The following is a 57671-nucleotide window of genomic DNA, read 5'->3' as shown; positions in this document are numbered from 1 at the left end:
TGCTGGGCGGTGAGCTGCTCGGTGAAGCGCCGGTCAATCGGGGCAGTCGCCGCCTCGACGTTCTGCGCCACCTCCCAGGTCTTGCGGATCGAGGCAAGGCGGCCTTCGAATTCGCCCGATGCGATCTCCGGGTGATCGTTCTCGTAGGCCTCGGTCGAGGCGATCTCGGCGGCGCGGGCGGCGGCGATCTGCTCGAAGCGTGATGGCGGCGGGTAGCTGGCCTGCACGATGGCCGAAAACGCTGCGGGCAGCACCAGCGTGACGAGCGCCCACAGCGCGACCAGCGTGAAGGCTGCGGTCTCGGCGCCGATGTCGAGAGAGTTGATCCACGCCCCGCACGCGGCCCACAGCAGCAGGAACAGGACCGCCACCAGCAGCCATACACTCGCCGCCTGCCAGCGACCTGCCACATCCGGCCCGCTCGCCAGTTGCACGAGCACCGCCGCCGCGATCATCAGCAGCACCAGCGCAAGGCGCGGGAGAATGCGAGCGATCACCAGACGCACCGGATCGCCCGCCTGCGCCACGATCAGGCGGGCCATGCCGCTGTCGCGGTCGGCGGCGAACAGGCTGTAAAGCAGGCCGATCAGCACCAGCGGCGCAAGCACCACCACCACGAAACCGAGGTCGATCCCGCCGCGCACCAGCAGCTCCGGGTTATCGAGCCCGCTGCGCTGGAACAGCGTGTCGCGGCCGGTGCGCATGGTGACCGTGGTGGTATAGGGATCGAGCGCCGCGCGCCCGACGCTCAGTTCGGGAAGCAGGGGAAGCGGAGCAATTAGCACCTGGCGCAGGCGATAGGGCGTGAGGATCGCCTCCTCGGGGGGCAGTTCGGCATCGGCCAACCGCTCGCGCAATTGTTCGGCCGCCTCGCTCTGACGGAGTTGGGCGGCGGCCCGACCGTCGATCTGGCCCTGCATCAGCGCCGCGCCGGACAGGCAGGCCAGCGCCAGCGCGCCCGCAAGAACTGCTAGCAGGGCCAGCGCCGCGCGGTCGCGTAGCATCACGCGGAGCTCAAGCGCGATCATCCCGAGCACCCTATTGCCCCGCACCGTTGAGCCGCTGTGCCGAACGCAGCACTAGAACCATCGCCCCTGCCAGCCAGACCAGCAGGATCAGCGCCTCGCGCCACAGTCCGGCAAGCGTCTCGCCCAGCGACGGCGGGACGAAGGCAAAGTCCTCGACCTCGGACCACAGCTGCGGATCAGCGAGATAATCGAAGTCTGTACCAGCGCCGTTGCGGATCAGATCGGTGTTGAGCTGCGTCACCACCGCCCGGCGGCGGCTTTCGGCCTGTTCCTGAAAGGCGATCTGATGCGGCATGTCGGTGCCGCTCAGCGCCATGGAGATGTTCTGCAGGGCGGGCAGCGGGGAGACAAGACTTGCCCAGCGCAGCACCGCACGCTGGGCATCGTAGACGGCGAAGAGCGCGCGGAACTTCTCGTCATAGACCTGGTTGCCGAGCCGCTCGTCCTCCTCGAGCTGGAGACCGCCGAAGCTGACCGGCAGGTCCTCGATCCGGCTGCCCCCGTATTGCGCCATCATCTTGGCCGCAAAGGTGTCCATCCCCTCGGCGAAGGGGCTGGGATAGGCCGCCTTGGCCGCAGCGACATCGGCCCAGAACTGCTCGCCGGTGGGTGCCGGGGCGGCGTAGTCGGCAAGAGAAGCGGCTGCGCGCGGGGTCAGCACGATAGCGAAGAGCCACAGCCCCGCGAGCATCATCAGCGCCTGCCCCGAGGAGCGCGCGTGCAGCGACACCATCACAGCGATCGCCGCCACGATCGCCAGGAAAGCGCCATAGGCTATGAGCCATACGGCCAGCCGTGCCGGATCGATGGGCCCCGCACCCGCGGCGGCGATCACCCCGACGAGGCTGATCACGCCGCCCAGCGCCAGCGTCACCGCGCCGACCGAGGCGAGCTTGGCCCTGACAAGGTTTGCCGCGCCCACCCCGCTCGCCAGCATCAGCCGCAGCGTTCCCCGCTCCCGCTCGCGCGCGACGCAGCTGGCGGCGATGACGGCGACGAGCAGCGGCATAAGCATCTGCAGCACCCAGGCGAGGCTGAAGTCCCCGCTCGGCAGGATCACGGTCTGATCGTCGACCGGCCGGGCGACCGCCGGGTTGCGGTTGTGCGCCTCCATCCACACCGCGCTGCCCGAAAAGGCAGCGATACCGGGATCGAGCACCGCCTGTGCGGTGAGCGGCTTGAACGCCCATTTCGAGAAATGCGCCGCACTGTGGGGATTGCGTGCGCCCTGTCCTTCCCAGGTGGCGCGATCGGCGGCGATGGTGGCGGCGCGGTCCGCTTCATGGGCGTTGATTCGGGCATAAGCGGTCAATAGCGCGGTGACGGCCAGCGCAAGCACCAGCAATGCCATGACAACGACCCGCCGATCACGGCGCAGCTCGCGCAGGTCCTTGGTGAGGATCGCGGCGGTGATGCTCATGCCGCGCGCTCTGCCATGTGGGTGAGGTAAATCGCCTCCAGTTCGCCGGCAGAAAGGGTTGCCGGGTCGATCATGGCCAGTAGCTGCCCGTGGCGCATGATCCCGATTCGGGTGGCGACATCCTTCGCGCGGAAGATGTCGTGGGTGGAGATCAGCAGCGCCGTGCCGCCCGCAGCGGTCTCGCGCAGCACCGCGACCAGATCATTGGCGGCTGCCGGATCAAGGCCTGACAGCGGCTCGTCGAGCAGGATCGCTTTGGCCCGTTTCATTAGGGCAATCGCAAGGCCCAGCTTCTGGCGCATGCCCTTGGAATAGGTGCCCGCAGGACGATCGATAGCGCCATCGGGGAACCGCAGCCTTGAAAGGATCGCATCCCGCGCGGCACGATCGACCCGCTCGCCAGCCAGCTGCGCGAAGAAATCCAGGTTCTCCGCCCCGGTCAGTGTTGGATAGAGCGCCACGACCTCCGCCACATAGCCAAGCTTCTTGCGTGCTGCAGAAAGATTGCGGGCGACCTCGACACCGTCCACCAGCGCCGCTCCGGCGGATGGTTCCAAAAAGCCGAGGAAGAGGTTGATCGTGGTGGTCTTGCCAGCGCCGTTCGCCCCGAGCAGGCACACAGTCTCGCCCGCCGCGACCTGAAGGTCGAGCCGATCGAGCGCCACAGCCTCGCCAAACTGCTTGGAGAGACCGACCGCTTCGAGCACCTGAGGCTGCGTCGTCATGCTGCCCTCGTCTTCTCAGAATCCTGCGCGCAGGGTCAGTTGGACCTGACGGCGCTCTCCAAAGAATACCGCGCGGAAATCGCCGCCGGTGAAATAGGTCTCGTCAAACAGGTTCTTCACATTGAGCGCGGCTTCGAACGGGCCGAAATCGTGGCGCACCGCTGCGTCGAACACGGTGAAGGCGGGGAGGATGTCGAGCGCATCATTGGCCCGGCGCTCGCCGACATGGCGCACCCCAATGCTGCCTTCACTTCTTGGCAGTCCGACGGCATCGCCCAGCAGCGTCAGGAACATGCTTGCCGAGTTTTTGGGGACATTGAGCGAGGTCAGGCCGACATCACCATTGTTGCTAGCCCGCACCTTGGCATCGAGAAAGGTATAGCCCGCCTGTACAATCAGCGCCTCGCCGATCCGTCCACTGAGCTCGATCTCCGCCCCCTTGTGCCGCTGCGCGCCGACCAGCACGCTGAAACCGGGATTGGCAGGATCGCCATTGACGATGTTGGTCTGGTCGATCTGGAAGATCGCCGCCTGCGCCGACAGCCGCTTATCGGCAGATTGCCAGCGCAGACCAGCTTCGATCTGCTCGCCCTGCGAGGGCGGCGGAGTTTGCCCATTGGTGAGCGGATCGAACCCGAACTGTGGCTCGAAAGATTGGCTATAGCTAAGGTAGGGCGAAAACCCGGCGTCGCTGACATACATAACCGCCGCGTTGAAACTGGTATCGCTGTCGTCCTGAGTGCGGGTGGTTCCGGCGAGCACATCGGTGCTGCTGGTGTCCGAGTCCGACTGGCGCACCCCGGCGACCACGATGAACCGCTCTGCGACCTTCGCCCGATATTGGGCGTAAAGGCCAACCTGCTTCAAGGCGACGTCAGCCGAGAAGAACGGCCCCAACGGCACGGGAGCGATGCCATAGACAGGCGCGTTGGGGTTGATCGGCGCCAGGCCGAACAGCTCGCCCGAATTGCGATCGGTGAAGTCCTGATAGTCGATACCGATCATCACCCGGTGTTCGATGTTGCCGGTGCCAAACACAGCTTCAAGCTGGTTGTCGGTCGAGAGCATCTTGCGATCGCCGATGTAGTCGAACCCACGGCGGGTAATGCTTGTCGGTGTTGAGCCCCCGCGCGGCGCCTGAACGATCGGGCCTTCAATGCTGAGATCGCTGTATCTGAGGCGCGAGCGGAACTGCAGCGCATCGCTGAACCGGTGCGAGAACTGGTAGCCGATCTGGACCTGTTCCGACGTCAGCCGATCAAGATCGGGCTCGCCCAGAAACAGCGAACGCCGGATCGGCCCGGCGGCGCTCGGCTGCAAGGTGCCCAACAGAGGCACGCCGATGGTGCGGTCGTAATCATCGCGCTGATAGAGCGCGAGCAGCGTCAGCTTGGTCGCATCGCTCGGCCGCCATGTGACGCTGGGCGCCACGAAGATCCGCTCGGCCCCGACGAAGTCCTGCGTGTCCCCGCGCGAGGCGTAGACAATCGGCGCGCGCGCAGACAACGTGTCGCTTTCGTTGAGCGCCCCGCCAATATCGGCAGTGAGGCGATAAAAGTCGTCGGTACCGATGGTCGCGGTGAAATCGGCGACCCGCTCAGGCGAAGCGACCCGGCTCGTCATGTTGACCACACCGCCCGGCGCGATCTGTCCGAACAGCACAGATGCCGGCCCCTTCACAACCTCGATCGAGGCGAGCCCGCCCGGCTCCTGCTGCTGAAGGTAGCTCGGATCAAGCCGCAGACCATCGCGGAACTGATAACGCGATTGATTGAAGCCTCGTACCAGGAATTCATCGAAACCCGAGCGCCCGGCAAGTTCGGCTTGCACCGAAGGCACGTAACGCAGAATTTCCTCGACGCTGGTGGCGTTTTGGCGCCCGAACGCGTCTTGCATAATGACGGTGATGTTCTGCGGAGTCTCGGCCAGCGGAACGTCGAGCTTGGCGATCGCAGTGGCGGTAACGACAATGTCGGCCGCATTGTCTTGATCTGCTTTGCTGCCTTCCTGAGCTTGCAGCGCCGTCGGCACCGCAGAGATAACCGCAGCCAAAATGATTTTCTTCACGTCTTTCATTGACCCCCTGCGCTTCCTGACAATGCTAATTGATATGTTACACCATTACATTTAGCAACGCTTATGTTCAAAATTCTGCTGACCCATCGATGGCTTTCACTTGTGCTGGGGCTGCCGATGGCTCTCGTCGCATTGACTGGTATGCCACTGGCTTTGTGGGAAGAGGCCGATGCCATTTTCGCACCAAACTTCTATCCGTCCACGCCTGCAAGCGCGAAGGGCGCCGCCGACCGCGCCATCTCCGTGGTCAAAGCCCGGCACCCCGGCATAGCGCTGGATTTCATCTATTTTCCGCGCGCCTCCTCTGCGATGCACGTCGGCGGAACGACCAGTTCTGGCGAGCAGATCGAGGTGGCGGTTGACGGATCTGGCCAGCTGATCCTTGGCACGCGAAGCCACAGCGCCAGCACGATCGGCCAGATCCATGCATTCCACTCCGAATTTTTCGCGGGCGATGCCGGGCGATGGCTCATGCTCGCTTTGGCATGGGTGCTGTTCGTCTCAACCGCCACGGGGGTGTGGATGTGGCTGGTGCAGCGGCGGCTTGAGCGAGCCTCGCTGAAAATGACCCGCACCCCGAGCAGAGCCAAAGTGCTTCACAACGTAATTGGCATCTGGTCATCCGGGCTGTTGCTTACGATGGCTCTGACGACGATCGTGCTGACCTGGCCGGACCAACCGGGAACGCTAGCGCATGTTCATACCCGCCACTCACCGACTGCACCGATGGCAGGGAGGATAGCCCATGCCGTCGAAATTCACGCTGGCACGATGAAGCTCCGCAGCATTTCGCTTCGTGCCCCACCTGACGCGCCGGCCCGCGCAATTGTCGAAAACTCAGCCGGGATCATGCGCATCATGTTGGTCGACATCGAAGGAGGGGCCGTCATCGCCGAGCGGCCGCTGGCGGTGACCTCGACCGATGCATTTGCGCGAGGATTGCATGGCGGGTCTGCCTTTGGGCATGCAGGGCGTTGGTTCATGGCTGGCGCGAGCCTCTTACCCATAACATTGTTCTTGACCTGCCTTTCGATGTTCACGCGAAGGAGGTGCCGAAAGCGACGATGAAAACCGATCCATCGCATGCGACACACCAGACCCATTCCGCAGTGACCAGATGGGGGTCGCTTGCTGAACGGCAGCAATTGGGAAGCGCTCCCGCAAAAAGCCGCCAATCGGGAGGCGATCACCACAGTGTCGGCTTTTGGTGAAGTCGGGCATCTTCAAGGCGGTTTAGAAAGGGCAGAAATGTCCCACGAACGTGCATTCGCATTCGGCAGCAGTCGACCCAGACCCAGTCGTACACGACAGCCACGATGAATGTCCGGGTCTGTCAAAAGGAGCCGTTTAGGGCGGCGCTAAGCGACGAGTTGGTTGTGTGCTCCAATTCCAAGCCGACTGCCGACAAGAAGCTTGAAAGCAGATATCACTGAACACATCACCTGGTTAATCAATGACGGTGCCCTGGCACTTCATCGTTCCTCTGGCGGTGGATTGCGCGCGCCTGACTCGGGGGCATTCCGAAGGTGTTGGCATGCCAGCGCGTGAATGCACCAATAGAGCCATAGCCGAGCATCTCAGCTACATCCGTGATGCGCATCCGGTGGTTGGCCAAGTATTGAACCGCAAGTTGCATACGCGCGCTGTTGAGCAGCACGCTGAAGCTGGTCTGTTCAGCATCAAGCAGCCGCTGCAACGTGCGAACCGTCAGCCCCATGGCTGCCGCGCAGCCGTGGATGGTGGCGCGGCCGGAGGGCAGCAGCAGCTGGATCAGTTGACTGACGTCTTGCGTCGCTGACCGGCTTGCAGGACTCATCACCGCGTCAAGCAACTGCCGCGCGTGCGCTGCAAGCTGATCATCGGCCTTCAGATTAGGTCGATCGAGATCAGCGGCAGCAATAACGATGCCGTTGAATTCCGAGTTGAACTGCGGTCGGCAATTGAACACGCGGAGGAACACCGTACTCTCGGACGTCCCAGGTGAATCGTGCGATAAACAGACAGTAAGCGGTGCCCATAAATCACCAAGAACGCTCCGGCACAATCGGGCGAGCACGCCGAGCGCGAGATTGGTGGACTGGCGAGATGGCTCAGGGCGACGTAACTGAAAATCCTCGCGCAGGATCACGTCGCTCCCATGCTCGTCACAGTGCAGCACCAATGTCGAGTTGATCCGCGAGCGGAACTCCTGAAGCGTATGCAATGCGGTTCGAAGCGTGGACTGGTGCGCGATCAGCAAGCTTGTGGCCCCCAGGTTGGCGAGCGAACGGCATTCCGCCATTCGCAGGCCGAGCGTGAGGCAACCCGTCTCGGCGGCGCTGCGCTCCAGCAGCCGGATCGCTGCCTGGACGGGGATCAGTCTTTCCGGGTTCACGAGAAGGTCGCCGGTGAGCCCCTGCTCGCGCAGCAATGGGCGTGGATCGACCGCGAAACCTGCCATTGTTTCGAGATACCCGGTCAACGCTGCGACCCGGACAAGCTCCGCCATGCCTTTGCTCTCCCATCGCGCCAGCTGACGTGGCGTCGAATGTGAAAACAATGTCACCAATTGTGAAAAATGCCAACCCGAAACGCCCTACCGCTCAGGCTAACAACAATGGGAGAGGATGCTATGGCTCAGGCCGTCCGCTTTTACGAGACTGGAGGTCCAGAGGTCTTGCGCCTGGAGGATGTCGCGGTCGGCGATCCCGGTCCGGGCGAGGTGCGCATTCGCCATGCAGCGGTAGGCTGCAACTTTGCCGACACCTATTTCCGCTCCGGCTATTATCCTGTGCAGCCACCATGCGGCATCGGTGTCGAAGGCGCGGGCACGATTGTCGCGGTGGGCGAAGGCGTGACGGCTTTCGCCGAAGGTGACAGGGTCGCCTACAACGGCAGCCCATTAGGTGCGTACAGTACTGAACGGGTGATGCCCGCCGCTCCGCTGTTCAAGCTGCCTGGCGGGATTTCCTTCGAGACGGCGGCAGCCTCGACGATGCGCGGGCTGTCTGCAACATATTGGCTGACCAAGGCCAATCCGATGATGAAGCCGGGCGACACCATCCTGCTCCACGCCGCTGCGGGCGGCGTTGGGCTGCTCGCCGTGCAACTCGCCAAGCTGCTTGGCCTGCGGGTGATCGGGACCGTCTCGAACGAAGCGAAGGCCGAAGCCGCTCGCGCAGCCGGATGCGACGACATCATTTTCTACCGTCGAGAGGATGTTGCCGAGCGGGTCAAGGCGCTGACCGACGGTGCGGGCGTAACCACCGTGTTCGACAGCGTAGGCAAAGATACGTTCGATGCGTCTCTGAAATCCCTGAAGCGGCGCGGGATGCTGGTTGCCTGCGGCACTGCGTCTGGTCCGTTTCCACCGGTCGATGCCTTTCAGCTCATGCTACAAGGCTCGGTGTATTTCACGCGCCCCGCCTTTGCGGATTATTATGCCGATCCGATCGAACGCGCCGAACTGGCCAGCCTCTGGTTCGACCATCTCTCGGCAGGCCGGATCAGGGTCGAAATTGGCCAGCGGTACCGCCTTGAACAGTGCGTTGACGCCCACCGCGATCTTGAAGCGGGCCGAACGATCGGCTCGTCGATCTTCGTGATTTGACCGGAGGCAGGCCCATGCGCATTGAAAAGCTCACCACCCATATCGGTGCCGAACTGATTGACATCAGCCTTGCGGATGCGGCGCGCGACGATGGGTTGTTTGCCGAAATTCGGGCTGCACTGCTGGAACACAAAGTGCTGTTCCTGCGCAATCAGGACATTGATCGGTCGGACCATGTTGCCTTCGCTGAGCGTTTCGGGTCGCTTGAAGACCATCCGGTGGCCGGGAGCGATCCCGATTACCCTGGTCTGGTCAGGATCTACAAGGACGAGAATTCGCCACCTGACTACTACGAAAACGCTTGGCACTGCGATGCGACGTGGCGCGATGCCCCTCCCATGGGGTGCGTGCTGCGTTGCGTCGCCTGTCCGCCGGTGGGTGGCGACACGATGTGGGCAAATATGGCGAAAGCCTATACCGATCTGCCCGATCATGTGAAACAGACCATCGCGCCACTTAAAGCGCGCCATTCGATCGAGGCCTCTTTCGGTGCCCGCATGAGCGAGGTGGATCGGCACGCGCTGAAAGCCCGCTTCCCCGATGCAGAACACCCGGTGGTGCGCACGCATCCCGAAACGGGTGAAAAAGTTCTGTTCGTGAACGGATTCACGACTCACTTCACCAATTATCATACGGCTGACAACGTGCGCTACGGACAGGACCATGCCCCTGGCGGCGCGCACCTGCTACAATATCTGATCGGCCGCGCCGCAATCCCCGAGTATCAGGTGCGCTGGCGCTGGCAGCCAGGCTCGGTCGCCATCTGGGACAACCGTTCCACCCAGCACTACGCCGTAATGGATTACGCCCCGACCGTGCGGCGCATGGAACGCGCAGGGATCATCGGCGACCGACCCTATTGAACTTGACAGGAAAACAGCCTCCCAAGGAGATACCCGATGCAATTCCTCGACGATAGCCTACTGCCTCAGAACCAGGACAAGCTGGTGATCACCGTTGCACCTTATGGCCCCGAATGGGCGCCGGAGGACTTTCCCGAGGACATCCCGGTAACGATGGAAGAGCAGGTCCAGAAGGCCGTGGATTGCTATAATGCGGGTGCCACCGTGCTGCACCTCCATTGCCGTGAGCTCGATGGTCATGGTTCCAAGCGTCTTTCGATGTTCAACGAGATGATCGACCATATCCGCTCGCGCGTGCCGGAGATGATCATCCAGGTCGGCGGGTCGATTTCCTTCGCACCGGAAGGCGAGGAGGATGGCGCCGAGGCCAAATGGCTTTCCGACGAGGTTCGCCACATGCTGGCCGAGCTGACGCCCGCCCCAGAGCAGGTCACCATCGCGGTCAACACCACGCAGATGAACATCATGGACCTGATGGATGAAGCGGAATACGGGCAGACCACGCTCGCCAATCCGGCGCTGTATCAGGCCTATCGCGAGATGGTCGTGCCGGCCGGTCCCCAATGGGTCGAAGAACATCTGCGTCGCCTGACGGGTGCAGGCATCCAGCCGCACTTTCAGCTGACCTGCATGCCCGATATGGAAACGGTCGAGCGCCTCATTCGCCGAGGTCATTACAAGGGCCCGCTCAACCTCACCTGGGTTGGTATCGGCGGCGGTTTCGACGGCCCGAACCCTGCCAACTTCATGGAATTCATCCGCCGCGCACCTGATGGCTCGACAGTGACGCTTGAGAGTGTGATGGGGAATGTGCTGCCGATCAACACTATTGCCATCGCGTTGGGCATGCATACCCGCTGCGGTATCGAGGACACGATCTACGATCCGCACGGCAACAAGATGGGCTCGGTCGCGCAGATCGAGCAGCTGGTGCGGATCAGCCGCGAACTGGGCCGGGAAGTTGCCAATGGCGAAGAGGCCCGCGCCATCTACAAGATCGGCACGCAATACAATTCGACCGAGGAAACGCTGGCGCGTCTCGGCATGGCACCCAATCGCGAGCGCGGTCAGCTGGCCATTCCGATCCGCGAGGTGGCATGACCGTCACCGTCCTTTTCGTGCCGGGTCTGCGCGATCATGTTGCCGATCACTGGCAGACTCATGCCGCAAATGCCCTGCCCGGATCGATCACGGTCGAGCCGATCCAGCAGGACCGGCTGAGCCTTGCCGCGCGGGTCAACGCGCTTGACGCGGCACTGCATGCGATCTCGGGGGAGGTCGTGCTTGCCGCGCACAGCGCCGGCTGCCTGATGGTCGCGGCCTGGGCGGCTCATCCGACCCGCCCAATCAGGGGTGCGTTGCTCGCTACACCGGCGGATGTCGAGAGCCCGTTGCCCGAAGGCTATCCAACGCTTGATGAACTGTCCGCCAATGGCTGGTGCCCGATCGCACGCAAGCTCTTGCCCTTTCCCTCGATTGTCGCCGCCAGCCATAATGATCCGCTGGCCAGCTTCGAACGGGTCTCTGGGCTCGCAATAGACTGGGGGGGCGAGCTGTTCGACGCTGGCAACGTGGGCCACCTCAACCCGCCTTCGGGTTTCGGCAAGTGGCGAGAAGCCTTGCCATTGATCAACCGGCTCGCGGCGCGCTAACCCGCCGCCTGGAGACAAACGCATGGCTGGTCCGATCAATCTCGATGCCCATGCAGAAGGGCCGGCAAGAGCAACGGTCTATAGCTGGATCGTGTTCGCGCTCACCTTCGGGCTGTTGATTTCGGACTATATGGCCCGGCAGGTTCTCAATGCGGTGTTTCCGCTGCTCAAGGCGGAATGGCAGTTGAGCGATGCACAACTTGGCCTACTCTCCGGCATCGTGGCGGTGATGGTCGGGCTGCTTACGTTCCCGCTCTCGTTGGCAGCCGACCGGTGGGGGCGCGTGCGCAGCCTTGCGCTGATGGCGATCGTCTGGAGCCTTGCAACATTGTTCTGCGCAAGGGCTGCGAACTTCGAGCAAATGCTGGTGGGTCGTGCTCTGGTCGGCGTCGGTGAAGCGGCCTACGGGTCGGTTGGCATCGCCGTCGTGATCAGCGTATTTCCGCAGCGCCTGCGGGCGACGTTGGCAGCTGCCTTCATGGCAGGCGGCCTGTTCGGACAAGTGCTTGGAGTAGCGGTTGGCGGGACCGTCGCGGCCAGCCATGGCTGGCGCTCAGCCTTCATGCTGATCGGGCTGGTAGGGCTGGTACTCGGCGTGCTTTACCCGATGCTGGTGCGAGAAACGCGCGTGCGGCTACTGGCAGGGTTGGGGCAGGTCGATGACGGATCATCCGATTCCAAGGCTGCGGCGCCACTCAAAGCTCTGGTCGCCAGCCGCTCGGTTCGCCTCGCCTATCTCGGCAGCGGATTGCAGCTCTTCGCTGCCGGGGCCATGCCCGCATGGCTGCCGAGCTTCCTGAACCGCAATTACGGTTTTGCGCTGGACCGCGCCGGTCAGGTTGCCGCGCTGCTATTGCTGGCCTGTGGGACGGGAATGATCGTGTGCGGGATGCTGAGCGATCGCCTTTCGCGCGACCGGCCCGAACACAAGATCAATCTCGCGATCGGCTATTGCATCGGCACGGCCGTCTGTCTGACAGTCGCTTTTTCGCTGACGCCGGGCACGGCGCAACTCGTCCTGATTGCCTGCGCGATGTTCTTGGCGGCCGGCACGGTGGGCCCCACGGGTGCGATGGTGGCCAATCTTACTCCGCTCGCCATTCACGGATCAGCTTTTGCGACCCTGACACTGGCGAACAATCTCATTGGCCTTGCCCCCGGACCGATCCTCACTGGCAGACTTGCCGATGTGATAGGCCTGGGATCGGCATTTCGCTTCCTGCCTCTGCCCTGCATCGCCGCAGGGATCGTCTTCGCCCTGATGCGCCGCAGCTATCTGGCTGATCTGGAACGACGCCAGGCGCTCTCGGCCTGATCACGTGACACAGTTCTTCGAACGCGCCAGCACGCTGGCCCCCGGGGTTGCAGTTTCACTGGTGTTGGCCCTGGCGGCTACGTTCCTGTCGGAGCATTACGCGGCCCCTGTAATGCTATTCGCCCTGCTTCTGGGATTGGGGTTCAACTTTCTCGCCGACATTGGCAAGACGCGGCCGGGGGTCGACTTCTCCGCCAGGGCGCTGCTGCGGATCGGAGTTGCTTTGCTTGGATTGCGCATTGGTGCGAGTCAGATTGCCGCGCTGGGGTGGCAGCCTGTGCTCATGGTTGTCCTGCTGGTCGCAGCGTTGATCGTCGGGTCGATCGCGCTGGCGCGAACGATGGGCTTCAACCCGCTGTTCGGATTTTTGTCTGGCGGAGCGACGGCCATTTGCGGTGCCTCCGCTGCGCTGGCCATCGCCGCATCGCTGCCCGCGCACGAGCGCAAGGATCAGGCGATGCTGTTCACGGTGATCCTGGTTTCCGTGCTGTCGACGATCGCGATGATCGCCTACCCGTTGGTGGCCGACCTTGCAGGCCTTACCGATCGGCAAGCCGGGATATTCCTTGGCGCGACCATCCACGATGTGGCCCAGGTCGTCGGCGCTGGGTATGCGATCTCGCCCGAGGCAGGCGATACGGCGGTGATCGTCAAGCTGGTGCGCGTCGCCATGCTGCTTCCTGTCATCATGGTGGCAGGACAGATCACCCGGCACGACGCAACGGCAGGGTCGGAAAGACCGCCGCTATTGCCATGGTTCGTCGTGGCTTTTGCGATACTGGTCATCGTCAACAGCCTGCTGGCGTTGCCTGCTGCCGTCACTGCCGGAGCAGGCGAACTCTCGCGCTGGTGCCTCGTGATCAGCCTGGCAGCTATCGGCATGAAGACACGTCCGGGTGATCTCGTGAAGGTGGGGATCAAGCCTGTTGTTCTTATGCTTGTCCAAACGGTGCTCCTGGCGGGTATCACCATGGCGGTCATCAAATTGGGCTGGCTGTGACACGAATTGCAAAATTGCTGTCACCAAATGTGAAATATCGGACCGGATCACGCACTATCACCAATCCCAATAAACGAGAGGATGGGAGACTGAAATGGGCCTAGGACACCTTCGCCGGTGCGTGAGCGCGCTTGCGATCATCGCGGCATCTGCAACCGCCGCACATGCCCAGGAGAGTGCCGCGCAAGACGGCGCTGCGATTGATGGCGAGATCATCGTGACTGCCCAGAAGCGCGCCGAAAGCGTGCAGGACGTGCCGATCTCAATCGTCGCCATCAGCGGGGAAGGCCTTGCACAGGCGAACGTCCTCACCGTGCTGGACCTTGGGCAGGTCGCACCCAACTTCCAGTCGGTGCGCTCCTCAAACACCGGATCGACACGGCTTGGCATTCGCGGCGTGGGATCGCTTGCCAATACCCTGATCGAGCCCAGCGTGGCCGTCTTCATGGACGGAGTCTATGTGCCCCGCTCCGGCTCGATCCTCGGTGCTTTTCTCGACATCGAAAGCGTGGAAGTGCTGCGCGGCCCACAGGGCACGTTGTTCGGGCGCAACGCCAGCGTTGGCGCACTATCCCTGCGCGCTGCCAAGCCGAAGGACGAGTTCAGCGGCGAGGTGTCTGCGGAATTCGGTTCCTTCGATCGCTACCGCATCCAGGGCCATGTGAACGTCCCGTTGACCGACAATGTCGCCATGCGCCTTGCCGGCATGGCCCAATGGTTCGATGGGCCATGGTTCAACCGGCTCGATGGCAAGAATTACGGAGGCTCAGACGACGTCTCGCTGCGTGGCACCATCAAGGCCGACCTTGGCAATTTCGAATGGATCGTGCGCGGGGATTACACCCGGCTCGAAGGTGACGGGGTCGCCAATTTCGATTTTGACCCCGCGTCGGTCAGCCCGGCACGTCTGGACTTCATCCGCGCCGCCTTCAACGGCGGTCCCGACACCAACCTGCGCGACAGGGTGATGAACCAGTTCATCGCGCAGGGACTGGTTGACGAGAACTGGGGCATCGCGAGCGAGGCATCGCTCGACCTTGGTGGCAGCACCTTGCGGATGATCAACAGCTACCGTGTATGGACCAATGACCAGCTCGACGGCGACATCATCTACTTCCCTGTCAGCCTTGCCTCGCGGCGGAGCCTGTTCGATTCGAAAAGTCACAACCACGAGTTGCAGTTCATCTCGCCAGAAAAGGAATGGTTTGGCGGCGCGTTCGACATGGTGGCCGGTCTCTATTATTTCGAGGAGGATTTCGGTCTCGGCGAACAGCTCAATCTCGGCACAAGCTTCTGTGGCGTTCTGGTTCCCGCAGGTCCTGGGCGAACCGCTTGCAGCAGCTTCGTGGCGAACACCGGCGGCATCGCCGCGACCGATCAGGACGTGTTCCAGAACGTCAAGAGCTTCGCAATCTACGGCCAGGGCAACGTCCATCTCAGCGACAAGTTGACGCTGACGCTCGGCGGCCGCTGGACGAAGGACCGCAAGCGGGGAACCTACGCTCAGGCTTCCAGTCCCTTTACCCAGACGCTGCGCGCCACCGAACGTCTGACGTTCCCCGGCATCAACGAAGACCGCTTCACCTACCGTGCCAGCCTGAACTACACGCCGACCGATGACGTGCTGCTGTTTGCGAATATCTCGACCGGTTACAAATCGGGTGGATACAATTCCGGTGGTGGCACGCCGTCGCTTTCGGTGGTCGATGCCAATGGCAACCTTGTTTCGACCCGCCGCCTCTTCGACCGCGAGACCGTGACCAACTACGAGATCGGCGCAAAGACCAGCTGGTTTGACCGCCTGTTGACCGCCAATGCCACGCTGTTCCGCATGGATATTGACGGCTTTCAGGACCGCGCCTTTGATGGCGTAAGCTTCATTGTCCGCAATGCCGGAGCCTTGCGCCAGCAGGGGCTTGAACTGGATCTCAGGCTCGCGCCCAGCAGGGATTTCTCGATTTCCGGTTCGGTCGCCTATCTCGACTCCGAGTTTACCGATTTTGCCAACGCCTCCAACCTTCCGGGCCTCCCCGGAACACAGGTGCTAAACGGCAAGCCCAACACATTCTCACCCAAATGGTCGGGCAATGTGGCGGTCGATTGGGGCACGGACATCGGGTCGAGCGGCATGCGGCTGAACGTGAACAGCAACCTGTTCTTCACATCCAGCCAGTTTGTCGGCACCGTGAACGATGCCAACCTGCAATCGCGCGCGCCTGGCTATGCGCTGTTAGGCGGACGGATTTCGCTCGACGGCCCGGATGGACTTTGGACAGTCGCACTGTTTGCCCGCAATCTGCTCGACAAGGCATACCGGCCGCTGTCGGTCTATCAGCCGCTGGGCGGGGCGCTGGGTCTCAGCAACACGGTGTTTCCGGGAAGTACGGCCAATCGCGTGATGGCCGGCGAGCCCCGGGCCTTGGGTGTATCAGCAACCTTGCGATTCTAGGCCGCGCACCGTGCCGACATTTCTGTTTGCGCGGAACATCTTGCCGCGGGCCCGCAGCACAAAGAGCAGGACGTCCGCTCCCGCCAACTGGCATGAATGGACGTCCTGCAACCAATGATGTCGTTTGGGCTCGTTCATTGTGCTCAGTGAAGCGCCGGAACCGAATATCGCAAGCCGGTTTCATCAAGCATTCGCTTGTCCGCATCATTTCTCGTCTCCTTATACGGGAGGAAAAGCTGAGAGCCTACTTCCCGTTCAGGCCCGTTAACCGTCACTCTGGGTGCCAGCTTGACAACCGAATGATGTCGGCTTCCAGTAAAGCTGGCCGTTCGAGACGGCGCTGAGGGACGGCAGGAATGTCCCAAACCCCGCCACCCATGGTGAAAGGCAACTATGTCCGCTTCCAGGCAATCGGCGGGCGAACTGCAATGACCGCTATGGGCGCAAAGCTGACTGGCGGCTTACCGATCCGACTGCCATCTGCAATGCTTCGACGTGCGATATGGACTGCGCCCGCCCCCTCGGTGGAGACAAGCCTCACGTTGCAGCACTGGCTTCAGCCAACTTGGCCCGCTCAATCGCCGACCTTATAAAACATCGAGTTGCGCAGCCACTCCTCAAGAGTCGATTCCCGCCATCCGCAGGATCGCTCTGCGATCTTGATCTGCTTCGGGAACGTCCCCGCCTGGTTCTTGCGGTAGAGCGTCGCGCGAGAAAGCCCGGTGCGATCGAGCACGGTGTTGAGCCTCAGGAACCTGTCGGGTGGATGGGATGCCATGGCCATTGTCTCCATCTTGTGATGTGATCTGCCCCTGCCTGCGGCACAGATTGGCGATGTGCCGCTGCGCGTCAATCGAGCCTCCTACGGTGATTTCGCAGGCAATGGGGCAGGGGAGCGCTGGGGGCATGCCGCTTCGGCGCATGTCTCGTGCAAGTCGCTCTCCGTGACAATAGGGATTTCCTATCCTAGTGTCTCCCGTCCTCGGAGGCGCAAGCTGTGAGCGCGCGGCCCCTTTTTTCTAATGGTCCACAGCCCCATCTTGTGTTTCGAATTGCAGCCGGTTGCGGTTGAGCGAGCCTGGCGCTTCGTGCGCGATATGGCGCAGCACCGCCTCGCGCACGTCGCACCGCATGTCGAACAGCTCTGATCCGTTGCGCCCGCTCATCAGTACGCGAAGTTGCAGCACCTGCGCGGTCATGTCGGTCACTTGCAGCACTGCGACGCGCTGGTCCCACAGCCGGTGGCTGCGCACCTGTGCCACCGCGAAGCTGCGGATGCTCTCGACATCGGCGGTATGATCGACATAGAGCATTACGGTGCCCAACAGGTGGCTGGTCTCGCGTGTCCAATTCTCGATCGTGTCCTCCAGCAGCTTGGACACCGGGATCACCAGCCGCCGGTCGTCCCAGATCTTCAGCACGACATAGGTCAGCGTGATCTTCTCGACCCGTCCCCATTCGCCCTGATAGACCACCACGTCGTCGATGCGAACCGGCTCGGTAAACGCAAGCTGGATTCCGGCGACGAGGTTCTTGAGCAAGGGCTGCGCTGCGACGCCAAAGGCAAGGCCCGCAATGCCCGCCGATGCCACCAGCGCGACGCCGATCTCGCGCACCGCAGGGATCTTGAGCAGCAACAGGCCCAGGCTGACAATGACCACCACGATCGTCGCGATCCGCGCGAGGATGTCGGCCCGGGTCCGCCTGCGCCGTGCGGTCAGGTTGTTTGCGGCGGAAAGGTCTGATCGGGAACTGACGTATCCGTGGAGGAACCGGATGATGGCGATGACAAGCCAGCCCCACAGCAGCGGCAGGATGATCCGCACGGCACCCACGACAAGCGTCGCATATTGAGGATGGTCGGGCAGCACCTCATCCACCGATAGCAGCGCGAGGCTAACCATGATCCAGCGCAACGGATGATAGATGCACATTGTCATCGCATCATCCTGTCCCGTGCGGGTGCGCCACGCGATGCGCCGGAACACGAACACCAAAGCGAGATGGGCCAGCAGCGCTGCAGCCACCAAGGTCGCCATCAGCACCGGGGTTCGGGCAATCGTCCAAATTTCCGTGGTATCCATAAGCAGCCCCAACGCCTGCCGATGGCAGGGGTTTCATGGCCGTGCGGCGTCAGCTTGGCGAAACGTCGAGGAACTTCATCACCGCAAGGCCCCCATCATCGCAGGTGTGGCAGAGCCGTGCTCGATCCGGCGGCTGGCCTGGGGTATGATATCGGCCATCACGACGAACAGCATTGCGCCTGCCGAGAACCCCAGCGCCCAGGGTAGGGCGGCAGTCGACAGCTGGACGATGGCGACGCCTACCAACCCGCCAAGCGGTTCGATCAGCCCGGTCGCCAGCGCGCCTAGCAGCACCGCACCGATGACCATCGCTGCAGCGACCGGCTTGGATGACCCCGTCGACTGCGCGCGCTCGATGCCGGGGATGATCAGCGGAAAGAATGCCGAGGCAATCATCAGATGTCGCCAGCGGTGTGGCACGGCTCGTTCCAAAGCCTATGTTAGGGATCGCCCGATTGTCCGGCGCTAACCTTACGGTCTCTCCCCCAAGTCTCACCACCCGCCCCACAGGAGACCGCAATGTCTGACAATCCCAAGATTCCCGCCAATGATGATGACGCGATGCAGGACCAGACCGGCAAGGGCGGCGGAGGCGAGTCCGGCGGTGGTGCCTATCCCAACCCCCATACCGGCAAGGAAGAGCGCGGTGGCAACCCCGGGGACTTTCAGGGTGGGCAGAGTGAGAACCGCTATTTTGGATCTGATGCCGCAGCGGGCAACTCTGCCAAGGGTGCCAAGCGCGATAGGTTGGCATCGGACGAGGACACCGGGGAGTAACGCCTGGACCCTGCAATCCGCTCACGCAAAAAAATGGCGACCCGAAGGCCGCCAGTGAGATGAAGCTGGTTGGTCTGTCACGTCATTGACCGCCCGACGTGGTTGCAGCAGCGCCTTGACCAGTCGCAGCGCCCGTGTCGATCGCGTCGGTCGCGGCGCTTCCCGTCATCGAGTTGACCTGGTCGTGGTGCTTGCGGATGACCGGAACCACTGTTTGCGCGAAAGCCTTGAGATCCGCATTGTCGCCATTGGCGCCATAGCCTTCGTGCAGTGCCAGCGCTTTGCGATGCGCCATCATCTGCTGGTTCTGATATTCAAGGTCAAACGCCGCGCCGCTAGCCGACTTGAGGCGATCAATCATGCCCTGATGCTCCGCGTCGAGCCGCGAAGGAGGAGTCGCAGCGGGCGACATCTTGGCCATGACCGCCTTCATGTCCTGCGATGACTTGGTATGGTCGTCGATCATCATCTGGCCAAATGCCCGGGTCTGCTCCGACTGGGCCTTCTGCACGGCCAGCTTGCCGGCTTCGATTTCATATTTGTCGGAGATTGCGACCCGATTGACATAAATGCCAGCTGGCACATTTTCGGGCATCATCGCCCCGTCCGGTCCGATGGTACCATCTGAGGTATCGGTGGCCATCTCATCACCGGCCATGGTGGCATCTGCCTGAGCCTTATCGGCCTGCTGGCTATCGGGTGTATCGCACGCCGTTGACAACAGAGCCGCCGTCAGAATTGCAATGGTACGCATTGTCCTATCCTCTCGACTGTAAGTTGAGGATTAGGCGATACGGCCCCTTGGTCTGGTACGAACTTACATAGGCAAGTGCGGTGCCAGCGAAGTGGTGGGAGAGGACAATCCAGAAGCTTCCTGCCGCGCCTGATCGATCAGGTCGATCATCGCGGCAAAGCCCTGCTGGCAGACTGGTTTTTCAAAGTGCGGCACACCTGCAAACTCGCTGCGGACCGGCTGATCGTCGTATCCGGTGCAGAACAGGAACGGCACGCCGTCCTGCGAGAGGCAACGCGCCATGGGAAACACGGCGGTCCCGCGCAAATTGATGTCGAGGATGACGAAATCGATCCTTCCGCAGCTCTTGTACAGCGACAGCGCGATCGGGAGTGTCGCTGCAGGGCCATTCTCAGTAGGCAGCCAGTAGGAAGCGCTGTGTTGCCAACGAGCAATCTGGATTGCAGCATCCTTTTCAAAGAGTGTGCGTCCCAAACTGATCGCATGGGTCCACGTGACGTGAAAACTTCGCTTGCGCTTCACAGATTACTCGAGCGTTGGATACTTTGGTAATGATACTAGTGCTCCGCGGGCTTCTGCAGCACTGTCAGTGACATGCGTTCGATTGCGATCAGGCCCATCTCCTCGAACTGGTGCAACCAGCCTGCCATCGGCCAGAAGCCCCAGCGCGCCCGAAAGAGTTGGGCGTTGCGCACGATGTCACCAAAATGCTGGAGCGGCGGATCGGGGCTGGGATGGTACTGGTGGAAGGCGCCGGGGCCTCCCATGAACAGAAGCGGCAGCCCTGCTGCAGTGGCGCGAAAACCGAAGTCGGTGTCTTCGCCGCCATAGCCCAGATAGGCTTGGTCAAACCCCCCTAACGCGTCGAACCGCTTGCGGCGAATGCCGAACGCCAGCGACCAGAACAGCCCGGGATTTTCTTCGGCGCGCAAGCCCTTTTCGGGAAAGTTGCGAACGGCATGCGGCTTGCCCCGGGCTGCGAGATCCTTCTCGTCCCAGCTCCCGCGCGCATCTTCCGGACCAAGATAGAGTATTTCGGCGCAGATCAGCGCGTCGGCCTGCTTCAAGGCCTGGTCCATGGTTCCGATCAACGAAGCCGTCGGAATGCAATCGACATCGAGAAACAGCAGGTTCTCGAAGCTAGCATGCCGCGCAGCCAGATTGCGCGCTTCGGCAAGCGGCAGGTGTTCAGTGGCAAGCCTTTTCACGTGGCAGGGAAAGTCAGTATCGAGCTGCTCGATCGGCGGCTCGCTCGCCATATCAACCACAATGAGCTCGCCCGGAGGTTCGATGCTGCGACGCAATCCTTCGACCAGTTGGGCCAGATGCCCGGCACGGTTGCGCACGATCGTGAGAACCGAGATCATGCGCCCATCCGCCAGAGATCGAGACGATATTCGGGCTGGCGATCGGCGTGAAGAAGCATGATACGCTCGGCGAGCATCGCTTGCAGCTTCTGCACGGCACCGTCGCCCGATTGCGGATAGTCGGTATCGCCGGTCCAATGTACAAGCAGCAGTTCGCCCCCGGCAACCACAGCGCCTGCGATCCAATCGGCGGCGCGCTGCAGATCGCCATCGTCCCAATAATAGGCCACTTCGGAGAGCAGCAACAGATCGAACGCCTTGTCTGCAGGAGCCTGCCGGGGAAACTCGATCCGCTCAAAGGTCACCTGGGGCAGGCTGCTGCAGCGTGCGCGCGCCGTGTCCAGCGCGGTTTGGCTGACATCGATCGCCAGCAGCCGCTCGCAATACGGCGCCAGCTGGGCGGTCAGCACGCCGTTGGCGCAGCCAACCTCCAGCGCGCGGTCGAAACGGCGATCGCCCAGCGCCGCCAGTGTTCGCGCGTATTTTGCCTGCTCATAGGCCCTGGTCTCGAAGCCCCAGGGATCGGGCGTTTCGCGAAACATTTGCTCGAAATATTCGGCATCGAGGCTGGTCTGGTGTCGCATGTCAGTCTCCGGTGCAATACAGGATGTCGGTGGTCGGCATTCGCCTGAAGGCGCGCGGCAACCGGAATCCGGGGCCCCGCGATGCGCCAATCTGGCTGCGATGCGCGGCCAGCGCCAGGCGGCGAAGCCCAGCCGACATCGGTTGGGTACGGAGCAGGGTGCTGCCACGAGGCAAGGGCCGCTCACCCCAGACGATGTACTCTGCAATACGCAATGGGCGGCGGCTGGCATCGCGTACGGCATAGGCCAGCCGTGCAGCGGCCGCGTGATCGCAATGCGGCTCATTCCTTGCGGTCACTGCGATCGCATCCACCCGCTGCGCCGCGCACAGCGCCACGAGCCTACGGCAAGTGCGATCGAACAATACGTTACCCGGATGCGAAGGCGATGCGTCGCGCCAGTCGAGGTGCAGCGTCTCCACCGGTTCGCCGGCCAGCCGGCGCAATGCCAGCGCCGCTTCGCGCTTGCGGGTAATGATCAACCCGCGACCTGCGCTTGCTGGGTGCGAGCCCGAGCCATCGGTGAGATAGGCAATCCCTGCCAGACGCTTTTCGCGCGCGGTCTGGTGGATCAGGGCGCCCGCACCCAATGTCTCGTCATCAGGATGAGGCGCGATCACCAGCCAGCGAAGAGATCGCCAGGGCCGGGCCGACAGGCTGGTGGCGCGCAGCAGTCCGCTCACCACAGCCGGTCTGCCGGGCCCCATGGGTCACGCTCCAGCCATGCCTGTGCCGCGCAATCGCGCGCATAATCGGGGCCCGCTTGGCGCAGATACAGGCTGAGATCGCGGCTGATCTTGTCAATCCGCGTGCCATCCAACGCGCTGTAAGTGCCGGTGATGCGCGCTGCGGCCTCGATCATGTCCAGCCCTGCGCGCTCCACGATCCCGCGCGTCATCTGCGCAAATGCCGGACCATCGGGATCTTGCGACGCGGCGCGCAGCGCGCATTCGCGGACCCACAGATAGGCGGTGCGGGCGGCGGCAACAGCATCGGCGAACCGCGCACGCTGCACCGGGTCCTCGCGTGCGGCAGGGCGCATCGCCTTGCGGATCTCGGTCAGCAACCCCTCAATTCCGCCCAGCTGGACCGCGGTGAACCGCCACGCGCCAGCCGTGAACCGTGGGTCGCGGTGATAATCGCCGCCTTCACCCAGGCAATCCTCCGGCGCTATGGCAAGCCCGTCCAGCGCATAGCTGCCACTCCCGGTGGCGCGCATCCCGCGCACACGCCATTGCGACAGATCGGCGCGTTCGGGGTCGTCGGCGCGCACAATCACGAGCTGTGCGTCTCCATCCAGACGGCGGGCCGTGATCAGGGCGTGGGAATTGCCGCCCGCGCCGGTAGCGAACGACTTGGCGCCTTCGAGCACATAGCCGCTTTGCGTTTCGAGAATCGCGACCCCGGGGAGGGGCTCAGTGGCCCACACGCCGTAGATCGCACCGGCGCCCAGGGCCCCCTTGAGCGCATGCAGCTGCACCGTCGAGCCATACCAGCCGAACAGCAGCATGGCGTTGACATGCCCCTCGTAAAGCCTGCCGACGCTGAGGTCAGCGCGACCGATGATTCTCAGGACATTGAGCATCGCCAGATGGCGCTGATCGTCATCGCGGAAAGGCTGGCCGCCGCTGGCCACCGGTGCGAAGGTGCGGTGCAGCCCCGCCCGCACGATCTGCGCAATACTGTCGGCAGGATAGACTGGCGCTGCATCATAGCGCGCGCCGAGCTCCGCCAGATTTTCGGCAATGCCCATCGCTGCGGCGACGCAATCGGGGCCTGTCGGGACGGACGCGCTGGCCAAGGTCATGCTGCCAGCTCCCGTGCGACCCATGTGGCGGCTTGCGCCTCAAGCCAGCGGGCAAGCCGCGTCGCCGCCTGCGGATCGCGCAGCGCGCGGCGTCCTGCCGGGTCCAGCGCTCGCACCGCGGAAAGAGCTGCAGGCCATTCGTGCACGTCCGGCCAGGCCGGGCGGACGATGGCAGCGCCCATGCGCTGCAGCCCCGAGGCGGTGGCATTCTGTTCGCCGAAAGGTCGCGGCTCGGGGATGCAGACGAAGGGGCGATCGGCGGCCATGACCAGGCCGACGACCCCGTCGCCTGCTGCGCCGACCACCACCGAAGCCTTCGCTACCTCGTCGGCCATTGTGTCGCTCCAGCCGGCGAACACCAGGTTGCCCGGGCAATCGGATGGTGCCGAGAAGTTTCCGACAACCCTCCATGTGTGGTCCGAGCAGGCGCGGGCGGCGTCGGCGATCGCCGCAGCCGTCAGCGATGTCCCGCCTTCGCCGACGATCACCAGCACGGTGTCACGGGGAGCGCCCGGCGCAGCGCGGGCAGGGCTGAGCCCCGGCGCATAAAAGGTCTTGGCCCGGACCCAGTCGGGCGTGGCGGGATCCTCCATGGCCTGCGCAAAGGGCGCGATCAGCGCCTGCGCGCTGCGAAACGCTTCAAGATGCGCAGGATCGCTGCGCTTGCCGTTCAAGCGTACATAAAGCACGGGAACCGAGGCCAGCCGCGCCAGCATGGCAACTTCCACCGACACATCGACGATCATCAGCAGCGGCCGGGCCTGCGCGATCCATTCGCTGATGCGTGCGACGCGGCTGCGGATGCCTTCATGGTCGAGCGGGGCGTAATGCAATGTATTGGGGCGATTGGCAGCCTGATCCCGGCCATCGAAACCGTCGCCGAGCCGGTCATCTGCAAGCACGATGCCCTCTGCGTCGATCTGGCTGCCGAGCAGGGTCACAGGCAAGGATGTCGCCTCGCGGATCACCCGCGCGCGAGTGAGGTGCCCGGCCCCGTGATGATGGACGTAATAGCCGATCGGGCGCGGGGTCATGCCATCACCGCCAGCGGCATATCGTGCGGCATCGGTGGCAGCATGGCCTCGTCGCGCACCATGTCGGCGGGGCTAGCCGATAGCTCGCGCATCCTGCGCCGCCACTCGGCTCGGGCACGCCAATGATCGAAATCCGGCATCAGGAGCGCATCTTCCGCCCCGGCCTCGACGATGCGCGCCATGTCGTCGGCCATGCCGCCTGCCGCGCGACCATCGCATCGGGGCGAGACATAGGCCCAGACATGGGACGGATGCGCGATCCGCGCGCCACGCGCCAGCGCTGCCATCACCAGCCCACGATCCTCGCCGCTGGCGATCCGGGGCACCCCGCCCGATGCGCGATAGGCAGCAAGCGTGATCGCCAGGCTGGCGCCGGTGTGGTCGCCGTGCCGCGGCGGCATGTCCCAGGCTATCGGGTCGATTGCATCCTCGATCGCGCGCACCTGTTCCCAATAGCGATCCAACGCCCGCCGCAGCATCGCAGCATGCGCGGGCAATGGTTCGTCGGGATCGATGACGATGCGACCGCCCACCAGATCGACGCCGCGTGCGATGCCTGCCGCGATAGCCGACAGCCAGTGAGAGGGGGGCCGAGCATCGGCGTCGGTGCTGACGAGGATGGCATGGTCATTGTTGGCGAGCAATTGGGCACCGCGGTCCATCGCAAGCCTTCGCGCCGACCCCGCATGGGCCTCGCCCGGCGCGAAGTGGATGTCGGTCAAATCGATACTCAGCCGTCCAGCATAGTCGGCCCGGCAGCGGTCGATCACCTCAAGGCTGGCGTCGGTCGTGTTATTGACGACAATGGCAACCGGGATGGGCCCGGGAAAATCCTGGGCTGCGAGGGCCTTCAGCAGCACTGGCAGGCGGTCTGCCTCGTTGCGCGCAGGCACGCACACGCACAGCGGGGCGGCACCCGGATCACCCACGGATCATGGCCGGAGTGGGGGTGTCCATGGATTGAACCGGATAGGGTTCGCGCGCGGTGGGCACGGTTTGTGCGGGCATCCGGCGGATCATGTGCGCATAGATCGCTTCATAGCCATCGATCATCTTTTCGGCATCGCAGATCGCAATGGCCCTGGAGCGGCAGGCCCGCCGGTCAAGCTGCATCGCGGTCAGCGTAGCCAGCGCGAGAGAGCCTGAATCGCCGGGCGTTGCCAGCACGCCGGAACGTGAATCGACAATCTCTGGGATGGCGCCGCGCGCAAACGAGGCAACGGGCACGCCGCATGCTAATGCCTCAGCCACTACGAGGCCATAGGGCTCATCCCACATCGGTGAGCACAGGAATGCGCGAGCCCCTCCAATGACGTTGGCCAGATCAACATGCGCCATATGCCCTTCGTACCGAGCATGGACCCCCAACCGAGGCTGGATTTCGTCGCGGAAATAGGCCTCGTCGTGCGCAGGCCCGGCGATCCGCAGTGGCAATCCCACATGCCGGGCGGCATCCATCGCCAGATGCAGACCTTTTTCTGGGACGATCCGCCCGTACCAGACCAGATAGGGGTCGGCATCGGCAAAAGGCCGAAATGAGAACTTGTTGAGATCGATACCGTTGGGGATCACCGCATCAAGGCCGCGGACGTGCGCCCATTGCCGTGCGATCGAATGCGACACGCCGACCAGCGCATGGTTCGTCGTATCGCTCAGCCGGACACCGCTTTCCAGCCAGCAGAACGGCGGCGTATGCAGCGTCGTGACCATTGGCATTGGCAGCGCATCTGCCATCGAAACCGGCAGATAATGCAGCGAATTGTTCTGGATGATGTCGAAGTCGCGCGTACGAAGACTGTTCATAAGCGAGAGATAGGCATGGTGCTCGCGGAAGAAGGCAATGTCGCTGGCTTCTGACAGACCGACTTCGGCGATCGCGGTCTCTGAGCATATCGCCTCGAGGCCAAGATCAGGATCGGACCTTACGGTGGCGAAGAGGGTGACATCGTGCCCGCGCTGCCGCAGCATTGTTGCCAGTTGGAACGTGTGCGTTTCCAGACCCCCGGCAAAAGGTTCGGCGATCGGGTGCTTGAGATGGGAAATGATACCGATACGCAACCTTGAAGACTCCCGAAATTGACATCCTGGACCCGGGACAATCGCGGTATTGGCACGCGTGATTGCCATTGGCGGTCACGCGTCAACGCGCTGAGGCAAAGAAGGTGGGTCCCGGGATTGCTGGCGCATGTAACCAAGACGATACCTGTGAAGGGGTGATTGGTTGCGTGGCGACAAATGCCAGGGCGTCGTGATCTGGCGGAAGATTGGACAGATGCCTCGATCGCAATTCGTCTGCAGTCTCCAAAGTGCAATTCCAAATTTCAGCATTTCGAGCAATTTTTTGGCGACCTCGAGAATGCTGGCCCTCAAGGTTCACCAAGCCTGCGACCACTTTGCTATTGATAACGCCTTGCAACATCTTTAAGGCCCTCTGCCAGAGGGAGTTGGCATGGGTTCGCTGCTGATTTTTAGTCTTATGGCCACGACGGCGATGTCCACAGGTCAGGGTGATGGGCTGGGCGCGGATGCAACCATGCCTCAAAGCGATCAGGCCGAGATCGTCGTCACTGCCACCCGCTCGGGCTCGGCTATCGAGCGACTGCCGATTTCCGTTTCGGTGGTGGATGAGGAGACGGTGAACGAGCAGCTGCGCCAGAACCGCAATATCCTGTCCGGCCTGGAGTTCATTGTGCCGGGCCTGAGCGTTCAGGACAGCGAGGTGCGCGGCAGTTGCAGCAGCGCCATTCGTGGCCGCGCAGCCTCGTTTCAGATCAACGGCGTGCCGGTGAACGAAGACCTGCGCCCGGGCTCGTGCACCGGACCTTTCACCATATCGCCGTTCTCGGTCGAGAGGGTCGAGGTGGTTCGCGGTGGCACCGCGCTATATGGTGCAGGAGCGCCCGGCGGGATCATAAACCTGATCACCCGGCGCGCGAAAAGCGAGGCGCTGGAGATCGATGCCACCTTGCAGACCAGCTTCAATACCGAAAGGTCGCGCAACACGTTGACGACCGATCTGTATGCGGGCATCGGCCAGAAGCTCGGTTCATTCGATTATTATGTCGGCGCGGCCTATACCGATGGCGGACGGGCACGCAGCGCCACCGGCCTTCCTGTCTATTCGGCGGCCTATGAAGCGGTCGACCTGTTGGCATCGCTGGGGCTCGATCTTGGCGCGGGCCAGGAGCTGCGATTCACCGGCACGTTCCACAACGAGGATGTCGGCGCTCAATTCTATCCGGACGGCACGATCGACCCGGTCAGCGGTCTGTCGCGGATCGTCGAGGTGGCGCCCCACCCGCAGGTGGGCCAGGGTCGCGATCGCAATGTCACCATGGCCTTGAGCTACCGCCATCCCGATCTGCTGGCGCACGACGTGTCGATCAGCCTGTTCTATCAGGACCAGTCGATCAAGCAGCGCGACAACTTCTTCACCGCTGACTTCGGCGATGATTTCTTCGCCTCCAACCGAGAGAACAGCCGCCTCGGCTTCAGGTCCGCGCTGACGCGAAGCTACCCCATCGGCTCGGGAAGCCTCAAGACCACTTATGGCTTCGATTTCACCCGCAATGATTTTCTGCGATTCAATGTCGATGCCGCCAAAGGCGAGGCGGTGACCGGCTATGTGACGCCCGCCTTCTACCTCAATACCTATGCGCCGTTCGGTCAGGTCGAACTGGGCCTGGGACGCCTGACCTTGAGCGGTGGCTTCCGCCGCGAATGGTACAGCGGCGCCATCGAGCGCGAAGGATTCAACCCTGCCCTGCCGCGCGCTGCCACGCCGGGAGCGTTCGGCAATTCGAGCCTGAACCTTTGGAATGCCGGTGCGGTGTTTGCCGTCGCCGATGCCGTTCAGCTTTATGCGAGCTTCAGTCAGGGCGCCGAACTCACCCAGCTTGGCCGCGCGGCACGTGGCGCGACCGACCCCTCGCTGATCACGGTCGAACCTGCCACCTCCGATCAATACGAGCTTGGCCTCAGGGGTGACATCGGCCCGGTGAATTTCGGCTTGGCGGTCTATCACTCGCGCTCGGCGTCTTCGTCGCAAATCCAGCCCGACCCGAGCTGCGCAGGCGAGACCTTCTGCCCCCTGATCCCGCTGCGCGTGCCGGAACGTTTTCGCGGCTTCGAGGCCAATGCGAGCTGGAAGGCGACCAATACCTTCACCCTGGCAGGCGTCTTCACGCTGCAACGCGGACGGGTGTTCAACGAGGATCTGGGGCGATTCATTGCATACGGCACCGATGTTGCCGTCCCGGTCCGGGTGACAGGCCGCGCGGAATGGCGCCCGGTCGCACCGCTCAAACTCAACTTCCAGATGACTCATTATGGCGCGTCGTCATTCTTCACCCCGACCGAACAAGCAATTGGCTTTGTCGATACCGACGCGGTGACGCTCGCGAGCGGCAGCGTCAGCTATCAGGCAGGACCGGTCGAGTTCTACATTGCTGCCGACAATCTGTTCGACGAACGCTATGTGAGCGTCGCCAACCAGGTGCAGGGACAAGGCGGCTTCACCTTCATGGAAGCACCGGGGCGCAGGGTGACGGTGGGTGTCAGCGGTCGCTTCTGACACCCCGCGCACGGTCCATGGGGACGAGGCGCAGGCGGGGCGCCGCAAGGCCGTACCGCTGTCCTACTGGCTGCACTCGCTTGTCGGCCTCAAGCTCAGCCTGTTCCTGGGATTCGTCTGCCTGACCGGCACGATCGCTACCGTCGCGCATGAGATCGAATGGCTCTACAAGCCCGCTGTGCGCGCGTCCGCGATGCAGCGCGAGGCTGATTGGGGCGCGATGTGGGATGCCGCAAAGGCCGCCCATCCCTATGCAACATTGACCGCGATCGGATCGTACGAACGAAACGACGCGCCCTATTTCGCCAAGTCGGTGTCCGCGACCGACGGCACGGGCCAGGATTTCACGATCTATGTCGATCCCGGCACGTCACGGGTGACCGGCCACGAATATGGCCGCAGCTTTCAGGATGCGATGCGCGCGCTGCATTATTACCTTTTCGCACCCGGACCGATACCGATGTACATCGTCACGTCGCTCGGGTTCCTGTTGGTCCTATCGCTGGTGACCGGACTTATCAGCTACAAGAAATTCTGGCGCGGGTTCTGGCGCATGCCGCGCTGGCATCGCGATCTACGCACCGTGATGGGCGATCTCCACCGCCTCATCGGGCTTTGGTCGGTCTGGTTCGTCGCGGTCATCGGCGTCACTTCGATCTGGTATTTCGTCGAGCACGCCGGGTTGGACCTGAACGCCCCGCCACCCTTTGTGAAGCCGATCCAACCGGCGACCGACATCACGGGCGACCAGATCAGCCGCTGGACCCGGATCGCCCGGCGCGAAATGCCCGGCCTTGCGATCACGGCGGTCCATCTGCCTTATGGACCCGGCGACCCCGCTATCGTCCAGGGCCAATGGCAGGCCTGGCTGGTACGCGAGCGTACCAATGCCGTCTTTATCGACCCCGCGACCGACGAGATGGTTGGCAAGCGCATCGCGCACGAAATGGGCGTGGGCGAACGCATCGTCCACACGGCCGACCCGCTGCATTTCGGCACCTTTGGTGGCCTCGCCACCAAGCTTATCTGGGTGGTGTTCGGTGTCGCGCTTGTAGCCATGGCCGGCAGCGGGGCGGTGATCTATGCCAAGCGTCTGCGCATCGCGGCGGGCAGCGGCGTTGCCATGGGCATGCTGGACTATCTGGGTGATTGGAAATGGCCGAGCATCCTTGCGATCACTGCCGTGCCCGGAATTGCATTCTGGTTCTGGTGAACAGCCAAGGCCGCTGAACCATAGCTTGCGCTCAGCCACGCACAAAATGGATGATAGATTCTTCCAGGTGGAGATAGCTTCTGCCTTTGCGCCTTGGCCTGGTTATAACCGAGGGCCGCGCAAGGCTGATCGACTGCGTCGAGGCGCAAGCCACCGCTCCTATCAGCTACGGTCGTTCCTGTCGGCCGACGTGAACGACCCATTCTGGGTCGGTTACGGACTGACAGGTTCTGAGGCATCCAGCTAACGCTCAACGGCTGCTGTTAACTGGGCATAGGCCCTTCCAGGGGCACCCGGCTGCTAACAACGTTGACTTTGCCATTGCCCCCATGCCGCGCCTGCGGATCAGATTTACGCGAGCCGGTGGCAATGGTAGCCCAGTCAACAGGGCAAGGGGGAGGTGCCGATCATGCGGGCGAGCTAGTTGGCCGTGGGTTGGATGATCAAGTCTGTGAAGATCACGATGTTAGCATGACTCCCCATAAATCCAGACAACCACAGAAGGTGTTCAATCTGCTTTGGTGCGAGCGCCTCCAAAGTCGCGGTCGACCTCAATTGAACAGGAAAAGCCGCAGATTGGCGAAGAGTTCTTCGCGTGATGACACGCCGACCTTGCGGTAGATATTTCGGATGTGGAAGCGTACGGTGTCGAAGGATTTACCTTCGATTTCGACGATATCCTGCACTGTTTTGCCTTCGAGCTTGCGGCGGCAGATCAGCGCTTCCTGTTTGGTCAGGTTGAAGAATGTCTCGAAGTGACGAAAATCGGCAGCGAGGAAGTCGTCAGTCTGTGCAAACCTGATTCCAAAGCATGTTGGCACTCCGGGCGTCATGATCCGCTGGATCTGGAGAGCCCAGAGCGGGCGATCGTTTTCATCCTTGAGCCATAGGACAATGTCCGCGTTTCCGCTGCGGATAAAATCCTGAAATGCCGTCTGCTCCTTTTTGCCGGTTATGGTGATGAGATCACGGTCGATCCTGAATGCCCGGGTGGCGGAGAGGAATTGTGCGAGCTGGTCGTTATGCCATAGCACCTTTTGCTGCTCGTCGCAGATGAGACGGCCATGGCGGCCAAGCGAAAGCCAACCCGACAATACCAGCGGTAACATCAATGAAAAGGTCATTGGCACTTTTTTGTGTAGTGATTGCAGCCTTTGTACGTGGATGGCTTACGCCGTCCGAATAAATCAAACACTATTATTCGTATTTCTCTAGATTCGACAAACAAGTTTATTTCCTCCAGCGAGGCTACCAGATTATCTGACGCACTTTGTAGACAGAGTATGGTCGCAACCAACACGTCCAGGGATATATTGCACTGCGTATGTCTTGAGCATTGCGTAGGTCGCGCCAACACCAAAATTAATAGATTTTTAATGAAAAAATATTTCAAAGGCGGGACGGTTCGCCTTTTTTTATGCTGTGCACGCGATTCGCGATTGTAAAATCGTCTCTATTCGGCACTCAATGTCACTAACGATGATGATAGATCGGGCGCGAACCAAGCAAACCTTGGCCTGCATGGTCATGTCGGCAAATCCCACTCAAATGGGTGAAGCGATTTGCTTGGCATTGGGGCTACGCTGATTAACGGTGAAGGTTTTGCTGTTAACTATTTCAGTTAACGGCAGCTGCCTTCCCCAAAAAAGCAGAGGATATGCCGACAATAGCCCCCCCCCCAATTACCTTTGTGTCGCAGGCAGGTCTCGCAGCCTGCCCAGGAAAAGTAACCGATATGCCAAGCAATGGTGCCTGGCGTAGGCGAAAAGGATTTGCCTTATGAAGAAGATCTTGATGGTTGCAGCTGCAGCCGCAGCCCTGAGTGCAGTCCCCGCATCGGCACAGACTGCCGGTACCAATCTCACCATCAACCTGAACGCTCAGGTCGGTAGCGTTTGCGGTGCCTATCGCGCAGGAGGCCAGGTTGTGGCTATCAATTTCGGCGAACTCGCCAGCGTCGCAACCACCGCAACCGTGACCCCCGCCAGCCAAGGCAGCGTCACCTATCGCTGCAACTCGCCGGTTGGCTTTACTCGCACGATCAGCTCGGCAAACGGCGGCTTTCTGTCGCGCAACAATGCACCGAACCCTACTGCTGAAAACCGCATTCCGTTCTTTTTCGCACATGGTGGCGGCAGCGGTCTGGGAATTCCCTCGCAGCAGCTGACGGCTGCGGTCATCACCAACTTGAACGCCAGTTCCGCGTTTCTTGCTGGCCAGACTGGCGGTCTGACCTTCTCGATCAATGGTGTGCAGGCCGCTGTCGGTGGCAACGATGCGCCGGGCACCACCGTGTTCGCTGGTACCTATCAGGACACAGTGACCATCGCCATCACTGCGAACTGATTTTGCCGACTTCAATGTATGCTCATGAAAAGGGCGGGGCAGCGATGCCTCGTCCTTTTCAGTATTTTCCCTGATCCATGCATTACGATGGCATCTTCGGTCTTATGAGCGAAAATGCATCAGGTGTCTGGATTGGGCGACAAAATCTGTTGTTATTACTAGGAGCTTATTGATGGTGCCCGCTAGGTTAGCATCAACGATTAAGGCTGCCATGTTGGCCATCGTTGCATTGGCAATGGCTACGGTCGCCCACGCGTATGAAGTCTCCCCGATGCGCATTTTTCTGCAGCCCTCCCGCGGTCAGTCCAGCGCGACGATTGCAGTCAACAACATCCGCACCGACAGCCTCCCGATCGAGGTAAAGGTCCTACGCCGTCTGGTGAATCCCGACGGTTCCCAGACCTTTCAACCTGCCGACGACAAGTTCGTCATATTTCCTCCGCAAGCGCAGATTGCTGCAGGCCAGTCGCAGGCCCTTCGGATCCAGTACACCGGAGATGCTGTCACCGAAAGCGAAGCCTATGTGATCCAGGTCACGGAGGTTCCGGTCAATCGACTTGAGCAATCAGGCATTCAGTTCACCTATAATTTCGGCGTCGCCGTGTATGTTCAGGCCAACAGGCCTCGAGCAAGACTGGCTATCGAAAATACGAGAATTGTTGAAGGAAAACTTCGCTTCAAAGTAGCGAATTCGGGCAATGATTTCGCCTTCATCAATGGCCAGCAGCTCGAATATCAGATCGGTGACGAAAAATTTCGTCTTGATCGGGACGCCCTCACAAATCTGGTCGAAAACCCGATAATTTCGCCAAATAGCGAACGGGAATTCTCTCTCTCGCTTGATAATTTGATCGATGGAACTCCCGTCAAGGTTCGGTTGTCGCGTGCCGACGGCTGATAGTTTGCAGCTCGATTATTCAATTAAAAAAGGAGCACTTTTAGGGCATGAGTGGGGCGGCTGTGGCAAGGGGATTCTTGATAACCAAGATGATTGCCGGCACCGCGCTTGCGATCGACTTGGCCTCGCCCCCGGCAATCGCCCAAGCTTCGGCGGCACCTGAGCCGACCAGTCAGGCTTCCACCCCGCTGCGCATAGGGCCGCAGACCGCGCCGTCCAAATCTGAACTGCCAGAGCCCGACTTGCAGTCCACGCAAAAAGACGCAAGGCAGGCGCCGACGCGGATTAGCCTGCCCCCCTTGCTGGGAGGCCAAAGGCTGTCAGCCATCATGGCGGAGATCACGCTGAGGGAGCTGCTCGGAATCGAAGGCGCTTCATTGCTGGTAGCTCTGGGCGACAGGATCGATGACGATACGAGATTGGCGCTCGAAGAGCGCAAAAGCGAATACTTGACCGTCGATGATCTAGCCCAACTGGGAATTACGGCCAGTTACAAGCCCAATGAACTCTCGATCGTACTAGCCATTCTGCCTTCAGCGCGAGGGCCACAGCGTTTTAATATAGCCAACCAGTTTGATTTTTCCGCAGCCGCTCGTGCGATGCCAGCGGAGTTTGCCGCGGGCTTCACCGGCACGCTGATCGGCGGACGCGACTTCAGCGCTGGGTCGGTCAGCGACAGGCTGATCTACGATTTCGCCGGCTTTGCCAACGTCGGCGGGCGTGATGGAGTGTATGTAACATATGGCGGAACGTTTAACATTGCAGGCGGAGGCGGGCTGTTCGAGCGGAACCGGATGATCGTGTTCAAGGATTTCGAAAGTGCGATCCTGCGTGTGTCTGCCGGTGACCTTGTCCCGCAAATACCGATCATTGCAGGCGACGTTGAGATTCTCGGCGTATCAGCCGAACGGCGCTACGACGCCATCCAGCCGTTGCGAAACATCCGTCCCACCGGGCGTCGTACCTTCAGTCTCGATTCGCCGGCCCGGATCGAGATATACGCCAATGGCGCGCTTGTTCAGACGATTGACGCCAGCCCAGGTGAGGTCGACCTCAACCAGATACCAGCTCTTTCCCTGACAAGTAACATTTCTATCATTGTCGAGGACACGACCGGGCGCAGAGAAATCGACAGCTTCACATTGGCCAACGACATCGAGTTGCTGGCCGAAGGCATCAGCGAGTTCAGTTTCTCGGCTGGAGCCCTCCGACGGTTTTCTACGCGCGGATTTGCCTATACCGATAACCCTGTCGCCACCGGTCAGTATATCAAGGGTTTCAGCGAGAAAGTGACTGCGGGGGGACATTTCATCGTCGCTCAGGACTACCAGAATGTCGGCCTGCGCGCTGCGGTACTCGGTTTGCGTGGCGCAATTTTCAGCGGCATCAGCGTCAGTCGCGCGACAGGGAGCACCGGATATGCCGCAAGCCTCGCTTATCGTGGAGATCCGTTGCAATTGTCGGATCTTGGCGGACAGCTGAATTTCCGGTTCGACTATCAAAGCCGTGGTTATCGGCGGTTGTCACTGTTTCAGGTGATCGATAACGTAAAGTTCGATATCGCAGCCGATTATCGGATCAATCTCACGACACGGATTGGAATTTCGTTCGGGGGCACCTATTTTGAACGCTATAACCAACCCGACAAGACGCGCGCTTTGTTTGGAGGCGTCCAGGTCAGTTTTGGCCGACTGCTGCTTTCGGCCACTGCGCGCTATGCCAAGATTGGACCTCGCACCGACACGGGGGTTTTGGCGACGGCGACCTTGCCGCTTGGCCGCTCCCACTTCGCCAACGCCAGCTTTGATACTGGAACGGAGCAGGCGCGCTTAGAGGTCCGCCGCCAGCGCGATATCACGATCCCCGAATTCGACTATGGCGTCATCGCCGAATCCAATCCGCTTTTCGATCGCCTCACGGGCCAGACACGTTTTGCCAATTCGCGCGTCAATCTCGATGTCGAGTTCACGAATGTCCAGCCCAGAGGCACGTTCGGTGGCAGAAACCAGAACATCGGCCAGTTCCGTCTGCAATCCGGTTTCGCCTATGCAGATGGGGAATTTGGGATCGGCCGCAATCCGGGCCGTGGATTTGTGATGGTTAACCGCCACCCTTCGCTGCGTAGGTCGCCCATCGACATCGAGAACAGCGGTGTCGGAAGACGGTCAGGCCAGATCAACGGCTTAGGGCCGGCAGTGATCTCCCAGCTTTCCGGTTATCGTCCGGATCCTGTCCGCGTCGATGTGCTCAACGCGCCGACCGGGTACGATATCGGTCCGGGGGAATATATCAGCGATCCGGGAGCGCTCAGCGGCGTCAAGATCACGGTCGGTTCTGACGCTTTCCGCACCGTGATCGTAACGCTGACTAATCCTGACGGTGTTCCCGTGGCGTTGAGTTACGGAACTGTCCGCAACCTTTTGACCGGCAAGACAGACACCTTCTTTACCAACGCAGCCGGGCGCGCTGTGTTCTCGCAGGTTTCTCCAGGCCGTTACAGGGTTGAGTTTATGGACAGTGACTTGACCTATGATTTCGTGGTATCGGAAGATGCGGCAGCGATTATTCAATCCGACGTCCAGGCCATGGAGGTGATGCCTTGAAGAAGCTTGCTCTGTTCATTGCAACGATCGTCGGTGTTCTTACTCCGGTCCAAGCTGTGCAGTCCCAGTCCGGACAAGCTCAAGGGCAGGGTAACGGGGCAGGTCAATGTTCAGGGCCCTATGTCCTGACCGCACGACAATCGAGCGGGCAGACCTATGACCCCAACGAAAACACCAGCGCCATCGTCCGGATCAACCTGCAGCCAGCCGCCTCCGACACACCGCAGGGTTGCGCCAGCCTACCGGTTAGCATCTTTCCGCAGTCGGCGAGCACGTTCACATTTGGCAACGGTGGCAACGCCATCGGGTTTACCCAAGTCAATTCTGGTCTAGTCTCGCAGGCCAACGCGACGCGGTTCGAGTTGAGCGGCAATGCTCGCAGCCAGCTTGTGCGCGGCACCCCTGTCGATGTCGACTTGTTCGAGATAAGCGCTGGGCAGTTCCTGGCAGCCGGCGAGTATCAGGGGACGGTGCTTGTCCAGGTGGGGGACGGCCTGCCGACCCCGGTGCTGTTCACGATCATCGTACGTCCCGCGATCAAGTTCGTGATCGAGAACGGGTCCTTGCAGAAGGACCTGAGTTTCGGCGACGTCACCGACGGCTCGACGCTGCAGACCACAGTGTTCTATCAAAGCAATGCGGCGGTCGCTATCACGATCCAGTCGCAGAACCTGGGTTCGCTGGTACATGAAGGCGGCAGCGCGTTCGGCAACATCCCCTATAGCCTGGTGTACGATGGCACGCCGGTCAATTTGGCATCGCTTGCCCAGATCAACAGGGCGTTCACCGGGCTCGGCACGCGCAGGGAGCAGATGCAGTTGCGGGTCGAGCCGCAAACGCGCAAATATGCCGGCACCTACCGAGACGTCCTAACGCTCAATTATACGGCCTTTTAGGCATCGTGGATCAGAGTGCCTGGATGTTGAAATAGGCGGAGCGAACCTGGCTGAGGTCGCCGTTCATCTGGACACGAATGACGGTTCGCCCGGGTCGATCCGACTGCATGCTCAACTGGCTGCCGAAAGAAGCTGCGCGGCCTTGGCTGGCTGACACGCCTCCCACGCCGATGTCGGAGAGATCTCCGCCCAGCGAAATCGCATAATGTTCGGCGTTGCAATTCGTCTCCAGCAGGATTTCCCCGCTCGACGGGTTGGGCGCGTAGGCATCTGTGATGTGGCATATTACTGGAACCGTCACTCGCAGCTGAATGCCCAACGAGGACGCATTGGCTGCGTTCAGCGGCACTAATGCCGCTGCGAACGCAGCAATCACGGTTCCAGCTAACTTAGCACGCATGGCAAACACCTCCGACGCCCCCGGATACCGGTAGTTGCTGAAACGGAGATTTATCGGCGTGGTTAATAGCCCATGAGAATTATTGTTGCGTCTCGGCAAATTGAGATCGAGCCCCGATATCAGTGTCGGTTCCAGAGCACTTTGAATGGTAAGCGCAAGAAACCGCGTCGCATATTCGCGTGGGGCCTGATTGGAGTTAACCGCCATGACCGGCCGGATTGTCCCACATTCGCCGACAAAGGCCTCTATCTTGAGATTCGGCCAAACGGATCGAACCATCGGTCCTTGTCCTATCGACGCGGTCGAGCCCGCAGAACTTTTAGCTGTGCTCAAGAGGATCTAGACGGCGGGCAAGCGCGAAACGGCGGTGCCTACCAGGGCGTTTGCCAGCCGCGTATGTCGGCACGGGGTACTATGGCATGCATGATCCGGCAGCAATGCGTGGCGGCGCGCCAGGTTTGAGGTCCAGGCCGCAAAAATGATGCTAAATGCTTGAGCGTCGCGCGGCTGTTATGAGAGCATCGGCAATGGCGGCACGGAGCGGTTTTGCGCGAAACTGGTCATCATAGGGGGTTGGTCGCTTGGGCAGGCCGTCGCTGCGCGGGGTCAGCCCATTGAGCCAGTTATACTGATCGGTAATGCCCCACAGCACGATGTCGCCCAACTGCGGATAGCTCAGCATGCAGTCCAGATACGCTCGGGCATAGTCGGCCACCTGCGCGTCGCGCTCGGCCGTCGGGGCGGGCAGCTTCTTGTCGCTGATATCCAGCTCGGTGATGTGCAGCTTGTAACCCATCGCGGTGACGGCATCGAGAAAACGCCGCCACGCCCGTTCGTCGCGCGCAGCGAAGGGGGCGCTCTTGGCACCACCGGGGTCACCGATATGGCCCTGGATTCCCAGCGCGTCCACCGGCACGCCGCGCTTGCGAAACCCTTCGAGCAGTTCGAGTACGGCGGGCACATGGCGCGGGCTACCAGGCTCCCAGGACATGAAATCATTATACACCAACTCGGCCTCGGGCGCGGCCGCGCGTGCGGCGCGGAAGGCCAGGTCTACGGCCTCTTGCGGGCTGAGATGCTGCGTCAGCGGGGTTGTGCGGTAATTCCCGGTTTCCGGATCGATCGCCTCGTTGACCACGTCATAGCTCAGGATGCGGCGGCCATAATGGCTGCAGACCGTGGTCACATGCTCCTCGATCAGCCGTGCGGCCTCGCTGGCGGGCTTCGATCCGTAATCATGCGTGGCGACCCATTCGGGGGTGTATTGCGGATGGTGCCACAACAGGGTGTGCCCGCGAAACGCCATGCCGTTGGCTTCCGCAAAGGCCAGCAACCGGTCGGCGGGGGCAAAATCGAACGATCCTGCGCCACCACGGCGCAACACGCTCCACTTGAGTTCGTTTTCGGGGGTCATGACGCCGCATTCCGCTGCCATGATCGCGCGATAGGCCGGATCGTCGAAACAGCGGGTGAGCGGCCCGCCATGGCCGCCGCCGATCGCAGAGCCGAAACGCCGACCCGAAAGCCCTGCCAGCACGTCGAGCGACGGCCCGATGGCAGGTTCGGCCCAGGCGGTGCGCGGCAGCAGCGCCGCTGCCCCCGCTCCGGCCAGCAGCGTACGGCGTGTGCAATCGACCATCACTTCTTCTCCTTGCGGGATGAAATGCGTACCCAGTCCACATCGATCGATCCGGCCGGGCTTGCGGCATGGGTGAAGGTAAACAGCCCGGGCCGCGACCCGCGCCACCATGAGAAAGGCGCCAGTTGCAGCGCCTTGCCAATGGGAGAGAAGCGCCGTCCGTCCGCGCTCCAGCTGTAATGCGCCCGCTGGTCGGGACCGACCTCGACGCGGAACAGCGCGGTGGCGGGGAGCGGCTCGCCCAGCGTTTCAACGCCTTCGCTGGCAAAGGCGAGCCGGGTGACGCCGCCTTCGCGCACCGCGCCGATCCAGGTCGGGCGGACGCCGAACATGGTCAGCCCGGCGCGCTGGCCATCGGCCATCCGCCGCAGATCGATCCGCGCGGTGGCGACCATGTGCGGGCCGGTGAGCATCTGGGTCAGCGTGTTGCGGGCGTGGGTGAGATAGCGCGCATGGCCCGCCGACAGCCGCAGCCAGCCCGGCCGGTCTGCCAGCGACCACCGGCGGTCGTCCGGATTATGGTTCCACTGCCATTGCAGCCCCAGCCTGCGGCCGCTGAACTCGTCGGATGCCTGCAGCGCAAAGCGCGGCGATGATGCGGGCACATCGGGCGCGGCGGCGCTCGCTACGGGGCGATTGGACGCATCACCCATCAACGGCCAGCCATCTTCCCAGCGGACCGGCTCCAGCCAGGTGATGCGCCCGAACGCGCCGGTCGAGTTGAAATGGACGAACCAGCCCTGGCCCGAGGGTGTTTCCACGTAGCCGCCCTGGTGCGGGCCTTTGACCTCGGCGGTGGGCAGCAGCACATCGCGCCACTCATATGGACCGGTGATGCGGCGGGATCGGCCGACGGCCTGCGGGCCGGTGCTCACCCCGCCAATCGGCGCGAAGATATAGTAATATCCGTCGCGCTTGTAGAGCTTGGGGCCTTCCAGCACGGGAAGCCGCTGCCTGTCCTCGGCCACCACGATGCCTTGGTCGAGCACGCGCGTGCCGTCCGCGGACATGCGGTGGAGGATCAACGGGCCTGCCCCGACGCGTCCGTGGATCAGCCATGCGCTGCCGTCATCGTCCCAGAAAGGGCAGGGGTCTTCCAGACCGGGTCCTGCGATGACCTGGATTGGGGCGCTCCACGGACCGCGCGGATCAGTCGCGGTCATCATGAAGATGCCCTCGTCCGGGGTGGCGACATAGACGAAGAATTTTCCGGCATGGTGGCGGATCGACGGAGCCCAGGTTCCGCTGGCATAGCGGGTGCCGCCGATCGGCTTGGAAATCCCATCGGTCAGCGTGTGAGGCCCGGGCATGTCATAGGCAGGATCGAACGGCAGCCGCGGCAGGACATGGCCGATGATCCGCCAACTCACCAGATCGGCCGATTCGAGCACCGGGATGCCCGGCGACAGGTGGAAGCTCGACGAGACCATGTAATAGCGGTCGCCTACGCGGATCACATCGGGGTCCGAATAGTCGGCCCAGATGATCGGGTTCGCATACTGCCGGTTGGCCGGGGGCGTGGCTGTGGCGGATGTCGCCCCGCCCAGAGCCAGCGCCAGCGCCAGCGCCAGCGAGTATACGAGGTTGGACCGCATGATCCTCACGCCCCCAGCATGTTGCCATAGCCGATGACGATCGTCGCCATCACCAGCAGCGCGACACCCGACCAGACCATCGCCTTGATGCGGCCCGGCGCGTCGCGCCATTCGCGCAGGGCAAAGCCCCACACGGTCCCGAAGATGATGATCGAGGCCATGTGCAACGTCCAGGACGAGAAGCCCAGCCGGCCCATCTGGCTTTCCCCCATCGTGTAGAAGAAGAACTGGAAATACCAGGTCGTCCCCGCCAGCGCGCACAGCCCGAAATTCGCGAGCAGCGGGATGGCAGGTTGCAGCGCTGCGGACGGATTGGCTGCAGCCGGTGCAGGCACCTCCGTCGCGGCATCTGCAGAGCGTCCCACCCATTGCCCGGCGCTGCGATTGCGCAGGATCAGAAAGGCGCACCACAGGCCGTTGGTGACCAGGCCCCCCGCCATGATCAGGCACAGCACGGGCAGGCCGGTCCACAACGGGCCGGTGCCATGCGCGGCCGAAACCGCCTTGACCGGTTCGCCTGCCGCCAGCCCGAAGGCGAAGCACGAGGACATGACGCCGCTGAAGATCGCCACGCCGATGCCCTTGCGGAAGTTGAATTCGGCCACCGCATCAGCCTTTTGCGCATCGGTCAGGCTGGCGTCCTTGCGCGCGCCGGCGATGGCAACGACGATGATCCCTGCGAGCGTGATGGCGAGCCCGGCCAGAATGATGTTGCCGCTGAGGCTGTCGAGCAGCTTGGACTGGAAGTCTCCCTGGAACAGCGGCGGAATCAATGTCCCGAACACCGTGCACAGCCCCAGCACCACTGCCATCCCGAGTGACAGGCCCAGATAGCGCATGGTCAGCCCATAGGTCAGCCCGCCAAAGCCCCACAACATGCCGAACACCACCGGCCAGATGATCGCGGCATCGGGCGCCTCCCGAAAGACCATTAGCAGTTCGTTGGTCTGCAGCCATGCGAACAGCCAGGGCGCGATCGCCCAGGAAAACAGCCCTCCGGTCAGCCAGTAGATTTCCCACGACCAGCCGCGCACCGCGCGATAGGGCACATAGAAGCTCGCCGAGGCAAAGCCGCCCAGCCAGTGATAAAGCACGCCGATCAGCGGATTGGGGGTCATGATGTCAGGTCCAGTCCCAGGCGATAGAAACGGTTGGCATTGCCGGCAAACAGTGCGCGGATCTGCGCGTCAGGCAGATCGTGTACCGCCTCCAGATAGTTGTCGAGAATGGCGTCGAACCCGCCGAACAGCCGGTCGGTGGGAAAGTCGCTGGCAATCATGCAGCGCTCTGGCCCGAACAGGTCGATCGTCCGGCGCAATCGGTCGCGGACCTTGGACGGATCGAGCGGGCGGAAGACAAAGCCGAAGCCGGACAGCTTGACCGCAACCTGGGGCAGGGCGGCGAGCGGTTGCATGCCGTCGCGCCAGTCCGCCTCGCCATCGACCCCCATGCCAGCATGATTGATGCACACCGGGATATCCGGATGCTGCTGCAGCAAACGAGCGAGCCCCGGCATCTGGCCGGGATAGCATTGCAGATCGAACGACAGGCCGTGCGCGGCAAGCCGGGCAAAGCCGTTCTGCCAGGCAGCATCGCTGGTTACGTCGCGCGCGGTATAGGTGCGATCTGCATCGCGGTGCCAGTTGACGATATGGCGGATGCCGCGGACATTGGCGTGCGCAACATGGGCTGCGAGCAGATCGTCGACATCGCTCTGGGCCAGATCGGCATAGGCGATGATCGCATTGGGCATGCCGTGCGTGTCGGCGGTGGCCTGCAGCCATTCGGTTTCGGCCAGCGCGTCGCGTGGATCGGCTCCGGCATCGACATGGACCATGCCCCGCACATCCCAGCCACCTGCTTCCACCAGATAGTCGGCAAGCGTGTAGTCCTGGGCGATGGCCGCAACCGGGCCGTTGGGCCCGCCGTCATCGAACGGCGGGGTCAGCCAGGGATAGCGCAAGCGTGAGAGCTGCCAGAAATGCACATGGGCATCGACAAATGGCGGGCGGTCCAATCTCGCTCCTCTCGTCCTCAATGGCCGCCCCGTCTGCGGGGTCGGTGTGCGCGTGTCAGAAGGTTGTGCGGCCTCCCGAGGTGTCGAAGGTCGACGCCGTGGTAAAGGTGCATTCTTCCGATGCCATGAAGCAGACCATCGCCGCCGATTCCTCGACCCTGCCCAGCCGCCCCATCGGAATGCGCGACAGCATATAGTCGATCTGGCTCTGCGGTAGCTGGTCCAGGATCGGGCTTTCGAAGGTGGCGGGGGTGAGCGCGTTGGCGACGATGCCCTTGCCGGCGAGTTCCTTGCCCACGCTCTTGGTAAAGCCGATCACCGCCGCCTTGGTGGCCGAATAGGCGCTGGCATTGGGGTTGCCCTCCTTGCCGGCGACGGACGAGATATTGACGATCCGGCCATAGCCGTTGGCCAGCATCAGCGGGATGACCGACCGGTTGGAATGGAAGACGCCGTGAAGGTTGACATCGACAACCTGCCGCCAGCTATCCACCGGATATTGGTGCGCAGGCGCCGTGGCGCCGGTGATGCCAGCCGAGCAGACCAGGATATCGATGTGCGCCATCGCGGCGACCGAGGCCTCGACCGCCGCCTCGACCGCGGCCAGATCACCGACATCCACCTGGCTGACACTGGCCGCGCCAATCGCGGCCGCCGCTTCGGCCAAGGCATCGGCGTTACTGTCCCACAGTGAAACCTGGCCACCTTCCGCGACGATGCGCTCTGCCACCGCAAAGCCCAGGCCCGAGGCACCACCAGTAATGACCGCGCAACGGCCTGCGAAACGTCCGGAAAACACGCTCACGCCAGCGCTGCCAGGTCGAAGGCCACGACTCGCTGGCGCTGTTCGCCCAGGCCTGTGATGCCCAGCCGCATCTCGTCGCCGGGCTGCAGGAATATCTGGTCAGGCTTCTGGCCCTCGCCGACGCCAGGCGGCGTGCCGGTGATCAGCAGATCGCCAGGGTGCAGGGTTATGAAGCGGCTGACATAGGCGATGCATTCGGCGACGGGGAAAATCATCGTCCCCGTGTTCCCGGTCTGCATCCGCTTGCCGTTGATATCGAGAAACATGTCGAGTGCCTGGCAATCGGCGATCTCGTCGGGGGTGACCAGCCACGGGCCGACCGGGCCGAAGGTGTCGCAGCCCTTGCCCTTGTCCCACTGGCTGCCGAGTTCCTTCTGAAAGGCGCGCTCGGAGACGTCGTTGACCAGCACAAAGCCTGCAACATGCGACAGGGCTTCGGCCTCGGGCACGTAGCGGCAGGTCTTGCCGATCACCACGCCCAGCTCGACCTCCCAGTCGGTCTTGCGCGAGCCATCGGGGATCATGACATCGTCATTGGGGCCGTTGAGGCACGAAATCGCCTTGGTGAAGAAGATCGGCTCGGGCGGCGGCTCGAGCCCGGCTTCACGCGCGTGATCGGCATAGTTGAGGCCGATGGCGAGGAACTTGCCGATCCCGGCGACGGGGACGCCATAGCGCGGCGTGCCCTCCAACAGCGGCAAGGTGTCGGGGTCGAGCGCTGCAAGCGTGGAGATCGCGTCGACCGTGAGGTCGTCGATAACCCCGGACAGGTCTCGCAAACGACCCGTGGCATCGACCAATCCGGGTTTTTCAGAGCCCTTGGGCCCATAGCGGCATAGTTTCATGTTCAACTCGTCAATTGGAGTAGGGGCGGTGAAGGGGGACATCGGGGTTGAGCTCAACCCCGAACCCCGGCTTGTCCAGAGCGCTCGCCTTGATGCGCCCGTTGTGCGGCACCGGCTCGCCCAGCAATTGTGGGGCGAACATCGGCACGACCTCCGTCGGGCCAGGGTGCATCATCAGGAATTCCGCGAAGGGCGAATTGTGGCGGGTCACGACAAAGTGATAGCTGTAGACGCTCGATCCATGCGGGACGACGAGCTTGCCGCGCGCATCGGCCAGCGCGGAAATCTTGATGAGCTCGGTGATGCCGCCGCACCAGCCCACATCGGGCTGGATGATGTCGCAGCAGTCCATCTCCAGCAGCATGCGAAAGCCCCAGCGCGTGGCTTCATGCTCGCCGCAGGTCACCAGCATGCCATTGGGCACATTGCGCTTGAGTTCGGCATAGCCCCAGTAATCGTCCGGGCTGATTGCCTCCTCGATCCACTTGAGGCCATGGGCGTGGCAGGCATGCGCCAGCCGGGTGGCATAATCGACATCAAGCGCCATCCAGCAGTCGTGCATCAGCCAGAAATCGTCGCCGCACCTGGCGCGCATGTCGGCCAGCAGCGCGACATTCTTCTTGAGCCCCTCGTCACCCTCCGCCGGGCCGTGGTGCAGCGGCAGCTTGCCGCCGATAAAGCCGAGATCGCGCGCGATGTCAGGGCGGGCGCCGGTCGCGTAGAATTGCAGCTCGTCGCGAACCGCGCCGCCGAGCAGGTGATAGACCGGTTCCTGCCGCAGCTTTCCCAGCAAATCCCACAACGCCAGATCGACCGCCGAGATCGCGTTCACGACCAGCCCCTTGCGCCCGTAATATTGGGTCGAGAAATACATCTGGTCCCAGATGCGTTCAAAGTCTGCAGGGTTCTGACCGATCAGGAAGCGCGACAGGTGCCGCTCGACGATGAACGCCGCAGGTTCGCCCCCGGTGGTGACCGCAAAGCCAACTGTTCCGTCGCTCGCTTCCAGCTCCACCACCAGCGTGCCCAGCACATTGATGCCGAAGCTCTGGCGCGACGCGCGATATTCGGGGTACCGTGCCATGGGCGTTGCGATATGATCGTCGATCCAGTGGCCAGCGCCCTGGTCGTGATAGTCCGCGCCGCCACCGCGCGCGGTAAACGCACGAACAGCAACGATTTTTGGAAAGGGAATCACGACAGACCGACACCGGCCACGGCGGGCAAACAAGCGCCATCATCAACGCGGTCTAACGGAGCCCTCATAATATCCTCTTTCATATTGTGAGATTGAATGCTAATTTATGGGAGTAATGACGTCAATGGCTGAGGATCAGAAAAATGGCACCGGCGGTAGCCAGACCCTATTGCGGGGGCTCGACGTGATCGAGGCATGCGCCGATGGTCCGATCCAGCTGGCAGCGCTAGCGGACAAGCTGGGGCTGACCCGGTCCACCACGCACAGGCTCGCGAACGCCTTGATCGACCGGCGATATCTCGCATCGGTGCCTAGGCGCGGCTACACTCTGGGCCCCGAACTGCTCAAGCTGGGCTTTTTGGCGCAGCGCCAGACCGATGTGGTGCAGACGGCGCGGCCGCATCTCGAAGAACTGGCCAAGCTGTCAGGCGATACGGTGCACCTGGGCGTGCTCGATCACGACCGTGCGCTTTACCTCGACAAGATCGCCGGACAGCGGCGGATCGATATCCGCAGCCGTATTGGCGACCGCCACCCGCTGACGTCTACCGGTCTGGGCAAGGCGCTGCTGATCGATGACAAGCCACCGCGTTGGCTGGCGCTGTTCGAGCAGGACCAGGCGGCGGGCGCCTTTCCGATCGAGCGCGATCTGTGGCTCGAACGGATGAAGACTTACGCCGCAAGCGGCCATGCCTTCGATCTGGAAGAGAATGAGGATGCCATCCGCTGTGTCGCTGCCCCCGTGCGCGATTCGAGCGGACGGATCGTCGCCGCGATCAGCGTGTCGAGCGCGGCGCAGTATATGGACGACGAGCGCATCCAGGCTTTGGTGGTCGATGTCCGCCAGACGGCGGAAGCCATCGCCCGGGATCTGGGGTGGAGCGATAGATGAACCTGCTGGCCGGGCAGACAGTTTTGGTGACAGGGGGTGCCAGTGGCATCGGCCGCGCGATCGCGCTCGGCGCAGCGCGGGCAGGGGCCGACGTGGCGGTGTTCGACAAGGACCCGGCTCAGGCGCTGGTCGCGCAGATCGAGGCGCTCGGTCGCAAGGCCCTGACGGTCACCGGCGATGTCGCCGAACCCGGCGAGGCGGAACGATTCGTGCGTGAGGCGGTCATCGCCCTGGGGCGGGTCGATGTGTTCGTCAGCAATGCCGGCATCTGCCCGTTTCACAGCTTTCTGGATATGCCTGCCGAAGTCTTCGAGCGCACCGCGCGCGTCAATCTGCATGGCGCGTTCCATATGGTCCAGGCCGCTGCCAATGCGATGGTCGCAGGCGGGCGGGGCGGCGCGATCATTGCGGTCTCCTCGATCTCGGCGCTGGTCGGCGGCGAGTTCCAGACCCATTACACCCCGACCAAGGCGGGAGTGCATTCGCTGATGCAGTCCGCCGCGATCGCTTTAGGGCGGCATGGCATTCGCTGCAATTCGGTGCTGCCCGGCACGATCCTCACCGACATCAACAAGGATGACCTTGCCGACGAAGGCAAGCGGGCGCGGATGGCGGCGCGTGTTCCGCTGGGCCGGCTGGGAGAGCCCGACGATCTGGTGGGCCCGACGCTTTTCCTCGCATCGGACATGGCACGCTATGTCACCGGTGCGGCGCTGCTGGTGGACGGCGGCGCTTTCGTAAACCTGCAATGACTGCCGCGGCATCCACGCTGGATTATCGCGCACTGGCCCGTGCACGGCTTCCGCATTTCCTGTTCGAATATATCGATGGCGGCTCTTATGCCGAGGTCACGCTGCAACGAAATGTAACCGATCTGGCGGAGGTTGCCCTGCGCCAGCGGGTGATGACCGATGTGTCGGCGATCGATCTTTCGACCGAGCTGTTCGGCCAGCGTCTGGCCATGCCGGTGGCACTCGCACCCGTGGGGCTCGCGGGGATGAACGCCCGGCGCGGCGAGGTGCAGGCCGCGCGCGCCGCGCAGGCGGCGGGCGTGCCGTTCTGCCTTTCCACCGTGTCGGTCTGTCCGCTGGCAGAGGTCGCCGCAGCCGCCGCGCCGTTCTGGTTCCAGCTGTACATGATCCGCGACCGCGCGTTCATGATCGACCTGATCGATCAAGCCAGGGCGGCTGGCTGTTCGGCGCTGGTCTTCACGGTCGACATGCCGGTACCCGGATCACGCTATCGCGATCTGCGTTCGGGCCTTGCGGGAGCCGCAGGGATGGCAGGGTCGCTCCGGCGGGCCTGGCAGGCTGCTCGGCGGCCGGGCTGGGCCTGGGACGTCGGGCTGCAAGGGCGTCCGCACCATCTGGGCAATGTCGCCCCGGTGCTTGGCAGCAACAGCGGGCTCGAGGATTTTCTCGGCTGGATGCGCAACAATTTCGACCCCACGGTGACATGGCGCGATCTCGAATTTGTGCGCTCGCGATGGGACGGCCCGTTGATCGTCAAAGGGATTCTCGATCCCGACGATGCCCGGCTTGCAGCCGATCATGGCGCCGATGGCATCATCGTGTCCAACCATGGCGGCCGGCAGCTTGATGGGGTCCTGTCGAGCGCCAAGGCGTTGCCGCCGATCGCCGATGCGGTGGACGGCCGCGTGACGGTGCTGGCAGACAGCGGGGTACGATCCGGACTGGACGTGGTGCGCATGTTGGCACTGGGAGCAGATGGCGTGCTGCTGGGGCGGGCCTGGGCTTATGCGCTCGCGGCAGCAGGAGAACAGGGTGTGAGACATATGCTGGGGCTGATCGAAGCGGAAATGCGCGTGGCAATGGCGTTGACCGGGTGCACGAACATTCCGGCGATCACGCGGGACATTCTGGCGTGATCGTCCGCCTGCTGCTGGCGGCATGCCTGGTGCTGGGATCTGCAAGCGCCGAAGCGAAGATTGACCGCAAGGCCCTGATTTCGCGCCATGATGTCCATCTCACCAGCGTCGACCCGCATGCGCCGGTGATGATCGGCAATGGCGAACTGGGCTTTACTGCCGACATCACCGGGCTGCAGACGTTTCCGGAGGCCTACGTGCCGCAATCGCCGCTGCTGACCATGGCGCAATGGGCCTGGCACAGCTTCGCCAATCCGCGCGGATGGACCGCCGCCGATGGCGATGCGCAGGTGCCGGTACAGGGCAGGGGGACGCTGTCTTATGCCTGGTTTCGTGATTTCTCGATGCTCAAGGACCGTCCCGCGCTGGTCTGGCTGCGGGAAAATCCGCACCGCTTTTCGCTGGCGCGGATCAGCCTGAAGCTGACCCGGCGCGATGGTTCGGCTGCCGTGCTCAGCGATCTGACCGCCACCCGCCAGCGGCTTGACCTATGGCGTGGAGTCCTGATCAGCCGGTTCGTGTTCGATGGCGCGCCAGTGACAGTCGAAACCCGCGTAGCGGCGGCATCCGATGTCGTGCTCGTCTCCGTGCGCTCGCCGTTGGTGGCGACGGGGCGGGTGTCGGTCAGCGTTACCTATCCGGGAGTGAAGGCACCGCTCAATCCCGACCCGTCCGACTGGGAATCGCCGGAAGGCCATGCAACGCAAATCGTCCGGGCGACGGCGCAGGCGGTGCAGGTGCGGCGGACGATCGACAGCACCGATTATGACAGCAACCTGTCTGCGCCGGGGGGCCGCATCTCCGCCGATGGTGTGCATCGATTCACGATCCTCGGCTCGGGGCAGCGTCTGGTCGCGACCGTCGGGTTCGGAAAGGCTGCATCAGCGCTGCAACCCTTCGATGGTATGACCAAGGCTGCGGACAAGGCCTGGATCGATTACTGGCGCACCGGGGGTGTCATCGACTTTTCGGGCAGCACCGATCCGCGCGCGCATGAACTGGAACGCCGGGTGGTGCTGTCGCAATATCTGGCGCGCATCAACCAGGCGGGCAGCGTTCCGCCGCAGGAAGAGGGTCTGTTCTCCAATAGTTGGAACGGCAAGTTCCATCTGGAAATGGCGATCTGGCACGCCGGACATTTTGCAACATGGGGGCGCGCACAATTGCTCGACCGCATGCTGGCATGGCATCTGGAGCATCTGCCGCAGGCACGGGCGCTGGCGACCAGCCGGGGTGTGAAGGGGGCGTGGTGGCCCAAGATGACAGGGCCGGAAGGGCGTGAAAGCCCCAGCCCCATCAACCCCTTCATCATGTGGCAGCAACCGCATCCCATCTTCCTCGCAGAGCTACGCCGCCGCGCGACCTCCGATCGAGAAGCGACCGCGCTCTATGGAGTGTTGGTCGAGGATACGGCCGACCTGCTGGCCAGCTGGCCCTTGCCCGATGGGACGTCGCGGGTCGCACTGGGGCCGCCGATCGTGCCGGTGCAGGAGAACCACGATCCGCTGACCACACGAGATCCGACGTTCGAGCTCGAATACTGGCGCTGGGCGCTGACGATCGCCCAGCAATGGCGGGAACGGCGCGGATTGCCCCGCAAGGCGGAATGGGACCGCGAGATAGCAGCGTTGCCGGCTCCGGCCCAGGCTGATGGCTTGTATCTGCCCGTTCCTGGCGAACCACGATTCTGGCAGGATACCGCAGGCCGCTGCCGCAAAGACGCAACCCCGGCCGGATGCCTCAACCGCGACCATCCTTCATTCCTGATGGCTTTTGGCCTGATCCCCGGGCAAGCCATCGACCCTGCGGTGATGCGCGCCACGCTCAAGGCGGTCGAAAGCCATTGGGATCTGCGCCAGACCTGGGGTTGGGATTTCCCGATGATCGCCATGACGGCAGCGCGGCTCGGGGATCCCGAAGCAGCGGTCGACTGGCTGTTTGCCGATCAGTTGAACAACCGTTGGGGAGTCACCGGCATGACGCCGCGAGTCGAGGTAGAGCCTCATGCCACGGGCGGACCGGATGGTATCGGTACCAAAAGGGTCGCTGACACCTACTTCCCGTCAAATGGTTCGCTTCTGCTGGCTGTCGGCATGATGGCAGCCGGCTGGGACGGCGCACCACGCAAAGCGCCCGGTTTTCCGCGCAAAGGCTGGCAGGTGAGGGTCGAGAACATCACACCTCTGCCCTGAAAATTCGCTTCCTGAGGCGAGATGTTGACGCTACCAATTTTATCTGTTAGGACATCATCCCATCATATGGGATTTGTTGGCGCTGGTTCGCGTAGCATTTAATGGCGAGGTCCTTAAGGCCCGCTTTTCAGGGAGAGTATGATGAAGGTATCGAGCAATCCGTTGCGCATTTCGCTGCTGGCCAGTGTCGCGTTTGCCGGAGTCTGTGTCGCCAACCCGGCCGCGGCTCAGACGCAGTCAGCGCCAGGTGGCACGACGACAGCCGTGCCGGCCGCAGACGCCCAGGCCGACGAAGAGATCATCGTCACCGGCTCGCGCATCGCGCGCAGCGGCTTCGACACCTCCACCCCCGTCAGCGTGGTGGACGATACCGAAATCACCCTGTCCGGCACCGTGAACGTCGAACGTCTGCTGGGCCAGTCGCCTCAGTTCATCGCATCGCCCACCGGCGGTTCGACCGTTTCGGGTCAGGGCGCAGGCATCGCCGACCTCAACCTGCGCGGCTTCGGTGCCACCCGCAACCTGGTGCTGGTCAATGGGCGTCGCTTTGCGATTTCGGGCCCGGACCAGACCACCGACATCAACACCATTCCCAGCGCGCTGATCAAGCGGGTTGAAATCGTCACCGGCGGCTCATCGGCGGTCTATGGCTCCGATGCGATCACCGGCGTGGTCAATTTCGTGATGAACGACGAGTTCGAAGGTGTGGTTGCGCGGGCGCAGTTTGGCGGCAACACGACCACCAGCGCACATACGCAGGACTACACCATCACCGCCGGCGGCAATTTCGCCGATGGCCGGGGCAATACGGTGGTATCGCTCAACTATCTCAAGCGCGACCCCATCACCCGCGCGGAACGCGGCGGCTTTACCTCGGTCGCGCTGGCGGATGGTTGTGTCGTGCCCGGCAGCGACTCCGGCGTCACCCGGGTAGGCACACCCTTTGCGGTTCCGGCGGGGCAGACTTGCCGCTCGGCAGGGGGGCAACCCGGCTTCATCTTCGGTGGATCGGGCGACATCCCCAATGGTCGCGTATCCGGTATCGCCACTTACGGTTCGGCAAGCCCGGGCCTGCGCGCAGCCTATGACGCGGCAGGACTGACCAATATCGGCGGTTTCGGCTTCACCTTCAACGATCAGGGCACAGCTGCGCGCAACGCCGTCGATCCGGCTGACCGTTACAATCTGGCGCCGGACAACTATCTGGTGATCCCGCAAAAGCGCTACATGATCAACTCGTTCACCACGTACGAGTTCACACCCAACGTCACCGGCTATCTCGAAATGCACTATTCGCAGAACGAGGTCCGCGCCCAGCTGGCGCCGTCGAACGTGGGCGTTTCGACGCTGCTCAACGTGAACAATCCTTTCCTGTCGGCAGGCGTTCAGGGTGTCCTGCGCCAGCTGGATGCTGAACAGACCAACCCGATCACCGTCGCCTCCGGACCGGTCAGCCGCACGACCACGGTCAATGACGGCCTGGCGGTGGTTACGCTGGGACGGCGCTATGGCGAGGTGGGCCCTCGCCAGGCCATCCAGCGGCGCGACGTGTTCCGCGCTGTCGGTGGTTTTCGCGGCGATCTGGGCACCGTGGTCGAGGGTGGTTTGCGCGACCTCACCTATGACGTCTACTATAGCTATGCGAAGACGAACTTTTCCGAGGAGCTGAACCGGGCGCTCTCGCGCAGCGCGCTGCAGGCTTCGCTGCTTTCGGTCAACGGTGCGGCCCCGGTCTGCAACGTGTTCGGCCTGAACATCAGCGATGCGTGTATCCGCGCCATCTCAGTTTCGGCCACCAACACCACCGAGGCCACCCAGCAGGTGGCAGCAGCCAGCATTTCGGGCAAGTCGTTCACGCTTCCCGGTGGCGATATCGGATTCAACCTGGGCTTGGAATGGCGCAAGAACGAAGCCGCGTTCCGGCCCGACCAGTTCCTGGCAAGCGGCGATGTGGTGGGCTTCAACGCGGGCCGGGCCACGGCCGGTGGCATCACCGCCAAGGAAGTGTTCGGTGAAATCCGCCTGCCTATCCTTGCCGACACGCCGTTCTTCCAGGCTCTGACCGTCAACGGCGCCTTCCGCTATTCCGATTACAGCCTTGGCGGTGTCGGCGGCGTGTGGACCTATCTTGGCGGGGCCGAGTGGAGCCCGGTCGACGACATCACCTTCCGCGGCCAGTATCAGCGGGCCATCCGCGCACCGAATGTCAACGAGCTGTTCGGGGGCATCAGCCGCAGCAACGTCGTTGCGACCGATCCGTGCTCGAGCCGCCAGCCGGCTGCGCAGCAGTCGGCGGCGGTGCGCGCGATCTGCGTTGCCACCGGCGTGCCTGCCGCCGCGGTGTTCACCGCCGGCGTGCAGCCCAACGCGTTCTTCCCTGTCGATCAGGGCGGAAACCCCAATGTCGGCGAGGAGCGGTCGGATACCTATACGTTCGGCGCGGTGTTCACACCGAGCTTCCTGCCCGAGCTGCGCGTCAGCGTCGATTACTTCAAGATCACCCTGGACGGGGCGATTGCGGCGCTGGGTGGCGGCCTGAACAACACGCTCAACCTGTGCTACAACGTGCTGCAGGATGCGGGCAGCGAGTTCTGCCAGGCGGTCAGCCGCGACCGCAACACCGGGGCAATCACCGACAATTTCCCGGTCCGCGTTCTCGCCGCGAACACGGGTCAGCTGAAGACCTCGGGTATCGATTTCGTCGTGCGCTATACCCAGCCGCTCAACTTCGGGCTGTTCGGCCTTGCCGAGACCAGCACGCTGTCGTTCGGAATGGACTTCACCTATCTGGATGAATTCACCGCAACGCCGGTGGCTGCATTCCCCAACATCAAGAACCGCTGTGCCGGCGCGTTCGGCCAGACCTGCGGCGAGCCGCTGCCGCGCTGGCGCGGGACGTCGCGCATCACCTGGGACATGGGCCCGATCAGCATCAGCGCACGGCATCGCTATATCGGCAAGGTGACCGACGATCGCCACGTGGTGCCGACCCGCGCAGGGAGCGCCACCGCTCCGGCGCTGGCGGACCTGTCGCACCCGGTGCTGGGTGACGAGCACTATTTCGATCTGTCTTTCACCGCCGAGGTGATGGACAGGGTGGAACTGTTCGGCGGCGTGAACAATGTGTTCTCCAACGCACCGCCGGTGGTGGGCAGCGCCCAGGTTCGGGCGAATACCTATCCGGCGACCTATGACTCGCTGGGGGCGGAATTCTTCATCGGCGCCCAGCTCAAATTCTGAGATCCTTCCTACTGGCGGGGCCGTGTCATGCGGCCCCGCCTTTTTTGGATCCACGGCAATGCAAGGAACAGCGTTGATGCATTTTGACCGGCGGCAGATGATTTCCGGGGCAGGGGCCTTGGCGCTGGCAGCGCCGCTTTTGGGTTTGCCGGCAACGGTCGGGGCGCAGCCCCAGCGTGCTGCCTTGCGGCCGGCGCCGATGGGAGCGGTCGATGTCCGAAAGTTCGGCGCCAGGGGCGATGGCAAGGCTATCGATTCCGCTGCGATCAACCGGGCTATCGATGCGCTGGCAGCAAGCGGCGGCGGTACCCTGATCTTCCCGCCCGGCACCTATGCCTGTTACACGATCAGGCTCAAGAGCCGTGTTTCGCTTCATCTCACCAATGGGGCAACCATTCTTGCCGCGGCTGCGCCCACCGACGGACGCGGCGGCTATGACCTGGCAGAAGAGCAGGACCCGCGCGCGGTCGGGTTCCAGGACGCCGGCCACAGCCATTGGCGCAACAGCCTGATCTGGGGCGAGGGCCTGCACGACATGGCGATCACGGGCGATGGGCTGATCTGGGGGAAGGGGCTGGGCCGTGGTGACGGCAAGGACGACTGGCTGAAGGACCCCAGCGGCCCGGGCACAGCAAACAAGGCGATCGCGCTCAAGAACTGCCGGAATGTCCTGTTGCGCGATTTCCGCATGCTGGAGGGGGGCTGGTTCGCGCTGCTGGCCACCGGGGTCGACAATCTGACGATCGACAACCTGCTGATCGACACCAACCGCGATGGGCTGGACATCGATTGCTGCAAGAATGTGCGGGTGACCAACTGCACCGTCAACTCGCCGTATGACGATGCCATCTGCCCCAAGTCCAGCTTTGCGCTCGGCTATGCCCGGGTCACGGAAAACCTCACCATCTCGGGCTGCTTCGTCACCGGCAATTACCAGATCGGATCGGTCCTCGACGGCACATGGCGCAAGATGCCCGCCGATTTCGCCCCGCTGATCCACGGCCGGATCAAGTTCGGTACTGAATCCAATGGCGGTTTTCGCAACATCGCGATCACCAATTGCGTCTTCGAGGACAGCCGCGGGATCGCGCTGGAAACCGTCGATGGCGGCGTGCTGGAAGATGTCGCGATCAGCAACATCACCATGCGCGGGATCGTCCATGGCGCATTCTTCCTGCGGCTGGGCAAACGGATGCGCGGCCCTGCCGGGGTGCCGATCGGTACTCTCAAGCGCGTGCGGATATCCAACCTTGTCTCTTCGGGCGGCAGCCAGCTGCCTGCGGTGATCGCCGGATTGGCAGAACGACCGATCGAGGATGTGTCGATCAGCGATGTGCTGCTCCACCAGATTGGCGGTGCCGATGCGGCCATGGCTGCCCTGCAGCCGCCGGAGAATGCGCTTGGCTACCCGGAAGCCACGATGTTCGGCGACCTGCCGGCTACCGGTTTGTTTGCACGGGCCGTGCGCGGTCTGTCGCTCGACAATGTCGAAGTACAGGTGGATCGGCCAGACCTGCGCCCGGCGCTGTGGCTGCAGGATGTCGACGGCGTTGATCTGTCGCGGTTGCGTCTGCCCGAAGGCAAGGCATTCGCGCTCGACCGGGTGCGTCGTATGCGCAGCAGCGCCGTGCGCGGGCACGCCGATCTGCGCATCGACTGACCGCTTAAGGGATAGGCAGCTCGAACGGACCGGCGGGCAGTCCCGCACTATCGAACAGGTTGATGGTCGGTGCATCGGCCCAGGCATAGCGCACGCGTGTCGGTGCCGCGCCATCCTGCGGAAGGGTTACTTGATTGCCCGCAATGATGCCCGGCACAAAGCGGCAGCTGGCCTGATCCGCGCCGCACAGCTCGAAGCCGATCGCCTGTGTGCTGCCGCGCGTCACCAGTGAGCCGGTTACCCCCTCGAAGGTCACGACTACCGCGTTTTCGCCGCGTGTGACGAAACGTACCGATGGCCCCGAAGCGGAGTCCGGGCCGCCATAGGCAATCGCGCGCATCGTGCGGGCAAGCCGCCGCCCCAGTTCGCGCTTTTCGCCCGGGTGGACGTCGAACGGATCGCCGATGTCGAGGGTGAGCGTTAGCCCGACCCTGGGATCGTTCACGGCGACCTTGCGCTGGTCGTTGCGGACATCGGCCCAGCCGCTGGCGCCGGGCGCTGCCGCCGGCGCGCCGAAGCCCGCCAGGCTGACGATCGCAAACGGTAGATTCGGCGTATCGAACTGCACGCGCCATGCCGCGATCATCGCGCTCAGCCGGCCAGCATAGCCTGGCAGGGCGGTATCGGATTCGCCCTGATACCAGGCGACACCCTTGAGTGCGGGGCTGCCCAGCGGTGCGATCATTGCAGCGTAGAGATTGCCGGCCCCTGCGGTATCGTCCCAGGGCGGGCGCGGCATGCCGGGCGCGCGGCGCCGGTCGGGCGAATAGGACCAGCCCTCGCCGAGCGGCAGGCGCTGGCCATTGCGAAAGGTCACCGCGATGCTATCGGCAGGCCCGGCCATCCCGCCCTTGCCCCACAGATCGTTGACGTTGACGGTGACGACATTGCGCCCCGCCTTCAGCGATCCCTTGGGCAGTGCATAGCGTCGCGGAGTGGAGATGCTGCCGCCGCCACCCACCGGACGACCGTTGATCCAGACCACGTCCTGATCGTCGAGAAGGCCCAGATCGAGTGACGCGCCCTGCGCAACCTGGGCCGCAGTGAGCATCAGCTCGCGGCGCAGCCACATGAAGCCGTTATATTCGACCAGCTCCGGATCGCCCCAGTCCTCCCAATATCCGATCTTTGGAACCGGTCGCCAGTCGCGATCGGCATCGGGCATCCACGGCGCATCCTTGTGCGCCGCGCGCCACCAGCTTTCCCACCGTGTGCCGAAGCCGCGCTGGGCGCTGGTGGGGTCCTTCGCACTGAGCTGGCGCAGTTGCACCTCGGCCGCTGCCCCGGTCTGGCCGAGCGCTGCATCGGACATCCAGCTGCTGATCCGGGTTCCGCCCCAGCTGCTGTGGATCGCGCCCAGCGGAACATCGACCGTCCGGCGCAGGTCCTTGAGCATGTAGAAGCACGCCGCCGAAAATGCCCCCGCCGTCTGGGGGCCGGCCACATCCCACCGGGGTGCCTTTTCGAACGTGACGCGCGGGTCGAGTGCGGTCTGGCGCGGTACGGTCATCATCCGGATGGCAGTATCGCCGGAGTTGGCGATCTGGGCGCGGCTGTCCTGCGATTCTGCGATCGTCATTTCCATGTTGGACTGGCCCGAGCACAGGAACACATCGCCGATCAGCACGTCTTCGGCGATGCTGGTACCGCTGCGCGCAGCCACCGTGATGCGATAGGGGCCGCCCGCCGCCATCGCCGGCAGCACGATGCGGAAACGGCCATCGCGGCCTGCCACCGCCGTGCCGACATGCGCGCCGATCTCGACCGTCACGGTCTCGCCGGGGTCGGCAGTGCCGCTCACCGGTATCGGCCTGTCGCGCTGGATCACCGCGTGGGATGCGAAGGCGGGGTCGAGCTCTGCCGCGAGAGCCGGGCTGATGCTGCCGAGGATGCAGGCACTCGCAAGCATCGCGTTGATCGAGGGTCTGAAGGGCGCTGTCAGCATGTCAGTGGTTGTGCCTTGGTGTTTTGTGGGATGTTCCGCGATATTTGATGGCCATTTCCAGCACGCCGCCATCGGCGAGCTGGCTGGTCTTTTCGCGGTACAGCTCTTCCCATGGGGTGTTGCTGGGCGGGATCGGCGGGGAGGGGATGTGCTGCTTGCGCCGGGCGATCTCGGCTTCGTCGACCAGTGCGTCGCAGCGCCCGGTGTTGAGATCGACGCGGATCATATCGCCGGTCTGCAGCCACGACAGCCCGCCGCCTGCCGCACTCTCGGGCGAGGCGTTGAGGATCGAGGGGCTGTCGG

49 protein-coding genes (1 of these 49 running past the window's edge) are annotated in these 57671 nt (G+C 62.8%); 21 read left to right on the top strand and 28 right to left on the bottom strand.

Annotated elements, in window-relative coordinates:
- The 4 genes in view from IP68_RS19190 to IP68_RS19175 are tightly spaced (at most 33 nt apart) and all read right to left on the bottom strand, a layout consistent with a single transcriptional unit that may run on beyond the window.
- Positions 1-1028: the 5' portion of a DUF3526 domain-containing protein gene (locus IP68_RS19190; RefSeq protein WP_156318303.1), read on the bottom strand. It extends 322 nt beyond the left edge of the window; only the first 1028 of its 1350 coding nucleotides appear in the window; the start codon lies at positions 1026-1028; the stop codon falls past the left edge of the window.
- A 10-nt stretch (positions 1029-1038) separates the two neighbouring features.
- Entirely contained in the window at positions 1039-2448 is a 1410-nt protein-coding gene (locus tag IP68_RS19185) for a DUF3526 domain-containing protein (RefSeq protein WP_054136628.1), read from the bottom strand.
- Entirely contained in the window at positions 2445-3155 is a 711-nt protein-coding gene (locus IP68_RS19180; protein WP_054136637.1) for an ABC transporter ATP-binding protein, read from the bottom strand. Before IP68_RS19180 ends, IP68_RS19185 begins: the two co-directional genes overlap by 4 nt.
- 33 nt (positions 3156-3188) lie before the next feature.
- Positions 3189-5240 (bottom strand): TonB-dependent siderophore receptor, encoded by a 2052-nt coding sequence (locus IP68_RS19175; protein WP_197275873.1) that lies wholly within the window; start codon positions 5238-5240, stop codon positions 3189-3191.
- A gap of 72 nt (positions 5241-5312) precedes the next feature.
- On the opposite strand from IP68_RS19175, the gene IP68_RS19170 reads away from it, so the two are divergent.
- A complete protein-coding gene (locus IP68_RS19170; protein ID WP_054136626.1) occupies positions 5313-6317 on the top strand; it encodes a PepSY domain-containing protein in 1005 nt (334 codons plus the stop codon).
- 382 nt (positions 6318-6699) lie between these two features.
- Here the strand turns inward: IP68_RS19170 and IP68_RS19165 are convergent, their stop codons facing one another.
- Positions 6700-7737 (bottom strand): AraC family transcriptional regulator, encoded by a 1038-nt coding sequence (locus IP68_RS19165; RefSeq protein WP_054136625.1) that lies wholly within the window; start codon positions 7735-7737, stop codon positions 6700-6702.
- Positions 7738-7860: 123 nt separating this feature from the next.
- On the opposite strand from IP68_RS19165, the gene IP68_RS19160 reads away from it, so the two are divergent.
- The 7 genes from IP68_RS19160 to IP68_RS19130 all read left to right on the top strand — a co-directional run bounded on the left by IP68_RS19160 (position 7861) and on the right by IP68_RS19130 (position 16117).
- Positions 7861-8838 (top strand): quinone oxidoreductase, encoded by a 978-nt coding sequence (locus IP68_RS19160; protein WP_054136624.1) that lies wholly within the window; start codon positions 7861-7863, stop codon positions 8836-8838.
- A gap of 14 nt (positions 8839-8852) precedes the next feature.
- Entirely contained in the window at positions 8853-9701 is an 849-nt protein-coding gene (locus IP68_RS19155; RefSeq protein WP_054136623.1) for a TauD/TfdA family dioxygenase, read from the top strand.
- Positions 9702-9737: 36 nt separating this feature from the next.
- Complete coding sequence (locus tag IP68_RS19150; protein WP_054136622.1) at positions 9738-10802, top strand: 3-keto-5-aminohexanoate cleavage protein; 1065 nt, start codon at positions 9738-9740, stop codon at positions 10800-10802.
- Positions 10799-11353, top strand: a complete 555-nt coding sequence (locus IP68_RS19145; protein ID WP_054136621.1) for an alpha/beta hydrolase — start codon at positions 10799-10801, stop codon at positions 11351-11353. Before IP68_RS19150 ends, IP68_RS19145 begins: the two co-directional genes overlap by 4 nt.
- A 22-nt stretch (positions 11354-11375) precedes the next feature.
- On the top strand, positions 11376-12668 hold the full coding sequence (locus IP68_RS19140) for an MFS transporter (RefSeq protein WP_054136620.1): 1293 nt from the start codon (positions 11376-11378) through the stop codon (positions 12666-12668).
- Between the two features lie 4 nt (positions 12669-12672).
- Positions 12673-13668 (top strand): YeiH family protein, encoded by a 996-nt coding sequence (locus IP68_RS19135; protein WP_082382511.1) that lies wholly within the window; start codon positions 12673-12675, stop codon positions 13666-13668.
- A 121-nt stretch (positions 13669-13789) separates the two neighbouring features.
- The gene (locus tag IP68_RS19130; RefSeq protein ID WP_054136618.1) at positions 13790-16117 is read left to right on the top strand and encodes a TonB-dependent receptor; all 2328 of its coding nucleotides are present in this window, start codon (positions 13790-13792) and stop codon (positions 16115-16117) included.
- Positions 16118-16691: 574 nt separating this feature from the next.
- On the opposite strand, the gene IP68_RS19125 is transcribed toward IP68_RS19130, so the two are convergent.
- The 3 genes from IP68_RS19125 to IP68_RS19115 all read right to left on the bottom strand — a co-directional run bounded on the left by IP68_RS19125 (position 16692) and on the right by IP68_RS19115 (position 18597).
- Positions 16692-16895, bottom strand: a complete 204-nt coding sequence (locus tag IP68_RS19125; protein ID WP_054136617.1) for an AlpA family transcriptional regulator — start codon at positions 16893-16895, stop codon at positions 16692-16694.
- A 241-nt stretch (positions 16896-17136) separates the two neighbouring features.
- Positions 17137-18201 (bottom strand): mechanosensitive ion channel family protein, encoded by a 1065-nt coding sequence (locus IP68_RS19120; protein ID WP_054136616.1) that lies wholly within the window; start codon positions 18199-18201, stop codon positions 17137-17139.
- A 78-nt stretch (positions 18202-18279) separates the two neighbouring features.
- The gene (locus IP68_RS19115; protein ID WP_054136615.1) at positions 18280-18597 is read right to left on the bottom strand and encodes a hypothetical protein; all 318 of its coding nucleotides are present in this window, start codon (positions 18595-18597) and stop codon (positions 18280-18282) included.
- Positions 18598-18720: 123 nt separating this feature from the next.
- Here IP68_RS19115 and IP68_RS19110 point away from each other — a divergent pair, with 123 nt between their 5' ends.
- Positions 18721-18978, top strand: coding sequence for a hypothetical protein (locus IP68_RS19110; RefSeq protein ID WP_054136614.1), 258 nt, complete (start codon positions 18721-18723; stop codon positions 18976-18978).
- A gap of 82 nt (positions 18979-19060) precedes the next feature.
- On the opposite strand, the gene IP68_RS19105 is transcribed toward IP68_RS19110, so the two are convergent.
- The 9 genes from IP68_RS19105 to IP68_RS19065 form a co-directional block, all read right to left on the bottom strand.
- Complete coding sequence (locus IP68_RS19105; protein WP_082382509.1) at positions 19061-19732, bottom strand: DUF4142 domain-containing protein; 672 nt, start codon at positions 19730-19732, stop codon at positions 19061-19063.
- A 63-nt stretch (positions 19733-19795) separates the two neighbouring features.
- Positions 19796-20254 (bottom strand): hypothetical protein, encoded by a 459-nt coding sequence (locus IP68_RS19100; RefSeq protein WP_156318300.1) that lies wholly within the window; start codon positions 20252-20254, stop codon positions 19796-19798.
- A 35-nt stretch (positions 20255-20289) separates the two neighbouring features.
- Positions 20290-21099 (bottom strand): glycosyltransferase family 2 protein, encoded by an 810-nt coding sequence (locus IP68_RS19095; RefSeq protein ID WP_197275872.1) that lies wholly within the window; start codon positions 21097-21099, stop codon positions 20290-20292.
- Complete coding sequence (locus tag IP68_RS19090; protein WP_054136611.1) at positions 21096-21683, bottom strand: class I SAM-dependent methyltransferase; 588 nt, start codon at positions 21681-21683, stop codon at positions 21096-21098. Before IP68_RS19090 ends, IP68_RS19095 begins: the two co-directional genes overlap by 4 nt.
- A gap of 1 nt (position 21684) precedes the next feature.
- Complete coding sequence (locus tag IP68_RS19085; protein ID WP_082382508.1) at positions 21685-22389, bottom strand: PIG-L deacetylase family protein; 705 nt, start codon at positions 22387-22389, stop codon at positions 21685-21687.
- Complete coding sequence (locus IP68_RS19080) at positions 22362-23489, bottom strand: acyl-CoA dehydrogenase family protein (protein ID WP_054136610.1); 1128 nt, start codon at positions 23487-23489, stop codon at positions 22362-22364. The genes IP68_RS19085 and IP68_RS19080 overlap by 28 nt, the downstream gene beginning before the upstream one ends.
- Complete coding sequence (locus tag IP68_RS19075; RefSeq protein ID WP_054136609.1) at positions 23486-24523, bottom strand: glycosyl transferase; 1038 nt, start codon at positions 24521-24523, stop codon at positions 23486-23488. Before IP68_RS19075 ends, IP68_RS19080 begins: the two co-directional genes overlap by 4 nt.
- On the bottom strand, positions 24520-25452 hold the full coding sequence (locus IP68_RS19070; protein ID WP_054136608.1) for a glycosyltransferase: 933 nt from the start codon (positions 25450-25452) through the stop codon (positions 24520-24522). Before IP68_RS19070 ends, IP68_RS19075 begins: the two co-directional genes overlap by 4 nt.
- Positions 25445-26581 carry a glycosyltransferase gene (locus IP68_RS19065; protein WP_082382507.1) on the bottom strand — a complete coding sequence of 379 codons (1137 nt, stop codon included), beginning with the start codon at positions 26579-26581 and terminating at the stop codon, positions 25445-25447. Before IP68_RS19065 ends, IP68_RS19070 begins: the two co-directional genes overlap by 8 nt.
- Before the next feature lie 433 nt (positions 26582-27014).
- Between IP68_RS19065 and IP68_RS19060 the strand changes: the two genes are divergently transcribed.
- On the top strand, positions 27015-29096 hold the full coding sequence (locus tag IP68_RS19060) for a TonB-dependent receptor (RefSeq protein WP_197275871.1): 2082 nt from the start codon (positions 27015-27017) through the stop codon (positions 29094-29096).
- Positions 29077-30309, top strand: coding sequence for a PepSY domain-containing protein (locus IP68_RS19055; protein WP_054136606.1), 1233 nt, complete (start codon positions 29077-29079; stop codon positions 30307-30309). The genes IP68_RS19060 and IP68_RS19055 overlap by 20 nt, the downstream gene beginning before the upstream one ends.
- A gap of 551 nt (positions 30310-30860) precedes the next feature.
- Here the strand turns inward: IP68_RS19055 and IP68_RS19050 are convergent.
- Complete coding sequence (locus IP68_RS19050; RefSeq protein WP_069050423.1) at positions 30861-31433, bottom strand: helix-turn-helix transcriptional regulator; 573 nt, start codon at positions 31431-31433, stop codon at positions 30861-30863.
- A 655-nt stretch (positions 31434-32088) separates the two neighbouring features.
- On the opposite strand from IP68_RS19050, the gene IP68_RS19045 reads away from it, so the two are divergent.
- The 4 genes from IP68_RS19045 to IP68_RS20385 all read left to right on the top strand — a co-directional run bounded on the left by IP68_RS19045 (position 32089) and on the right by IP68_RS20385 (position 37052).
- Entirely contained in the window at positions 32089-32655 is a 567-nt protein-coding gene (locus tag IP68_RS19045) for a hypothetical protein (RefSeq protein ID WP_054136604.1), read from the top strand.
- A 214-nt stretch (positions 32656-32869) separates the two neighbouring features.
- Entirely contained in the window at positions 32870-33553 is a 684-nt protein-coding gene (locus IP68_RS19040) for a molecular chaperone (RefSeq protein WP_197275870.1), read from the top strand.
- 89 nt (positions 33554-33642) lie between these two features.
- Positions 33643-36156, top strand: a complete 2514-nt coding sequence (locus tag IP68_RS19035) for a fimbria/pilus outer membrane usher protein (protein WP_197275869.1) — start codon at positions 33643-33645, stop codon at positions 36154-36156.
- Positions 36153-37052 (top strand): hypothetical protein, encoded by a 900-nt coding sequence (locus tag IP68_RS20385; protein WP_156318296.1) that lies wholly within the window; start codon positions 36153-36155, stop codon positions 37050-37052. Before IP68_RS19035 ends, IP68_RS20385 begins: the two co-directional genes overlap by 4 nt.
- A gap of 10 nt (positions 37053-37062) precedes the next feature.
- Here IP68_RS20385 and IP68_RS20380 read toward each other — a convergent pair whose 3' ends face one another.
- The 8 genes from IP68_RS20380 to rhmD form a co-directional block, all read right to left on the bottom strand.
- Positions 37063-37731: a hypothetical protein gene (locus IP68_RS20380; RefSeq protein WP_156318294.1), complete on the bottom strand. Its 669-nt coding sequence runs from the start codon at positions 37729-37731 to the stop codon at positions 37063-37065.
- Between the two features lie 205 nt (positions 37732-37936).
- Positions 37937-39091, bottom strand: coding sequence for an endo-1,4-beta-xylanase (locus IP68_RS19020; RefSeq protein ID WP_054136599.1), 1155 nt, complete (start codon positions 39089-39091; stop codon positions 37937-37939).
- Positions 39091-40686, bottom strand: coding sequence for a glycoside hydrolase 43 family protein (locus IP68_RS19015; RefSeq protein WP_054136598.1), 1596 nt, complete (start codon positions 40684-40686; stop codon positions 39091-39093). The genes IP68_RS19020 and IP68_RS19015 overlap by 1 nt, the downstream gene beginning before the upstream one ends.
- A 5-nt stretch (positions 40687-40691) precedes the next feature.
- Positions 40692-41804: an L-rhamnose/proton symporter RhaT gene (rhaT, locus tag IP68_RS19010; protein ID WP_054136597.1), complete on the bottom strand. Its 1113-nt coding sequence runs from the start codon at positions 41802-41804 to the stop codon at positions 40692-40694.
- Entirely contained in the window at positions 41801-42703 is a 903-nt protein-coding gene (locus tag IP68_RS19005; protein WP_054136596.1) for an amidohydrolase, read from the bottom strand. The genes rhaT and IP68_RS19005 overlap by 4 nt, the downstream gene beginning before the upstream one ends.
- A 55-nt stretch (positions 42704-42758) precedes the next feature.
- Positions 42759-43508, bottom strand: a complete 750-nt coding sequence (locus IP68_RS19000; protein WP_054136595.1) for an SDR family NAD(P)-dependent oxidoreductase — start codon at positions 43506-43508, stop codon at positions 42759-42761.
- Entirely contained in the window at positions 43505-44353 is an 849-nt protein-coding gene (locus IP68_RS18995; protein WP_054136594.1) for a fumarylacetoacetate hydrolase family protein, read from the bottom strand. Before IP68_RS18995 ends, IP68_RS19000 begins: the two co-directional genes overlap by 4 nt.
- Positions 44354-44363: 10 nt before the next feature.
- Complete coding sequence (gene rhmD, locus IP68_RS18990; protein WP_156318305.1) at positions 44364-45548, bottom strand: L-rhamnonate dehydratase; 1185 nt, start codon at positions 45546-45548, stop codon at positions 44364-44366.
- 118 nt (positions 45549-45666) lie between these two features.
- Between rhmD and IP68_RS18985 the strand changes: the two genes are divergently transcribed.
- The 6 genes from IP68_RS18985 (at position 45667) to IP68_RS18960 (ending at position 55423) form a co-directional block, all read left to right on the top strand.
- Entirely contained in the window at positions 45667-46443 is a 777-nt protein-coding gene (locus IP68_RS18985; RefSeq protein WP_117353184.1) for an IclR family transcriptional regulator, read from the top strand.
- The gene (locus tag IP68_RS18980; RefSeq protein ID WP_054136591.1) at positions 46440-47195 is read left to right on the top strand and encodes an SDR family NAD(P)-dependent oxidoreductase; all 756 of its coding nucleotides are present in this window, start codon (positions 46440-46442) and stop codon (positions 47193-47195) included. The genes IP68_RS18985 and IP68_RS18980 overlap by 4 nt, the downstream gene beginning before the upstream one ends.
- A complete protein-coding gene (lldD, locus tag IP68_RS18975; protein WP_054136590.1) occupies positions 47192-48331 on the top strand; it encodes an FMN-dependent L-lactate dehydrogenase LldD in 1140 nt (379 codons plus the stop codon). The genes IP68_RS18980 and lldD overlap by 4 nt, the downstream gene beginning before the upstream one ends.
- Positions 48289-50523 carry a hypothetical protein gene (locus tag IP68_RS18970; protein WP_231684176.1) on the top strand — a complete coding sequence of 745 codons (2235 nt, stop codon included), beginning with the start codon at positions 48289-48291 and terminating at the stop codon, positions 50521-50523. Before lldD ends, IP68_RS18970 begins: the two co-directional genes overlap by 43 nt.
- Before the next feature lie 141 nt (positions 50524-50664).
- Positions 50665-53763: a TonB-dependent receptor domain-containing protein gene (locus IP68_RS18965; protein WP_231684174.1), complete on the top strand. Its 3099-nt coding sequence runs from the start codon at positions 50665-50667 to the stop codon at positions 53761-53763.
- 76 nt (positions 53764-53839) lie between these two features.
- Complete coding sequence (locus IP68_RS18960) at positions 53840-55423, top strand: glycoside hydrolase family 28 protein (protein WP_054136588.1); 1584 nt, start codon at positions 53840-53842, stop codon at positions 55421-55423.
- 4 nt (positions 55424-55427) lie between these two features.
- Here IP68_RS18960 and IP68_RS18955 read toward each other — a convergent pair whose 3' ends face one another.
- On the bottom strand, positions 55428-57368 hold the full coding sequence (locus IP68_RS18955) for a sialate O-acetylesterase (RefSeq protein ID WP_231684172.1): 1941 nt from the start codon (positions 57366-57368) through the stop codon (positions 55428-55430).
- 1 nt (position 57369) lies between these two features.
- Positions 57370-57671 (bottom strand): dihydroxy-acid dehydratase (locus tag IP68_RS18950; protein WP_054136587.1); only part of this gene is annotated, 302 nt, incomplete at its 5' end.

Source organism: Blastomonas sp. AAP25 (assembly GCF_001295965.1).
In the GTDB taxonomy this organism is placed as follows: Bacteria; Pseudomonadota; Alphaproteobacteria; order Sphingomonadales; family Sphingomonadaceae; genus Blastomonas; species Blastomonas fulva.
This window is presented reverse-complemented; position numbering and strand designations above follow the sequence as displayed.

Coding starts and splice junctions, on each gene's coding strand:
- IP68_RS19185 (WP_054136628.1), bottom strand. CDS start 2,448: ATGAGCATCACCGCCGCGATCCTCACCAAGGACCTGCGCGAGCTGCGC.
- IP68_RS19170 (WP_054136626.1), top strand. CDS start 5,313: ATGTTCAAAATTCTGCTGACCCATCGATGGCTTTCACTTGTGCTGGGG.
- IP68_RS19165 (WP_054136625.1), bottom strand. CDS start 7,737: ATGGCGGAGCTTGTCCGGGTCGCAGCGTTGACCGGGTATCTCGAAACA.
- IP68_RS19160 (WP_054136624.1), top strand. CDS start 7,861: ATGGCTCAGGCCGTCCGCTTTTACGAGACTGGAGGTCCAGAGGTCTTG.
- IP68_RS19155 (WP_054136623.1), top strand. CDS start 8,853: ATGCGCATTGAAAAGCTCACCACCCATATCGGTGCCGAACTGATTGAC.
- IP68_RS19150 (WP_054136622.1), top strand. CDS start 9,738: ATGCAATTCCTCGACGATAGCCTACTGCCTCAGAACCAGGACAAGCTG.
- IP68_RS19145 (WP_054136621.1), top strand. CDS start 10,799: ATGACCGTCACCGTCCTTTTCGTGCCGGGTCTGCGCGATCATGTTGCC.
- IP68_RS19140 (WP_054136620.1), top strand. CDS start 11,376: ATGGCTGGTCCGATCAATCTCGATGCCCATGCAGAAGGGCCGGCAAGA.
- IP68_RS19125 (WP_054136617.1), bottom strand. CDS start 16,895: ATGGCATCCCATCCACCCGACAGGTTCCTGAGGCTCAACACCGTGCTC.
- IP68_RS19120 (WP_054136616.1), bottom strand. CDS start 18,201: ATGGATACCACGGAAATTTGGACGATTGCCCGAACCCCGGTGCTGATG.
- IP68_RS19115 (WP_054136615.1), bottom strand. CDS start 18,597: ATGATTGCCTCGGCATTCTTTCCGCTGATCATCCCCGGCATCGAGCGC.
- IP68_RS19110 (WP_054136614.1), top strand. CDS start 18,721: ATGTCTGACAATCCCAAGATTCCCGCCAATGATGATGACGCGATGCAG.
- IP68_RS19105 (WP_082382509.1), bottom strand. CDS start 19,732: ATGCGTACCATTGCAATTCTGACGGCGGCTCTGTTGTCAACGGCGTGC.
- IP68_RS19095 (WP_197275872.1), bottom strand. CDS start 21,099: ATGATCTCGGTTCTCACGATCGTGCGCAACCGTGCCGGGCATCTGGCC.
- IP68_RS19090 (WP_054136611.1), bottom strand. CDS start 21,683: ATGCGACACCAGACCAGCCTCGATGCCGAATATTTCGAGCAAATGTTT.
- IP68_RS19085 (WP_082382508.1), bottom strand. CDS start 22,389: ATGGGGCCCGGCAGACCGGCTGTGGTGAGCGGACTGCTGCGCGCCACC.
- IP68_RS19080 (WP_054136610.1), bottom strand. CDS start 23,489: ATGACCTTGGCCAGCGCGTCCGTCCCGACAGGCCCCGATTGCGTCGCC.
- IP68_RS19075 (WP_054136609.1), bottom strand. CDS start 24,523: ATGACCCCGCGCCCGATCGGCTATTACGTCCATCATCACGGGGCCGGG.
- IP68_RS19060 (WP_197275871.1), top strand. CDS start 27,015: ATGTCCACAGGTCAGGGTGATGGGCTGGGCGCGGATGCAACCATGCCT.
- IP68_RS19050 (WP_069050423.1), bottom strand. CDS start 31,433: ATGACCTTTTCATTGATGTTACCGCTGGTATTGTCGGGTTGGCTTTCG.
- IP68_RS19045 (WP_054136604.1), top strand. CDS start 32,089: ATGAAGAAGATCTTGATGGTTGCAGCTGCAGCCGCAGCCCTGAGTGCA.
- IP68_RS19035 (WP_197275869.1), top strand. CDS start 33,643: ATGATTGCCGGCACCGCGCTTGCGATCGACTTGGCCTCGCCCCCGGCA.
- IP68_RS20380 (WP_156318294.1), bottom strand. CDS start 37,731: ATGGTTCGATCCGTTTGGCCGAATCTCAAGATAGAGGCCTTTGTCGGC.
- IP68_RS19020 (WP_054136599.1), bottom strand. CDS start 39,091: ATGGTCGATTGCACACGCCGTACGCTGCTGGCCGGAGCGGGGGCAGCG.
- IP68_RS19015 (WP_054136598.1), bottom strand. CDS start 40,686: ATGCGGTCCAACCTCGTATACTCGCTGGCGCTGGCGCTGGCGCTGGCT.
- rhaT (WP_054136597.1), bottom strand. CDS start 41,804: ATGACCCCCAATCCGCTGATCGGCGTGCTTTATCACTGGCTGGGCGGC.
- IP68_RS18995 (WP_054136594.1), bottom strand. CDS start 44,353: ATGAAACTATGCCGCTATGGGCCCAAGGGCTCTGAAAAACCCGGATTG.
- IP68_RS18985 (WP_117353184.1), top strand. CDS start 45,667: ATGACGTCAATGGCTGAGGATCAGAAAAATGGCACCGGCGGTAGCCAG.
- IP68_RS18980 (WP_054136591.1), top strand. CDS start 46,440: ATGAACCTGCTGGCCGGGCAGACAGTTTTGGTGACAGGGGGTGCCAGT.
- lldD (WP_054136590.1), top strand. CDS start 47,192: ATGACTGCCGCGGCATCCACGCTGGATTATCGCGCACTGGCCCGTGCA.
- IP68_RS18965 (WP_231684174.1), top strand. CDS start 50,665: ATGAAGGTATCGAGCAATCCGTTGCGCATTTCGCTGCTGGCCAGTGTC.
- IP68_RS18960 (WP_054136588.1), top strand. CDS start 53,840: ATGCATTTTGACCGGCGGCAGATGATTTCCGGGGCAGGGGCCTTGGCG.
- IP68_RS18955 (WP_231684172.1), bottom strand. CDS start 57,368: ATGCTGACAGCGCCCTTCAGACCCTCGATCAACGCGATGCTTGCGAGT.